Here is a 55,243-nt window from a genome sequence, read left to right as displayed (position 1 = left end):
GCGCACGCTGGCGAATGCGGAAAAACGCTCAAGCCCCTCCTGTTTCTGGCTGGTCACCACGAATTCGTTGGCGACCACCGGTGCATTGTTGGCATCCCGCGCGAATGCCGCTTCGAGATCGCTATACGATCCGGAACATCCGGCCAGCAGCCCTGCGCTGGCGAGGAAACCCAAGGTTCTCATGATGTGCTCTGGTCACTGCTGGACGTTGCGACGGCTTTGGTGTCAATCGATCTTCTCGAAGCTGGTTGACGCATCTTTCCGCTGCCGAGTCAGGCCCGTTACCGTGTGATCCGAGGTCTCCTGAAAAGTCAGGCGGTTCTCGCCGATCACCCAGAAGAACGCACCTGGCCCCCGATTCCGCAAGGCGAAATCGTATCCATAGTCGGTACGCCAGAACAAATGACCGTCATGCACGACAATCTCTGCAACAGCGCCTGTCGAATCGCGATAGCGACCGGTGTACCGGTGAAGCTCCGATTCCGCGACGGGCAGGGGCAGCGGCGTAATCCCATCGCAGCCTTTCCCGAAAACCTCGAGCAGCCACGCGCATTCGACTTCTGAAATGATCCGCAATCCGTTGGTACCGTTCGTCAGAATGACAATGCCGTCAGCCGTGCCTGGTGATAGCAGCAGTTGCGCCATCCAACCTTCGTTGGAACCGCTGTGCCCGACCAATCGGACGCCCTCGATGTCCGGCAGCTCATAGCCCAGTCCATACTTGGGTGATTCACTCGACGGCCGTTGCATGGATGCAACGGTAGCGGGGCTGACTATTCGCGGTGCTTCGTTCGCCGAATTCAGGCTGGCCGTTGCGAATGCAAGCAAGTCGGTCAGCGTCGTCTGCAATCCAGCCGCGGACGTCGCGGTGAATCGTTGCCCAGCGAATGGTTTCCCCGAGGCATCGTGGGGTGTCGCTGCCGCCAGGGAGATTGCTTCGTCCCAGACATAGGCACTTCCGGTCATCCCCAACGGGCGGAGGATTTCTGATTTCATGTAGTGATCGAACGAACGGTGCATGACTTCTTCGATCAACAGTTGCAGGACCGCATAGCCGCCGCCTGAATACCCCCACTCGCTGCCGGGTTCCCGAACCAGCCTGATGTCCCTCTCGCCGTCGGTCGTCGCTACCAGCATGGCATCGAGGCTCGGTGGCTCAACTTCTGGAGAAACCTTGGGCACTCCCCACATCGAGAGCCCCGCGGTGTGGTTGAGCAGGCGTCGAACCGTGACGGCCTCCGCATTGAATTCCGACGGGGGAATTTTCCACCGGCTCAAATAGCCGCCGACCGGCGCATCCAATTCGACGCGACCTTCCTCGACCAGGCGCATTACGCCCCACGCCGTTACGGACTTCGAAATGGATCCGACGTTGAAAGCCGTACTGACAGTGACCGGTTGCCGCGTCGCGACATCGCGATAGCCATAGCCCGTCGCGCTCCAGACTTTGCCGTCTCGAATGATTCCAACCGCGGTTCCGGGTACCGCGTAAGCGTCCAGAATGCGCGGCACCAGGAGATTCAATTCATCGTCCAGGCGGCCCGAAGACGACGTTTCTTTCGGGGCGTCGACGGCCTTACGCTGCAACTCGGATCTGTCGTTGTGCGCCTGCCTGCTTGAACCATCCACTGCGGCGCACGACGTCAAGCACAGCAGGGTCAGCGCCCATGGCATCAGGTTCATGGCGTGACGGATCATTGGCGAGGTCCCCTGCATGGATGGGCGGCGTCAAGCGACCGGCGTCCTGATCGGCCTGCGCGGTCGGTCAAGGATAGTCGAGCGCGATCTGATCGCCGCCTCTTCGCCGAAAGCGGACCTACTTATTGTTGCGGTAGCGTGTGACTGATCCACCGCAGCGGAGAGAGCGCGCGCTGCCGATGTGGTTGATCAATGCGACCGGCACGCGGACGGCCGCGTTGCTGATGTCTGAGTAGATCTCGACAGTCTCTGTGCGCATGGAGCTCCGATGCTGTATCGCCGGTGCGCGACTCGCGCGCCGCCTACGCCGCAGGCAGGCGAGGCCCCTGCTCCGCCAGCCGGTACTGCCCCGCGATGGACTCCATGCGCGCCGAAATCGCACCGCCGTTGCGCGTACTCAATTCACGCAGGATGAAATAGCACGAGATGACGCCGATGGCAGCCAGCACACCCATGGGAATCTGGATGGCCAGCCAGGTCCAGATCAGGCTGCCGAGCGTCTTCCTGATGAACAGACCGATCAGGTATCCGACGCCCAATCCCACGATGCTGCCCAGCATGGCCAGGCGAATCGCGTTGGTACGCGTATCGTCGGTAAACAGGCGACCACCGAACATGTTCACCAGCATCTGGGCAAACACAATGATCGGACCGACGAACGGAATGAGGCACAGCACCAGGCAGAGCGCACCCAGCGCGATGAAGTCCTGCAGGGTCACCCGCCACGGGTTGTAGACGCGATCCACGCCGAAGCTATGGCCGGTGTTGATGACGTAGGCACGTACCAGATCGCCGGTCTTCTTGGTGGCGATCACCAGCCGGTGACCGGGCCTGGCATCGATGTTCAGGCTACGCAAGGTGAGTTTTTCTTCGCGGCCATTCTCGAGGTTGCGCAGCCAGAGTTCCTGGTCGCTGTGTACCGTCGTGCGTGACGTGATCGGGTTGATCCGCGTCGCCATGGCGTCCGTGCCGCCGCCGGAAATGTGCGTGGTCGAGTATTTGTGCGTTTGCTCGCTGAGCACTTCGTACGGCGTAAAGACCAGGTTTTCCATGGGAGACCTTTTCGAGAGGACAAATTCGCGGCGGGTGCGGCCGTCGTGGCCATTCCTTGGCCCTTCCTCGGTGCAGCAAGACATGAAGAACGGGACTTCCAGTCCTTTCCTCGACGCATCCGCGCGCCCCGAAAAACCATACCTTTCCCTTGAATTACCACCGCCGCCCCGAGGCGAATCCGTCCAGGAAGCGCGTAGACGCGGCGGCGGAACAGGCTGGATGGCGCACCCGCCGTCCTGTAGCTGTCACGTGGGCACCTGCCCTCTCATCGGGACAACAGGGTCAGCGCCACTGCGCGAGTCCACAACTGACAGGAGTCGCCCCTGCGCGAGTTACCCGCTGGGGTTTGCAATCCGTTGCCGCGCATCGCGCCAAGCCGTACGACGACGGGGACGGCTTCGCTAGCCGGCACACCCCTGATACGCCTGCTTCTCGAATGCGCTGCGGTCGTCAAATGGAGGCGCTTGGCTGGACGGCGGCGGCAACGGCGCGCCGTTGTCGAGCCAGTTGCGCTTGTCGCTCGCCGACAAAAGGGGAATGCGATGCGCCCGGCACCAGTCGAGCAATTCCTGTTTGTTGCGGATCGAGATGAGCGAGCCGGTTCGCGGCACCAGCAAGTCAACGTGGGAATCGGCCGTCTGGAAGCAGGCCATGCTGCAGTAGGCCACTTCGGTGGCGGGTATCGGCACGCTACGCCGCCAGTACAGGCTCGGTGAAAGGTCGATGCGCCCGGTCGAGGTGCGTACGCTGGCCCAGTGTGCGAAGCGCTCAGTCCTTTCACGTTTCTGGATGGCCACCTGGAAATCATCGGCGACCACGGGTGCGTCGTTGGGTTCCTTCGCAAATGCAGCCTCAAGATCGCTATACGATCCGGAACACCCGGCCAGCAGCCCTATGCTGACGAGCAAACCCAACGTTCTCATGATGCGCTCTGGTCGATTGGAGTAATGGCCTGGGATCGTCGCAGCCTCGTGGCGCGGCGTCCATGCCGCTCGCAGGGCGGACTACGTATGCTGATGGCAAGTGCAAGGCCGTGTGGCCAGTCGACGCCGTGTAACCAAGGTGATCGTATGCACGAGTCGGAACCATCCCGTGCGGGGTGCACATCTCTCATGAAACGCGGCCGTTTGAGCTGGGCGCTTCGGCTTGTGGTCATCGCGTCAACCGTTTTGGTTGTCGGCTACGTCATTGCGCTGTTGACCCAGAACGGGCGCATCGTTAGCAGGGAGTTCGAAGCGGATTCGGCACGCGTTTTTCTGGCCCTTGTAGCCGTTTCGAGTATCGGCGGTTGTGTCCTTGCGGTGCGCGACAAGACCGGCTGGTGGCTCGCCGCACCGCTGCTGGCCATTGGCGTACCGATGGCGATGGTGTTTGCGTTAGCACGGGTGGGATTGATCTCGTTCCATTAGGCCTTGGCAAATGCTGGACCACCTGGGGCGCGGACATCTTAATCGGCGAGCTGCGCTGCCTGGCCGATGCGGTGGAGGTGATCGACTTCTATCAGCACGTGTATCGTTTCGACGACCTCACGGGCGCCGACCGCCCGCGGGCGACTGAGCCACCGTGTCAGCCCCCGCCCCGAAGCCCGTAAGTAGAATCATGCCCGAACCGACCGCGCCCGAAGCCCCTGCCGACCACTTCGCGCGCGTCCGCGCCGTCTTTCATCAGCTTGTCGAACTCGAAGCCTCGCACCGTGCCGCGGAACTCGATCGTTTGGCCGAATCCTCGCCGCAGATCGCGCACGACGTGCGGCTGCTCATGGAACAGCTCGACGAAACGGATCTGGTCGCGAGTGTCGCGCCAGCGCCGCCGTCGCAACTCGGGCCGTTCCGGCTGCTGAACCGGATCGGCAGCGGCGGCATGGGCGAGGTGTTTCTCGCCGAGCGCGTGGAAGGCGGTTTCGAGCAGCGTGTCGCGGTCAAGCTGATGCGCGCGACGGCGGTGACGACGGATCTGGCGCGGCGGTTCCTGCGCGAACGCCAGATCCTCGCGCGGCTGCAACATCCGGGCATTGCGCACCTGATCGATGGTGGCATGACGCCGGCGGGGCATCCGTGGCTGGCGATGGAATACGTCGATGGCGACCGCATCACGGCCTGGTGCGCGGCGCGCGGGCTCGATGTCGCGGCGCGCGTGCGCCTGTTCCTGCCGGTGTGCGAGGCGGTGGCATTCGCCCATCGCAACCTGATCATTCATCGCGATCTCAAGCCCGGCAATCTGCTCGTCGATGCGGACGGCCGGCCGCGACTGCTGGATTTCGGTATCGCGCATCTGGTGGATGCCGAGGCGAAGGAGCAGACCCAGGCGATACCCGCGATGACGCTGGCCTATGCCGCGCCGGAGCAGCGCGCGGGGGATACCGCCACGACCGCTACCGATGTGTATCAGCTCGGCGTGGTGCTGCGCGAACTGATCGTGGGCAAGGTGGCCGATGCCGCGTCCGTGGCGAACCCGCTGCTGCGCGGCGATCTGGGTCGCGTCATCGGCAAGGCCACGGCCGAGGCGCCGGGCGAGCGCTACGCGAGTGTGGCGATGCTCGCGGACGATCTGAGCGACTGGCTCGAACGGCGCCCACTGCGCAGTGGGATCAGCAGTCCGCGCGAACGGCTGCGAAAGACGGTCTGGCAATGGCGCTGGCCGCTGGCGATGCTGGCAACGGGGCTGCTGGCTGTAGGTGTCGGTGCCGTGCTCGTATTGCGCGAGGCGCGTGCGAAGGGCCAGGAAGCCGAGGTCTCGCGGCAGACGACGCAATTCCTCATCGGCCTGTTCCAGGGCGCCGATCCGACCGTGGCGCGCGGCGCCAGCCTCAGCGCGCTGGACCTGCTCGACCAGGGCAATGCGCGCCTGCATGGCGCGACGCGGCTGCAGCCGCGGGTGCGCGCGCGTCTGTTGCGCACGGTGGCGGACAGCTATGTCTCGCTCGGCCACTACGACCGTGCGCTGTCGCCGGCGCAGGAGGCGCTGGCGCTGCGTCAGTCCGACGGCGATGCCGTCGAGCGCGCGGACAGTCTCGATCAGGTCGGCAACATTCTGCGTCTGCGCGCGGACTACGCGCGCGCCGAGCCGCTGCTGCGCGACGCGCTGGCATTGCGCCGCGCGCAGTTGCCCGATGACGACCCCGCGACCATCGACAGTCTTGCGCATATGGCTGCGCTGCACAGTGCAAAAGGGGATTTCCAGGCAGCGAACGCGCTGTTTGCCGAAGCCGCGGACGCCGCGCAGCGCCGCTACGGCGAAGACTCGGTCGAGACGGCGAAGCATCTGGACGACTACGCCGGCAATCTCGACGACATGGGCCGGCGCAGCGAGGCGCTCACGTTGCTGCGGCGCGCACTGGCGATACGCGAGCGCGTGCTGGGGCCTGAGCACCCGGATGTCGCGACGACACTCGCGAACCTCGGCGTGCACCTGTCGGGCTCGGGAAACTACGACGAGGCAGCGGCGCTGCTCGAACGCGCGCTGGCCGTGCGCCGCGCGATTTACGGGCCGGCGCATCCGCTCGTGGCCTTTACCCAGATCAACCTGGCCGGCGTCTACGCGGACCAATACCGACTCGACGTATCGGAGCTGCTCGCGCAGGAAGCGCTCGCGACGATCCGCAGCGTGCTGCCGAACGATCACCCGAAGGTCAACGAAGCGCTGAACATGGTGGCGCTGGTGCGCATCCTGCGCCGCGACTTTGCCGGCGCGATCGTGTTGCAGCAGGAGGTCGTGCAGCGCTACGCGGCGAGCGCGGGCGAGGATCATCCGGATACCCTGACCGCGAAGAACAACCTCGCCTACGCGCTGGCGCGCGCCGGGCGCGCTGCGGACGCGGAAGTCGCGCTGCGCGACGCGATTGCACGCAAGCGCGGCGACAACGGCCAGGGCAGCGCGCACGACCACCAGAACCTCGCGGTCGTGCTGTCGCTGCAGGGCAAGCATGCCGAAGCCATCGACTGGCAGCGCCGCGCGGTGGCAATGCAGGAGGCGCGCGAGGGCAAGGCCTCGGTCGCGGCGGCCGTGGCGGTGCGGGAACTCGCGATCACCCAGGAGATGGCCGGCGCCTACGTGGACGCCGAGCACGATTTCCGCACCGCACTCGCGACCGCCGAAGCGGCCGGCCAGCACGCCGACATCGCGCTGCGCGGCTGGAAGGTTCCGCTCGCCGCCTTTCTCATCGGCACCGATCTCGTCGGCAGGAGCCGCTGCGACGAAGCCGTGGCGCTGCTGCGCGCCGCGCTGGCGGAACTGGGCGACGGCAACACGATGGCCGAACCGATCACGCGGCCGCAGATTCATCTGCTGCTCGGCGCGTGCCGGTCGGCCGCGGACCACTCCGTGCCGACGATGCCACTGGCGCAGGCGTGCCAGGCATTGCTCGCGCTGCCCGGGGCGGACGTCGATGTGTATCCGACGACGCGTCGGCTGATGGCGACGCGGTGTGTCGAGGGGCGCCGGTGACTGTCGCGTAGCGTGCGGCGCAGGCGGATGCGTTCGTGGTCGCGAAGATCCGACCGGAACGTGTAGCCGCAGGATGGGCGGCCCTGCGGATCGGCGAGGATATCGCGAGCGCGCGTGCGCCGTCGTGATGTGACGAGTGAACCCGGCATCGTTTCGCGTCCTACACTTCCGGGTTCGCCGCCAAGCACGCACGCAACAGGCGCGCGGCCGCGCGGCACCGCTCTCGTCTTCATCGTCCACGTCGTCTGATCGAGGCAGATCATGGCCAGTTTTCAAAGCCGGTTTTTTATAACCTTGCTCAAATACCGGCATCTGTTCCGGTTGCAGTGGCGCCGCAGCGTGGTCGATGCGACGACGCCGATTGCCGGTCTGCGTGCGCGTGCGGATGCCTCCGCGAGCCGGTTCGGACGTATTCCGCCGGACATGCGCACGGCCGAAGTGACCATCGCAGGCTGTGCTGCGGAATGGCTGCATCCGGTGGGTGCCGATAAGCGGCGCGCGATCCTGTATTTCCATGGCGGCGGGTATGTCATGGGGTCGTGCCGGTCCCATCGCGGCGCGGTCGCGAAGTTCGCCGCGGGCAGCGGCGTCAGCGCGCTGGTGTTCGACTATCGCCTCGCGCCGGAACATCCGTTTCCTGCCGCGCTCGACGACGCGCTCGCGGTGTACGCCGAAGTGCTGGCACGCGGCTATCCGGCCTCGGGTATCGTCTTTGCGGGCGATTCCGCCGGCGGCGGGTTGTGTCTTGCCGCGCTGCTGGCGCTACGGGACCGCGGCCTGCCGCTGCCGGCCGCCGCCGCGGTGCTGTCGCCGTGGACCGACCTGACGTGTTCGAGTCCCTCGTACGATCGCCCGGACCCGCTCGCACCCGCAGGATCGTGGCGCACGTTCAGTGCGCACTACGCCGGCGCCACCGACGCGGCGACGCCGTTGATCTCTCCACTTTTCGGCGACCTCGCCGGATTGCCGCCGTTGCTGATCTACGTCGGCGCCGACGAATCCATGCGCGACGACTCGGTGCGTTTCGCGCAGAAGGCGCAGGCCGCGGGCGTCGATGTGCGGCTGCACGTCGGCGACGGAATGGTTCACTGTTATCCGGTGTTCGCACCGATGTTTCCGGAGGCGACGCTGGCGATGAACGATATCTGTGCGTTCCTTCGCGACTGGGCGGGTCGCGACGTCGTGGAGCGCGCGGAGGCGGTCCAGCCACGCCTGCCGTAAGCCATGGCGCATCGCGGGGATACGCCGGGTTTCCAGCGAACGGTTCCGTGGATAGCACCACGACCCACACGGACACGAGCGCGGCACGCTGACGGCGTGCCGGCGTGCGCACGCGGTGTGAAGGCACCTGCGTGCAACCCGTTTTATGGCAACGCTATCTCTGCGTGAGCAGGTATCCGACGGCGAAGTTGAGCAGCGATCCGGAGACCACGATGACGACCGCGGCCAGCAGGGCACGCCACATCGACACTTGCCCACGACGCCGGATCCACGCCGCCTCGGCGACAAAGAACCATGCGGTGGCAGTCAGCGTGATCGCCACAGCGACGACATCGGTCCACACCGGCTGCATCAGTATCAGCGAACTGCAGATCGATAACGCGAGCGCGAACGGTGCGACGAAATAGCACTGTTCGTAGAACGGCCGACGCAGCGTCTCGCGATCGATGGGCTGTCGCAGGGTGATGAGCAGGCAGATCGAACCGGCCAGCGCCCAGACGCCGAAGGCGATGGTCCGGTACAGCAGCAGGTTCTGTTCGGAGGCCAGAATGACGCCGCCGAGCGTGCTCATTTCCTCTGTTGATCCGGCGCGCATCGCGAGGTCGATGAAGTGCGCGAGCAGCACACACAGGATCAGCAGCAGCGGTGGACTGACGGCGTCCCTGAAGCGGGTCTCGCCCTTGTCCATTTCCTCGTCCACATAGGCCGTCATGCGCAACGGCGATGCGACGATGCGCAGCAGCGTGCGCGGCACGAGGACCAGCCAGGTCAGGGCCTCGTAGATAAATTCCTCGAACGACTTGAGTAATTTCAGGAAATCCATGGCGAGTCTTGACGTGGCGGCGGGAAGGCCGCGGAACCTGTCGCTCCGAGGCCGTGGTTCGATTCTAATGGGCGTCGCCGTCCGGCCCGAGGGAGCGCACACGATGATCTCGACGCATGCCGATTTTCCCTACTATGCCGGCGAACCGGTGCAGTTGCAGGCGCGCCAGTGGCTCGTCGTACTCGGGGCTCTCGCGCTCGCCTTCGCGTTGCTGGTCTGGCCGCACACGCGGCTTGCGGGTCCGTGGGGCCTGCTGTTTCCGGCACTGCTTTTCTGTGCGGTCCCGCTCGTCGCGCTGGCGGCGGTCGCAGGTCGCGCGTGGACCGCGCTCTATCGCCGCGTGACGCTGCGCGATGCGCTGTGGATGCTCGGTATCGCCGTCGCCAATCTTGTGGTTTCGATGCTGGTGGGATGGACGTTGTCGGCCTGGCACCCCACCGCGCCGAATCCCGCCTTTGCGACGCTGGCCGCATCGGACATCAGCGCGCGCGTCATCGCTTTCGCGGCCATGGTTCCGCAGCTCGCCGGCGAGGAGCTGTTCACGATACTGCCGTTCCTCGCGTGCCTGTGGTTGCTGCATACACGCTGGGCGGTCCCGCGCAAGACCGCGGTGATCGCCGCGTGGATCCTCTCGGCGGTTCCGTTTGCACTGGTCCATCTGCCGACCTACAACTGGAATGTTCTCCAATGCCTGCTTGTGATCGGCAGTGCGAGGCTGGTCCTGAGTCTCGCTTATCTGGCCACACGCAACCTCTGGGTATCCACGGGCGCGCATATCCTCAACGACTGGGCACTGTTCGGGTTCGGGCTACTCGCACAGGCCGCGCGTTCCGCATGAGTCCGCCGCGCGCTTTGCCCGCATCCCGTTCCATTCGCCGCGAATCTGTCCGCTTTCGCAGGTGCAGGCAAGCCGGACACAAATTTTAGTGTTTTACCGTCAGGCTGCTATCGTGCGCCCGACGGCGCCGCCGGTTGGGGCCGCGGTATTCAAGGATCAGAAACCATGCACCGATCTGCACGCTTCCTGCTGTGTCTCAGCGGCCTTGCCGCCATCGCCCCTGTGTCGGCTTCGACCGACCTCACCGTGCTGCGCAGTGGCGTCGGCATCACCGGCTTGCCGGTGCAACTGTCGGGCAACCTCGATTCCAACAGCAATGGCCGCGGCGAACTGCTGGTCGCCGGACACTGGCACTTCAGCATCGTCGAGGAAGACGCCAGTCCGCGCGGCTATCGCGAAGTTGCGCGCGTCGATGCGCCTCCGTTCAAGCGGTTCGAAGGGGCACTGCTCGTCGATGTTCCCGGCGCCGCGCCGGCCGTGCTGGTGAAGTGGAGTGATCGGCTTGAATTGCGTGACACCGCGACATGGGGCATCAAGGCCTCCATCGACCAGTGGTACGGCAATCCCCAGCTCGGCGATGTCGACGGCGACGGCCTGCCCGAGATCGTCGCGAGTCGCGGCGGCACGGTGGAGTTGCTCGATCCCGCCACGCTCGCCTCACGCGGCAGCGTGGCCATGTTCGTCGACTATTTTGTTCTTGCGGATATCGTGGGCGATGCACGCGCCGAAATCGTCTCCAGCGACGGGCTCGCCTACAGCGTGACGCGCACCGACAGGACATTGTCGGCGGCGCAGATCTGGAACTCGGGCCTGGCCGGCACATGGATTCCCTATGCCGTCACCGTGGACGCCCAGACGGCCATCGTCCTGCACGATCATTTCGGTTTCAGCGCACAGCTCGCGACATTCCGGCCGACGCCGGCGCTGCGTAACCTGGTCCCCGCAGACGGCCCGTCGTTCCAGCCACGCTTCGCCGATGTGAACGGCGACGGACGAGTCGATCTCCTCGCGTCGACCAGCTCGGTCGTGCGCGCGCTCGACATCACGTCCGGCGCAACGCTGTGGGAGCGGGATACGATCTACCAGCTTCCCTACCTCGGAGCGGTGTATTCGCCGGTCACGGCGGATCTCGACGGCGACGGCACCACCGAGATGGCCTGGGGCGACGCGTCCTACGACGGAGGCCTCGTCGCGGTATCGGTGCCGCCGACCGGTAGCGCACGCTGGCGTGCCGACAGGATGCAATCCGCCGTTGTCGACTGGACGCTGCTGCGGCGGACCGACGGATCTACGGCGATTGCCTATCTGACGTCTGCTACGTATGCGGAGCCGCGGCTCGGCACACTCGGCTTTCTCGACAGTGTGACGCTGGCTGACCAGGGCGGCTCGAGCCCGACGTGGATTCCCGGCTACACCGGCCTCGGACCGACTATGCGGCAACGCGCGCTCACCGCGTTGCCGCAGGACGGCCAGGCTGATGCCGTTGTCGTGGTCGGCACCGAAATGCCCCTGTTCAGCGGCACGCCGCTGGCGCGCTGGCTGTGGACCTTCGATGCCCGCGGTGCGCTGCAGTCGGCACGCACGTTGCCATCAATCCTCGATCCGCAGCGCATCGCCGCGGCTCAGGTACTCGACCGCCCCGAGCGGCAGCTGGTCATCGCTGGCTGGCTGCCGCCGCCGACGTCCGGCCCTCTGGTGCGGACAGCGCATGTCGAGGTGATCGACCATGCGACAGGCGATGTATTGTGGCAATCCGCGCCACTGCCGGCGCAAAGCGCACTGCTGACCCAGCTCGACATCGCGGACCTGAATGCCGACGGCAAGCGCGACATCATCGTCACCAACGGCCCGAACGTGACCGTGTTCACGCCCGCCACCGGGATCAGCCCTGTCGCGAACTTCACTGCGGGAGCGTTCGCCGTGCTCGGGCGCGGCCCCGGCCGCAACGCCAAGTTCGCGACGCTGCGCAACACCGCCAACGATGCCTTTGTCGACTTCTACGATGGCATCGCCGCCGTCCCCGAAAAGACCTTCGTACTCCCCGACGAGACGTCCGGCATCGCGCTGTTCGCGCAGCAGCCCGAAGATAAGCTGATGTTCGCCACGACTGACTACAGCGCGCTCAGCGTACGGCGCTACGACGACGGTACCGTCGTCGCCGAATCGCGTCCCCAGACTGGCTCCATCAAAGCGAAGCTCACGGCCATCGACATCGACGGCGACCAGCGCATCGAGATCATCGGCACGCAGCAGGGCTTCACGGCCTGGCGCATGGGCAACGACCACATTTTCCGCAACGGCTTCGAATGAGGCTGACGCGGCGCATGGGCTTGCTCGACGGCGGCTGGGCGAGAGGCGGGCCGTGCATCTCCCGGGTATCGGGAACGACAGCGCCAAAACCTTATGGAGTGACAGTCACTTTATAAGGCTTCCAGAGAAAACTTATAAAGCGCAGTGCACTTCATAAGGTTTCGACCAATCGGAGGAGAGCGCAGACCTCGCTGGCTTTCCGCGTCCACGTACTCGGTCATGTGCAGCTCCGCTGCGACGATGCGCAGCAGCCTGCGCGGCACGAGGATCACTCGGCGAAAGGAAATGGCGTTCCACGCGGGCGCCGATCAGCAGCCGCTGCATTGACCGGCGCACATCATTGGAATCCATCGCGAAAAATGAACCCGCTCTGGTAGATCACCTGTATGCCGCCCGCGTTCGCGTCCGGTCCGTCGTCGCGATCCGGCACACCGACCACGAGGTCAGACAGTCCGTCATCGTTGAAGTCGCCGATCGCGAACGAGGTGCCGAAGCCGCTGTTGGCCTGTGGCGCGCCGACGCCGAGGCGGTTGCTCGCGATCCAGCGTTCCGCCGTCGCGGCATTGAAGGTGCCGAGCAGGCTCGTGGTGTGCACGACCCAGACGGCACCGGCCATGGGCAAGCCGTTGACGGGTTCGCGCTGCGAGGCGATTGCCAGGCTGTAGCGGCCGCTGCGCAGGCGTCCGACCTCGACCTGCGTGGCGAACTGGCCGTTCACCGTCGGTACCCCGCCAGGAAGGTCGGCCAGCGTGAACAGACGGTTGTTCTGGGTATCGAGGCCACTGGACCCGCCGTAGACCAGGTGAGCGGCACCGGCGCCATTCACACCGCCCACATCGCTGAGCGACGCGCCAATCACGAGGCCGTCGTAGCCGAGGGCATTGAACGGCCCGGCAGCCAGCGCCGCACCAAAATTGTCGGATTCGGCGCAGGTGCCGAGCAGGCCGTCGGTGCCGGGCTGGAAATTGCGGGCATTCGTGGTGACCAGGCCCAGCGAAGGATTTCCGTAGAACACGCCGACCGCACCGATGCTACCGGTCAGGCCGCCACAGCGCACATTCGGCGCGCCGACGGCGAGATCGTCCTCGCCGTCGCCGTTGAAATCACCGGCGGCCAGCGCGGTGCCGAACTGGAACGGACCGGCGCCGTCGACGACGGCAAGGCCTGCGTCCAGGCCGGTCAGAATACGGTCGTTGGTGCCGGTCAGACCGGAGGCCGAACCGTAGACCACATGCGCCACCCCGCCACCGGTCGACGGCGCAGGCGCGTCGGCGACTTCGCCGCGCGCGCCGATCGCCAGATCGTCCCTGCCGTCGCCGTTGAAATCACCGACGGCAAGGGCATAGCCATACCCGTCGCCGGTCTCGTCGATGCCGACATAGCTGCCGAGGCCCTGACGTATCGTCTGCCGGACCGACCAAGTCCCCGTGTCGCCGCGCTGCATGATCGTGACGTGCCCGCCCTCGGAAATGCCAGCGGCGCCGTTGCGGTTGCCGAGCGCGAGTTCGTCGTCGCCATCGCCATCGAAATCGCCGGCGACGACGGCATTGCTGAATTCCGGTGTATCCACCGTCGCCCACGTGAACGGAAACAGCGGATGCGTGCCGACCGTGAATGCCGTGCCGTAGTAGATGCGCACGCGCGTGGCGCGGCTCAGTTCGACGACCGCGATGTCGTCGACGCCATCGCCGTCGAAATCGCCGACGGCCTGGCGAAAACCGAAATAGCTGTCGAGCGCATCGGCGTAGGGGTTGGCGCGGAACGCGTTGTCTTCGGTGGAAAGGGCGGACTGGGCGTGTGCGGGTACGGCGAGCACACTACCGAGTGCGACAGACAGTGCGGATGCCAGGATCGGAAATACATAGCCGCGTGCGTGCATCGATGATTCTCCTTGAGCGTGCCGATCACCACGCGATAGGGAGATTGCGCGGGCCAACTGCGCAAGCGGATGCGGAAGCGCGTTGGATGGCTGCTGGCGCACATGCCGCAGACTCAACGAAGACGCGAAGCCGATGCGATGCCAACCTGTTCGCTTCGCCTGCGCAGCGGCGTTTAGTTTTCGCGCCGCCGCGAGCGGCCGCGGCAGTCAGTGCATGCTCAGGCCGCGGTTCCCGTCAGCCCTTCGAACGGGCTCCGCCGCTTCGCGCTCTTTCTCCACGCGAGCAAGGTTCGCCGCAGTGAGACGCGCGTAATCCGGATGGCGCGCAAAGTACGGACCCAACCATCCGGCCTCGTGCGTGAACGCCATGGTCCAGGCGAAATTCGCGGGGAATACGAGGTAGTCCCACATCAGCTTGTCGGCTGGACGTTCGCTGATGACGAACGCGACGTCGCGCTCGTTGGACACAACGGTGTATTCGTGCACGACCTGCTTGTCGTACTCCGCCAGCGCGGCCACGCCGGACAGGCTGGGATAGCGTGCACCGCTAAAGACGTGCCACAGGAAGTCCTTCGTATTCACGCCGCGTCGGTTCTTGCCGAACACGTCCAGCCATTGCGCCGCCAGGGCGGCGGCTTCGGACTTTGTATACGTGCGGAGAATGTCGGATTCCGCACCGGCATCGGTTTGATGAGAGGATTTCATGGAAGTGGGGAGTCTTCGGCAATGACGTCGATGGATCGGATGCAGGGTCTATAGGGATGTATAGGCGATGGACGCCAACTCGAACTCGAACCGTCAAAGCTACTGGTCTTGCGCGCGCACGACGTCGTCGCGCCCACTCCAGAAGTCGTTCAAACCGTTCCACCAGCGCAGACCTTCCGGCCCCAGATGCGCAGCGAAGTATGCCGGGTCGATGCCGGCGTTTCCCCAGACATTCTGGATGCCTTCGAGCACGCCGATCGTCGCGAACTCCCTGACCCACGGCGAACCCTCGACGTGGAAGCGCTCGATCGCTGCAGCGATTGCGGGAAACGTCGATGCGCGACCAGCCTGATGCAAATCGAGCAGATGACGCGCGAAATCACCAGCCGCGATGTAGAGGAGGTCATTGCCGTGCTCGCGGCGATGCTGTTCCCACGCTGGGCCGAACGATGGACAGGCATCGACCAGGCGGAACATGGCTTCGGACATTTCGATCATGGCGATGCTGTCAATGCCCTGTTCGGATGCGAAGGCGAGTCACCACTGCGCGCAGCCCGCTCAGCGCGAAAGCTGGCGTGCGGATTCCATCATCCCGTATGCCATTGCGCCAGACAATGCGGACACTGGCGCGCGCGCGCGGTACGCAGCGGCTTGCCGCAGTGAGGGCACGGCGGACCGGGGAAAAGGGTGCCTGGACGCCCCGCGTGGATAACCCATATCTTCGCCCAGCGCCCGGAACATCCCGTCGCAGCCCTCAGCTCCGCCATGGCCAGTTCGCGCCTATGCTCCAGACACAGGCGGCGGATGCGATGACGATCGACATCCGACAGCGCCGAGAACTCGGGGATGTACGTATTGCATCGGGGGCAGTACAAGCCGCGACGCGGGAAGCCTTCGCCAAATACGGCGATTTCTTCGGGCGTGTACGGTGGGCCGATGTCCTGGGTCATGCATCGCAATCCGAAGTGTCTTCAGTGTGTGGCCGGCGATTCGCTCGCACGCTGATCGGACGTGCGCATCTCATATAACGTCCCAGCCCACCACGCCCTTGTCGAGAATGCTCCCCGCCAGCGCCTCGATCGCCTTGTCCTCGTTGATCGTCATCCCGCGCACATTGCGCATCAGCCTGCGCCGCGCCTGCCGCGTGAATACTTCGGCAATCGTGATAGCACTCTGCTGCTCGGGATGCGCTTCTCTCACGAGGCTGTCGGCGCGCGAGAGCACGCACAGCCCGACGAACAGGTCGATGGCCATGTCGGCGATGCGTTTCTGCGCGTGCTGCTGGTCGGCGATGGCCTTGCCATACTGGCGCAGCAGGGTGTCGGCGCCCTTGGACAGTTCGACGACGTATTTCTCGTAGGTCGCCGCGGCTTTGCGCAACGTGGGGTGCAGTTCGCGCAGGATCTTGTCGGTGCGGTAGCCAGTGGTTTCGCTGGCTTTTCTGCGGACGTAGGTGCTGAGCACGCCGAAGCCCTTGATTGGATCGTTGAAGATGTTACCGACCGCGGATTTGAGTTCGCTCAGCGTGGTGCCGACGTCCTTGAGGCCGGACAGCGCGATGTAGAGGCGCAGGATTTCGTTGGTGCCTTCGAAGATCGACAGGATGCGCGTATCGCGCGTGACCTGCTCGTACGGAAATTCGCGCATGAAACCGTTGCCGCCGGCGATCTGCAGCGCTTCGTAGCTCGCGCGTTGCACGGCTTCGCTGGCGAAGACCTTGCTGATCGCCGCCTCGACCGAATAGTCGGTGCAGCCCGAATCGATGTAATGCGCCACCATCCACACGGCGCTTTCGGCGGCGAAACAGTCGATGGTCATCTGCGCGATCTTTTCGCGGACCAGGCCGAATTCGGCGATCGGGCGGCCGAACTGCTTGCGGTCCTTGGCCTGCGCGCAGGCGAGCCGGATCAGCGTCTTCATGCCGCCGACGGCGCCGCCGCCCAGGCCCGTGCGGCCGTTGTTCAAGATGGCCATGGCGACCTTGAAGCCCTTGCCGACGTCGCCGAGCACGTTGTCCGCGGCGACGTGCACGTCGCTGAACGCGACGGTCGTCGTGCTCGACGCGCGGATGCCCATCTTGTCTTCGTGCGGGCCGTGGCTGACGCCGGGCTGCTTGGCCTCGACAATGAAGGCGGTCATTTTGCCTTCGGGCGTGTCGGTCTTCGCAAAGACGGTATAGAAATCCGCAATGCCGCCGTTGGTGATCCAGATCTTCTCACCGCTGAGTATCCAGCTGCCGTCGTCGTTGCGCGTGGCCTTGGTGCGCACAGACGCCGCATCGGAACCTGCGCCGGATTCGGTCAGGCAGAACGCGGCGATCATTTCGCCGCTGGCCAGCGCGGGCAGGTATTTCGCCTTCTGCGCGTCGGTGCCGAACAACAGCAGGCCTTTCATGCCGATGGAACTGTGCGCGCCGATGGTCAGCGAGACGGAGGAATCGTGCGCGCTGGTCTGCGACAGCACGCGCGCATAGGCCGCGTTCGACAGGCCCAGGCCGCCGAACTCCTCGGGGATGATCAGGCCGAACAGGCCCATGTCGCGCAGTGCCTGGATGAACTCGGGCGGCTGCTCAGCCTCGCGGTCGTAGTGCTTGAGATCGGCGTGTTTCGGCGCTAGGAAATCATCGAGTGCATCGATCATCGCGCCGAGGACTTCGCGGTCCTTGTCGCGCATTTTCGGGTACGGAAACAGGTTTTCCTCGACGATTTCGCCGAAGAACAGGTTCTTCGCGACGCTGACGTCGCGGCGCAAGGTGTCAGGATTCGCCGCGACGGCGGCATGCGTGACGGGGGTTTCCATGGCAGCTCCGGACGCGGGGTCGATGAGCCAGTGTGGAACCCCTGCGCGCGACGGCGCAAGAAAAATAGTGGATTGCTCGCTTGAGCACGATGTGATTGCTCTGCATGGTGCAGTGCGGCAGGCGCGGGTCGGCGCGATGGCGCCGCGAGCGGTGGATCCTGACCGCAAACGCACACGCCGGTTTCGCGCAGTGCGGGGTTGAGGTTGTCGCCACGGTAGAGCGCGTCGCCCCGCTCGGAACGAGGGGCGACGCGTCTATCCGGTAACGTGCCGCGAACCCGGTGCTACGGCTGGAATCCGTTGACGAAGATACGGTCGTTGTCGAGGCGGTAGGTCATCTGGAAATTGCCGGTATCGGCACGGGTGTTTCCGCGCACGACGATGGTGACGGTCTGGTTGGCGGAACTGCTCCAGGTCAGATCAGACTGGGTGCCGCAGCCGTTGTCGTTGCTGAGGCTGCCGAAGCTGCCCTGCACGGTGATCACGCTGTCGAGTGCGGAAAGTGTACAGGTGGAGAACCGGTACATGATGCCCGCCTGGGCCACGACGCTGTACTTCCATTCGCCGCTCGGACCGATCCGGCCGATCGGCGTGGTCTGCACGATCGTGGTCGGGACCAGCGTGGTGATGACGTTGTTGATGACGACCGGCTGGTCCTGCGCGCCCCACGCCGAGTTGTTGCTCGGCGCGGCGTCGGAACCGCCGCTGCCGGCGAGGAAAATCACCGGAAAGTAGCTGCCCGTCGGGATAGTCGACGCGATCAGATAGCTGCCGAGATTGACCTGCTGCAAGGCGTTCGGGTAGGTCGCGACCGTGGCCGTATAGGTGCTTCGGCCCGCATACGCGACGTTGGCATACGCCAGGCGCGTGCCGCTGAGGTAGACGTCGATGACCGGATTGACCAGGGTGGTCGTGCCGAGGTTCTGCAGCAGTGCTGCGCCCGTGAACGTGAGGTTCTGGCCGTGCGTGAAGCTGGCCGCGGACGGGACGACGGGCAGATAGATCGGATTGCCGCTCGCGGCGTCGTCGACGGTGCGATACATGGACAGGCTGCCGTCGTGCAGCGAGATGCCCGGATAGACGGAGCGGATGCCGGCGGTGTCGTCGGCGTGCAGGTTCGGGTCGCGCACCCATTTCGGGCCGTAGTTCATGGTCGAGGGCCAGAACACGTTCTGCGTTTCCCACGGGTGCTGCAGCCCCCAGGCGTGCCCCAGCTCATGCAGCATGGTCTGGCGGAAACTCCAGTCGGGCGTGGTCGCATCGGTGCCCTGCGCGTCGTCGAGCGTCCACAGGAAAGCGGGATTCAGGGCGACGTCGGACTCGAGGATGTTGCCGCTGCCGACCCAGCGCGAGTAGGTGATGCCCAGCGTCGTCGCACCCCACGGTGCGCCGAACTGCGCAAGCATGTCGGCGTCGCTGGGAAAGCCGGCGACGTCGTAGCGGTCGTTGTTCCAGGCCCAGGTACCGGTCGGTGCCGACACGCGGAAGATGTCGCCGTAGCGATTCCACTCGGACATCATGTTCTGGTCCGACGGCGACCAGATCCACGCCAGCGGCAGCGGATTGAACAGGATCGTCGGTGCGGGCGCGCGCTGGACGAGATAGTCGGGAACGAACGGCGAGAGCGGTTCGCTGAAGCCCTCGATCTGGACGGTCGCGCCGTCGCTGCGCAGAGGCGCGGGCGGCGGTGCCGGGGGGTTCGCTTCAAGCGGCCGGTAGGCGGTTGGCGCCGTCGGAGTGTCATCGCGACGGTAGACGCTGGCCGGATAGGCAACGCCGTGGTGCGCGGGACGCAGCGCCGCATCGTCGACGACCGTGCTGCTCTGCACGCGGGTGCGGAAATCGGCAAGATCCCCGCCACCCCGCAACTGTGCAGTAGAACGGTCGACCTCGATCGCACCGGCTGCGCCGTAGCGCATGGACGAGAACACGGCGTTGTCCTGCGCGTTGAGGATCAGCAGGTAGCGCGTACCGGCACGGAGCACGGGCAGATCGCTGAGCTGGTGGGTTTCCTCGCCGACGGTGCCACCGCCCTGGGTCAGCACGAAACGGTCTTCGAAACGGCCGCGCAAGGTTTCCACGCGACGGAAGGTGTAGTCGGTGACGATCAGCGTGCCCTGCACGTTCCAGCGCGACTGTGCGGCGATAAGGTCGGCGACGACGATGCGCGGCGCGGAAGCGAGCTGGTCCGGCGATTCGGGCGCGAGCTGGCTGGCGTGTCCTGGCGCAGTCGCGAGGATGCCGGCGAACATGGCGCAGCAAACGAGTTTTCCTACCATCGTGACTTACTCCCCTGTAGGTCGCGGCATGCCGCGGTGTCGACTGCAGTGTCTGCAAGTCGCATTCTGGGGATGAAAGTGTCCCGTCGCAGCAGTTCCTCTCACTCGAGTCGCGGCTGTAACACGATGTAACGAATGCATCGGCGAACGGTAGAGCTCGGTCGCACGCGCGCGGAAGTCATGGATGAAGCGGGGTCGCGCTAAAGCTTGGGAATATGCAGCGTCTTGCTGATCATCAGCGAGCCGGACACGGCGAAGATCGCGGCGAGCGGATGCAACGTCCACGGCCCGATGTCGACGGCGCCGAGCCACAGGGCCTCGCCGATGCTGCCCTGCCAGGCGGCGACCGCGAGCACGATGACTAGCAGCAGGCTGGTGGGTATCGGGGTGCCTTCGAAGTATTTGACCTTGCCGCGATCGTTGGAGGACAGCGCCTCGGCGGTGATGTTGTAGCGTGCAAGGCGACTGACGCCGCAACAGACGAAGTAGCCGAGGATCAGGCAGTCCCACATGCCGCGCATGCCGGAGGCGTAACCGATCGCGGCGGGCGCGACGCCGAATGAGATCACGTCAGCCAGCGAATCCAGCTCGCGGCCCAGCGCCGACTGCTGCTGGCGCCAGCGTGCAATGCGGCCGTCGAGCACGTCGAACACGAACGCGGCGGGAATGAACGCCGCTGCGAGCAGCAGGCTGATGCGGCTTCCCGGCACGATGCTGGCCATGGCGGCGAAGACGGCGGCCATGCCACAGGCCGCATTGGCGAGCGTGAACCAGTCGGCCAGGTGAAACCCGCGAATCATGGAAAAGTGGTTTTTTTCACTCATGACGTGGGACTTCCTTGATCGGTGAATGCCGGTCCCGGTAGCGACCGCTTCGGGCGGCGATGCTACAACGGACCTCGTCGGCTGCGGGTGATGGCAAGGCGTCGCAGGCCTACGGCTCGAGCCACTGCCGCGGCTTGAACGGCAGGCGACCGCGCCAGTACAGCACCAGCAGCCAGCCGCCGGCCATGCCGCCCAGATGCGCGAAGTGCGCGACGCCGGCACGCGTGCCGAGCACACCGTGGAGCAGCGCGCTCGCGCCGAGGATCCAGGCCAGGGTACGCACGGAGACGGGCACGCCCGGCAGCACCAGCAGCTTCCGATCCGGATACAGCGATGCCGCCGCGGCGAGCAATCCGTAGATCGCGCCAGACGCGCCGATGGTCGGCGCGGGAGGGCCATCGCCGAGGCCCAGCAGCAGTTGCGACGCGCCTGCGGCCACGAGGCAGAAGAAAAAGTAGAACCCGAACGCGCGCATGCCCATGCAGCGCTCGAGCAGCGGTCCGAACATTGCGAGGCCGAACAGATTCAGCAGCAGATGCAGAACGTCGGCATGCAGAAAGCCGTAGCTCAGCAACTGGTGGGGCTCGAAGCCGGCGACGATGCGGCGGTCGCCGATCAGGCCGATCAGGTGCTCGCCCGGCGGCCACAGCGCGAAGCGCAGCAGCGGCCGGTCGCCCAGGAACTGCTGCGCCGCGAACAACACGACGTTGGCGATGGCCAGCCAGACCGTGAACAGCGGCGCGTTCATGGGCGCGCGGCAATGGCCGGTGTGTGCGCGGACGCCGCGCTCAAGGCGTCAACCGGTTGCGCGGCTTCCACGGCAGCTTGCCGCGCCAGTACTGCAGCAGCACGAAGCCCCCGAGCATGCCGCCGAGATGGGCGAAATGGGCCACGCCGGCCATGGTGCCGGTGACACCGAAGAACAGCTCGGCCGCGCCGTACAGCGTGACGAATAGCCACGCAGGCATGGGAATCGGAATCGGGAACAGGATCAGCTTCTCGCGCGGGAACAGCAGCGCGAACGCGAGCAGCACGCCGAACACGCCGCCGGACGCGCCGACCGTCGGATAGAAGCCGCCGGTGAAATATTCGATCGTGACGAGTTGCGCCAGCGCCGCGCCGATCACGCAGACGAAGTAATAGATCAGGAAATGACGCGAACCGAGCGCGCTCTCGATCGCGCCGCCGAGCATGTACAGCGCAAGCATGTTCATGAACAGGTGCGGCAGGCCGGAATGCAGGAAGCCATACGTCACGAGCTGCCAGAGCTGGAAACCGACCGTGACGATGCTGCCGTCGGGCGCCCGGCCGGTCTGCTCGCCGAAGGGCCACAACGCGAAGTCGAGCGTGAGGGTGTCGCCGAGCATCATCTGCAGCAGATAGATGGCGACGTTCGCGATCAGCAGGCCGCGGATGACGGGCGGTATCTGGTTGAGCATGCGCAATCCTGTCGCGCCGTCACGACGGCGGGTATTGTTGGGGGCCGCCGGATTGCCGGTACGACACGAATGCGCATGATGCCGCAAACCGATGCTCCGGACACGACGGCCGACGCGCTGCGCACGCGCGGTTGGCAGGTCATGCCGGGGTTCCTCTCCAACGCCGCCGTCGACGCCCTGGCGGCCGAATGCCGCGCGCTGGACGCCGCTGCGGCACTGACCGCCGCGACAACGGGCCGCGGCGGCGATCGGGCTGCATCGACCCTGCGCGGCGACCGGACGCGCTGGTTCGAGGGCGACGCGCTGAGCCCGGCGCAGCAGGTGTATTGGGACGCGATGCAGACCGTGCGGGCGGGGCTCAACCGGCGCCTGCTACTGGGCATGCAGGCGCTGGAAGCGCACTACGCGCTCTACCCCGCCGGCGCCGGCTACGCGCGCCACCGTGACCGCTTCCGCGACAGCGATGCGCGGGTGCTGTCGTCGGTCGTCTATCTCAACGGCGACTGGCAGGCCGACGACGGCGGCGCGCTGCGCCTGCATCTGCTGGACGGTCCGATCGACGTGCCGCCGGTCGGGGGCACGCTGGTGCTGTTTCTTTCCGAGGAGATCGAACACGAAGTGCTGCCGGCACGGCGCGAGCGGCTGAGCATCGCGGGATGGTTCCGTCGGCGGGAGATCGCGGGCGCGGATCTCGCGAATAGCTAGGCGTTCAAAAGACAGGGCCGGAAATCCGGCCCTGTGGTGTTGCACGCTTTGCCTACTGATCAGTTGCGCGCCGGCGTGTTCTCGGCGAAATACTCGTGGCTGTCGGCGTTGTCCACGGCACGCGCCGGATTGCTGCCGGCAAGGCTGTGCGCGGCGCTCTGGCCGTAGGCCCAGTCGTCGGTGCCGCCCATGACGGTGAAGTGGCTGACCTCGTGCACGATGGTGCCGGCCTTGGAATCCGTGCCGGTATTCGGTGCCGACCAGAACGCATTGCACAAATAGATCTTGTACGGCTGGTTCGGATACACGTAGGCGTAGTAGCTGTCAGTGCAGCTGCAGTCGAACGTGAACGGCTGCGACGACAGCGCGCTGTAGATGTTGTTGAAGTGCGTGCGCACCGTCGAGTAGCGCGAGCTGTTGTAGGTGCCGAACCACCAGGTATAGCGACTGCCTTGCGTGCCGGCAGTCAGGTAGTTCTTCGAATTGTTCGCGTAGCTCGTCGCCGACGTGCGTGCCGTCGTGATCTGGTTCTTGCGCGTCGTGCTGCAGCCGACATAGCTGGTGGTCGCCGCGAGAATGCCGACGCTGGCTTTATCCACCTCGTCGAGCGCATCGGGCGCGGCATCGGCGAATACGCTGACGCTGTCGCCGCCGCTGCGATCGAACTCGATCACGCCGGACTGCACGCCGCCGCGCGCGGCTTCGGAGGCCGCACGGATGACCTGTTCCGCGTCGCGGTCGTAGCGCACCGTGTACTGTCCGCCCTTGCGCATATCGTAGTACGCGCTGAGGTCGACTTCGACGCTGATGCTCTGGCCCGGCGCTAGCTCGAGGTAGTCCTTGTCGGTCGGCGCGGGACGCTTGACCAGACGCCCGGTATAGGCGACGGGCTGGCCGTTCTGCGTGACCGAAAACAGATCGTTGTCGACGCCGTCGACGGGCGTCTGCCAGCGCAGCACCTGCACCGGCGCGGCGGTGGTATTGCTCAGGCTATAGACGATCTTGCCGCTGCCGAAGTCCTTTGGTCCGGCCTGACCGAGCCGCAGCTCCACTCCGGCCGCCGCGGCCGCCGATATTCCTCCCATCCCCAACACAAGCACGGCAAAACCTGCATACAGTTTCTGCATGACGTGTTCCTCGGTGTGATGTAGGCACTGCCCCCCAGCAGTGAGCGCCGCAGACGCGGCGCCGTCGGGCAGCGTATGCGCTTGTCGCGAGATCGGCAATGCCGACCTGCATTGCGTCGCAACATGAGCGACGCGGGCGCCCAATTGATACAAATTGACTTTCAGTCATGCGCACGGCGTGCTAACAATGGCCGAGTCCGCCCTGCTGCGCGCAGGAGGAATACGCTCAGGCCGGCGAAGGGGACGATGCGCAGGCCTGGGTCCGAACCGGCATCGTCCTGACGATGGGGAGAAGCACGCATGAGCATGGGCAAGCGTCTCGGCGCGGAGTTTCTGGGTACGTTCTGGCTGGTTCTCGGCGGTTGCGGCAGTGCGGTGCTCGCAGCAGCGTTTCCGTCGCTGGGCATCGGTTTCGCCGGCGTGTCGCTCGCATTCGGCCTGACGGTGCTGACGATGGCGTATGCGGTCGGCCATGTCTCGGGCGGGCATTTCAATCCGGCGGTATCGCTGGGTCTTTTCGTCGGCGGGCGCTTCGCCGCCAAGGACCTGCCAGGCTACGTCATCGCGCAAGTGCTCGGCGGCATCGCGGCCGGCGGCGTTCTCTATCTGATCGCAACGGGAAAGGCCGGGTTCGATATCGGCGGCTTCGCCTCGAACGGCTATGCCGAGCATTCACCCGGCGGCTATTCGCTGCAGGCGGCGCTGATCTGCGAAGTGGTGCTGACCGCGTTCTTCCTGATCGTCATCCTTGGCAGCACCGATGGCCGCGCCCCGGCCGGCTTCGCGCCGATCTCGATCGGCCTGTGCCTGACCCTGATCCACCTGATCAGCATCCCGGTGACCAACACCTCGGTGAACCCGGCACGCAGCACCGGCGTCGCGGTGTTCGCCGGCGGCTGGGCGGTGGAGCAGCTGTGGCTGTTCTGGCTCGCACCGCTGGTCGGCGCGGTGATCGGCGGGGTGATCTACAAGTTCGTGCTGGCGAAGGACTGAGGGCGAGCAACGAGGGGAAAGACGTTTGGAAACAGTGGATGCAGAAGGAGCACGCGTCGCCGCGATGCTCATTTCTGCCGGTCCGAATAGTTTCTGAATAAAAAAGGCGGCAAAAGCCGCCTTTTTTATTTTCGGCAGCACGCGACGATCACGCCGCGACTTACTTCTTCGCGAACAAGTGCTCCACACCGGCGCGCTCTTCACGCAGTTCCTTCTCGGTCGCGTCCATGCGCGCACGCGAGAAGTCATTGATGGCCAGGCCCTGCACGATGGCGAACTTGCCGTCCTTGCAGGTGCAGGGATAGCCGTAGATCACGCCCGGCTCGATGCCGTAGCTGCCGTCGGAAGGGATGCCCATCGAGACCCAGTCGCCCTCGGCGGTACCCAGCGCCCAATTGCGCATGTGGTCGATCGCGGCCGATGCGGCGGAAGCGGCCGACGACGCGCCGCGCGCCTTGATGATGGCGGCGCCGCGCTGTTGTACGGTCGGGATGAAGGTGCCTTCGTACCAGGCCTGGTCGATCTGCTCCAGCGCCGGCTTGCCCTTGACCGAGGCGTGATGCACGTCGGGATACTGGGTCGAGCTGTGGTTGCCCCAGATCGTGACGTTGGTGATGTCGGTGTTGAGCGCAGCGGTCTTTTCGGCGAGCTGGCTTATCGCGCGGTTGTGATCCAGACGCACCATCGCGGTGAAGCAGTTCGGATCGAGGTCCGGCGCGTTGGATTGCGCGATCAGCGCATTGGTATTGGCCGGATTGCCGACGACGAGCACCTTGACGTCGCGCTTGGCGTGGTCGTTGATGGCCTTGCCCTGCGGGGCGAAGATCGCGCCATTGGCTTCGAGCAGGTCCTTGCGCTCCATGCCGGGGCCGCGCGGGCGCGCGCCCACGAGCAGGGCATAGTCGACGTCTTTGAACGCGACGTTGACGTCGTCGGTCGCGACCACGCCGTGCAGCGTCGGGAACGCGCAGTCGTTGAGTTCCATCACCACGCCCTGCAACGCAGGCAGCGCCGGCGTGATCTCGAGCAGATGCAGGATGACCGGCTGGTCCGGACCGAGCATGTCGCCGGCGGCGATACGGAACAGCAGCGCGTAGCCGATCTGGCCGGCAGCACCAGTAACGGCGACTCGAACGGGGGCTTTCATGGGCAACTCCTGAGCTCTGTGGCGGGTCACGCCCGCCGTTCACGGGGAAGCGGGCTGCGCCCGCTTCCGACAAAGGGTTATTTCAGTTGCACGGCGTGGCCGCGATCGGCCAGCAATTCGCCGAGGCGCGCGGTGTTGTAGCCGTGCACGACCTCCTGGCCGATCACGGTCACCGGCACGCCGCGGCCGCCGAGCGCCGCGAAGGCGTCCTGCCCCGCACCGCCGTCTTCGACATCCAGCTCGGTATAGGGAACCCGCGCCGCTTCCAGCCCCGCCTTCAGGCGCTGGCAGTACCCGCACCATTCCGCACCGAGCATCACGATGCCGTTCTGCCCGGTGTGCTGGCGCGGGTCGGCGCGGGCGATCTCACGACTCTTCTGCCAGACCAGCCCGGCCAGCAGCACGGCTGCGGTGATCGCAAGCAGCTTGAGCGGGCTGAGGCTCATGCGCTCACTTCAACTCGGTGAAGAATTCGGCGAAGCGCTTGAGGCCGTCGGCCAGTTGCGGCGTCGGGCAGGTGTAGGAGATGCGCAGCCCCTTGGGTTCGCCGAAGGCGGAACCGGGCACGCAGGCCACGCCTTTGCTTTCCAGCAGCACGTTGCAGAAATCCACGTCGTTATCGATCTTCGTGCCGTTGTGGCTTTTGCCGAACGCGCACGAAATGTCGGGGAACACATAGAAAGCGCCCTGCGGCCGCGGGCATTTCACGCCGGGGATTGCATCGAGCATGGCCAGCACCTGGTCGCGCTTGGCCTGGAATTCCGCGTTCTTCTGCGTGGGCACATCCTGCGGGCCGGTCAGCGCGGCGACTGCCGCAGCGGTGACCATCTCCGGGATGTTGGTGATGTGGTTGGAGTTCATCGTGACCATGGCCTGGGCCACGATCTCGGGGCCGGCGATGAAGCCGACGCGCCAGCCCGGCATGCCGTAGGTCTTGGAGATGGAGTCCACATGGATCACGCGGTCGCGCAGTTCCGGACGCGCATTGACGAAGTTGTGATAGCCGATGCCGTCGAACACCATGCGATTGTAGATGTCGTCGCAGATGATCCAGACGTCCGGATGCTTGACCAGCACGTCGGCCAGCGCGGCGATTTCGTCCTTGGTATAGACCATGCCCGTGGGATTGGACGGGTTGTTGAACAGGAAGACGTTCGTGCCGGGCAGCGCCGCGTCGAGTTGCGCCGGCGTCATCTTGTAGTTCTGCTCCGCAGGACAGGGCAGCAGTTTCGTCTGCGCGCCGACGATATCGGCGATGTCGACGTAGGTGGTCCAGTACGGCACCGCGAAGGCGATGGTGTCGCCAGGATTCAGCAGCGCTTCGGCGAGGTTGTACAGCACGTGCTTCGCGCCGATGCCGGTCGCGACATTCTTGCGCGTGTAGCCGGTGAGGCCGACTTCTTCGAGGTGGTGCAGGTATGCGTCGAGCAGCGCATCGGAACCGCGGTTGGAGCCGTACTGCCCCGAATCTTTTGCCAGTGCCTCGCGCACCGCGGCGTAGACGTGTTCGCCGGGCAGGAAATTCGGCACCCCGATCGAAAAGCTGACGATATCGCGGCCGGCGGCCTTGAGTTGCTTGGCTTTATCGGCGACGGCCATGATGGCACTGGGCTTGGCGCGCCCCATGCGCTCGGCTAACTTGAGCATGCTTTTTCTCGCGGGAAACCAGAGGAAAAATCAGGGGAAAAATCGGCGCGAAATGCTAGCACAGTGCGCCGCGGCTTCCTGTCCGACTTTTGGCCATAAGCGCGGCGCGGTACAGTGCGCGGGCGTCAAACCCTGACCACGGAGGAAGTGCACATGATGTACTGGATTGGGATGTTCATCGCCGGATTGATCATCGGTCTGATCGCCAAACTGCTGATGCCGGGCAAGGATCCGGGCGGATTTTTCGTCACTGGCCTGATCGGCGTCGCCGGCATGTTCGTCGGCGGATTCCTCAGCAGCATGATCTTCGGCACGCCGCAGACCGGCTTCCAGCCCTCGGGTTACATCGGCGGCATCATCGGCGCGCTGATCCTGCTGTTCGTCTACCGCATGGCGACCAAATCGCGCGCATCGTAAGCGCGCTGCAGCATCGGCCGCCTGTCGGCGGAAACGACGGCGGGGCCACAATGGCCCCGCCATTTTTCGTTTACTTGGCCTTGAAGCCGGCCGCATCGAGCTTCGCATTCCAGTCGTCGACACGCGCCTGCTGCGACGCGAGCAGCGCGGTGGCGTCGCCGATGATGCGGATGGAGCCGATCTTGTCGCCGCCGCGTACGGCGTCGACGAGCTTCTGGTCGTCGGCATCGATCACTTCGCCGAACACCGTGTGCTTGCCGTCGAGCCAGTTGGTCGGCACATGCGTGATGAAGAACTGGCTGCCGTTGGTACCCGGACCCGCATTGGCCATGGACAGGATGCCGGGCTTGCTGTGCTTGAGGTCCGGACGGCACTCGTCCTCGAACTTGTAGCCCGGGCCGCCCATGCCGCTGCCGTGCGGGCAACCGCCCTGGACCATGAAGTCCGGGATCACGCGGTGGAAGCTCAGTTCGTCGTAATAGCCGCGCTGCGCCAGATTCACGAAGTTCGCCACGGTCAGCGGCGCCTTGTCGGCGTGCAGGCGCACCTTGATGGTGCCGCGGCCAGTGGCGATGTGGGCGATCAGTTCGTTGCTCATGCGGTACTCCTCAAAGTGGGTCGCGAATGATAGCCCGGCACCTGTGCTGCGATCCGCAAGCACGTCGAAGAATTCCGGCGTCTTTCGCCGCCATCCTGCGTTGCTGCTCGTCGCCGCACTATTAGCAGGACTTCTCGCAACGCCTTGTCTTGCAAAGACATTCATCCGTAATCACGTTTTCAACGTATTTGCGGAACGCAACACTACTGGACAGAATTGCCGGGCGGAGACAGCGGACCCGTCGGTTACCATGCCGGTCCGGCCGCGCCACCCAGTTGGGGCCGCCCTCCCCCTTTGCCAAGGATGAAACCCATGTCCGTGATCCGACATTCAGTGCTCGTGGCCGCGATCGTCGCCGCGCTCGCCCTTACTGCCTGCACCAAGGAGCCGGCGACACCGACCGCGCTGAAGCTCGACGGCGCGGCCGCGCAACGCGCCGCTGCCGCGATTGCTGGCCCGGCCTGGCTGCGCGAACGTCTGCCCGAACACACCGTGGCCTATTTGCGCATTCCGTCGCCCTGGGGGCTCGCCGCCGCACCGAATGGCCGCGCGCTGGACGCGGCGCTCGCGAGCGAGGCGCATACCCGACTCATCGCCGAACTGCGCGCCGGTATTGCGAAGGATCCGCTGCTGGTGCAGGCCGGCGCGGCGCCGGCGCTGGCGCTGCTGCTGGACGACCTGACCGGGCCGGTCGAAATCGCTGTCGTCGACGGCAGCGACATCGCGAACCCGGCCAGCAATGTGCTGCTGTCCGCACCGCTGAAGTTCGCCGACGTGGCGGCGCTCAATGCGCGCCTGGTCGAACTCAAGGCGCCACTGCTGCCCGAGCCGCTCTCGGCCGACGGCAAGGGCAAGCTCACCGGCAATGGTTTCGTACGATTCGACGCTGCGTCACAGCGCCTGTATTGCCTGTTCGGCATGGCGGCTTCGGCACCGGCGCTGGATCTGATGATCCAGCAGACCACGCAGACCCGCGCCCACCCCATGCACGCCACCGAAAAGGACATCGACAGCTCAGGCCAGGGGCTCTTCTACTGGATGAGCCTCAAGGGTGTCACCGGCATGGCCTCGGCACAGATCGCCGCAGCCAAGCCCGGCACTGCGTTGCGCGACTTCCTCGACAAGGGGCAAAGCATCGCCGGGGGCTGGGGCACGGTAGGTGCCCGCGGCAAACTGCAGGTCCAGCTCGTGGCGCCGGAGGCGCGCCTGCTTTCCTACTTCGCGCCGACGGACTTCAAGGCCGCGGTGAAAACGGCCGGCCGACCGGAGTGGGCACTGACCATGGCGCTGCCGACGGCAGCGCAGATTGCGACGATCGAGTCGAATCTCGACGCGGATTTCGGCCCCGGCACCCGCGATACGTACGCCAAGGGCAAGGAAAAAATGCAGGCCGAGCTTGGGGTCGACCTCGTCGAACTGCTCGGCATGCTAGGCGGCAGCGTGGTCGCGTTCGAGGACGAGGCCGGCCTGTATTCAGCCATCCACATGCCGGATCGCACGGCGTTCTACGCGAAGCTCGACGTCCTGCTGGCCAAACTCAAAGGCACACGCGAAACCGTCACTTCGGGCAAGGCAACCGTGCACCACCTGTACCTGCCCGGCTTCAATCTGACCAAGCCGAAACAGGACGGCGAGGAGAAAACCGCTGCCGACGCCTGGCTGCAGCTGTACGCGCGCGTCGGCAGCCACATGTACTGGGTCGAGGAAGGCGACTACCTCGTGTTCGCCGAAGTACCGCAGGCGCTGGCAGATCGGGCCGACGCGAAACTCGACGGGCAACTCGATACGTGGCTGCGGCAGAACCAGTCCTACGATCCGAATGCGACGGTGCTCGGCATCACCGGCAAGACCCGTCACGCCCAGCGCAAGGTCTACTACGCTTACCTCGGCGCACTGCAGGCCACGGCCGATGCGCTGGGGCAGAAGGCCAGTATTTCCGCCCTGCCGCATGCGGCAGGACTGAAGCTGCCGGTGGAAGGCGCGACCGGTCTGACGCTCGATGCGACGAAGGACCGTGTCGGCATCAGCCTGACCTATGAGCAGAATCCGGCCGAGGTGCTGTTCGGCAGCGGCGGTCTCGCGGCGGTGGCGACCGCCGGCATCGTCGCAGCGGTCGCGCTTCCGGCCTACCAGGACTATGTCGCCCGCTCGCAGGCCACCCAGGTGCTCGGCGACGCGGCGCAGATCGAGACGGCGGTCGCCGAGCATTATCTGGCCAGCGGCGACGTACCGGCCGGCGACGAGGATCTGGATCTGGCCGAATTCGGCCCCTCGCTGAAGTTCCTCAGTGGGCACTACGTGGACAACGGGGCCGTCGTGCTGCAGTTCGGCGACGAGGTCGTCACGTCGCTGGCCGGCACTACGCTGGTGCTCAGGCCGTATGAACTCAATGGCAGTGTCGTCTGGCAATGCGGTGACGGCGCGGTCGACCCGGAGGCCCGGCTCCTGAGCAATACCGAGGAGACGACGAGCGCGCCGGCCAAGCTACTGCCAAGCCACTGCCGGCCGTAGCGACACCGGGGCTGTCCAGGCGCTGCCGCCGACCTGTCGTGCGGCGGCGGCGCCTGGCGCGCGCCGGAGCCCGAGCGTCCCGACCCGGCACCGCCGCGTCCGGTGCTGCCTGTGGCCACCACAAGCGGGCCCTTCGCGTCGCCCTGCTGCGACGCCGCAAAAATCGTCGCATTCCAGGGTATAATCCGGCCTCTCTTTCCAAGCCAGAGTCCCTCCGGTCACCGGCGGGCGCATCGCCATGTCCATTGAAAAGCTGCGCAATATCGCCATCGTCGCCCATGTCGACCATGGCAAGACCACCCTCGTCGATCAGTTGCTCAAACAGTCCGATACCCTGGGCGAGCGTGCCGTACTGGCCGACCGCGCCATGGACAGCAACGATCTCGAAAAAGAACGCGGAATCACGATTCTCGCGAAGAACACCGCGATCCGCTGGAAGGACTACCGCATCAACATCGTCGACACGCCGGGCCATGCGGACTTCGGCGGCGAAGTGGAACGCGTACTGTCGATGGTCGACTCGGTGCTGGTGCTCGTCGACGCATTCGACGGCCCCATGCCACAGACGCGTTTCGTCACGCAGAAAGCGTTCCAGATGGGTTTCAAGCCTATCGTCGTGATCAACAAGGTGGACCGTCCCGGCGCGCGTCCCGACTACGTGCTCAATGCCACCTTCGACCTGTTCGACCGCCTCGGTGCGACCGACGAACAGCTCGATTTCCCCGTCGTCTACGCCTCCGGCCTGCAGGGCTATGCAGGATTGGACGACTCGGTGCGCGAAGGCAATATGGACCCGCTGTTCCAGGCCATCCTCGACAAGGTGCCGGTGCCGCAAGTCGATCCGGACGGCCCGTTCCAGATGCGCATCAGCCAGCTCGACTACAACTCCTATGTCGGCGTCATCGGCATCGGCCGGATCCAGCGCGGCAAGGTGAGAACCAACCAGAACGTGGTCATCATCGATCGCGAAGGCAAGAAGAAGCAGGGACGCGTGCTGCAGGTGCTGGGTTTCATGGGCCTGGAGCGCCATGAAGTCGCTGAAGCCGAAGCTGGCGACATCGTCGCGATCAGCGGCATCGAAGGCCTGGGCATCTCCGACACCGTCTGCTCGCCCGACGGCGCCGAAGCGCTGCCTGCGCTGACCGTCGACGAGCCCACGATCAGCATGACCTTCCAGGTGAACAACTCGCCGTTCGCCGGCAAGAAGGAACACTCGGGCGGCAAGTTCCTCACCTCGCGCCAGCTGCGCGACCGCCTGAGCCGCGAGCTGCTGCACAACGTCGCGCTCAAGGTCGAGGACACGGCCGAATCGGAAAAATTCAAGGTTTCCGGACGCGGCGAATTGCATTTGTCGATCCTGATCGAAACCATGCGCCGCGAGGGCTATGAGCTCGCGGTGTCGCGTCCCGAAGTCATCATCAAGCAGATCGACGGCCAGACGATGGAGCCGTACGAACAGCTCGTCGTCGACCTCGAGGAGCCCTACCAGGGCGGCGTCATGCAGCGTCTTGGCGAGCGCAAGGCACAGCTCAAGAACATCGAGCCCGATGGCCGCGGCCGCGTGCGCATGGAATACCTGATCCCGGCACGCGGACTGATCGGCTTCCAGACCGAATTCCGCACGATCACCGCCGGCACCGGCTTGCTGTTCCACGTATTCGATCACTATGGCCCGAAGGCCGACGGTGCCATTGCGGCGCGCCAGAACGGCGTGATGATTTCCAACGGCACCGGCCCTTCGCCCGCCTATGCGCAGTATGCGATGCAGGAACGCGGCCGCCTGCTGATCGACGCGGGCGAGGAAGTCTACGAGGGCCAACTCGTCGGCATCCACGCCAAGGACAACGACCTCACGGTCAACGCCCTGCGCGCCAAGCAGCTGACCAACTTCCGCGCTTCAGGCAAGGACGACGCGCTCGCGCTGACCCCGCCGATCAAGATGTCGCTGGAACAGGCGCTGGAATTCATCGAGGACGACGAACTCGTCGAAGTGACGCCGCTGGCGATCCGCCTGCGCAAGAAGCACCTGACCGAAAACGACCGCAAAAAGAACGCGCGCGCCGCATAAGCGACTAAGCGGTATCGAAACGGCGACCTCAGGGTCGCCGTTTTCGTTTTGGAGCCAGTGAGCCGGGGGCACTGCGATGCGGACGGATGCCGACGACGATGCAGCATGCTACGGCGATGGCTGCGCCGACTTCTACGATGAGATCTACCCACCGCCGTCGCGCACGGCGCTGAGTTGCCTGAAGCGATTGGCAGGTGACGGCCCGCTGCTCGAAGCAGGCGTTGGCACCGGGCGCTACGCATTGCCGTTGGCAGCCCACGGCATTCCCGTGCACGGCATCGACGCATCGGCGGCGATGCTGGCCGTACTTCGACGCAAACCCGGCGCCGCGGCGATCGGCATCACGCTCGGCGATTTCTCCCGCGTCGCCGCGCCCGGCCGGTTCAGTCTGGTCGTCTGCCTTGTCGACACGCTGTCGCTGCTGCCGGATGCGCGGCGACAGGCACAAGCCGTGGCACGCTTCGCCGCAGCGCTGCTCCCGCACGGACATCTGCTGCTGGAAACCACGTTTTCCATGAGCGACGAAGCCACCACTAGAAATGTGGACATCGCTTTGTCGACGCGATCCGGGCTGCGCATGTATCGCGTGCGGCGATCCGCGCTGGACGCCCAGTTGCTCGACGACTGGGCTGCCGACGCGGGGCTGGAGCGGATCGCGCGCTGGCGCGATTGGCGCGGCGAGGACTGGAACGGCGAATGCAGTCCGGCCTTGTCGCTGTATCGCCGGAAAGATCGCTAGAACGCGAGTCGCGATCTAACCCGGATTTCTCACACACGTTCGTCGCGAGGCTCGAGACGAACGTGTGTGAGAAATCCGGGCTGGGGCGTGATGGCCTCGTCGGCCAGGCTCTTTCCCCGATTCAACCATCGACCTCGTCCGGTCCCAGCCTGCTACGGCCGACGCCCTACTTCTTCGGCCTGCCTTCGTACTTGCCGCGGTATTTTTCGTAGAGCCGTGTCTGGCGGTTGGACAGATCGATCTCATGGCCTTGGATCCAGGCGCGCTCCACCTTGGTGAAGTTTTCCAGCGCGTCGCCATCGGCGATGAACAGCGTCGCATCCTTGCCCACGTCGAGGGATCCCAGGCGCTGCTCGACCCCAAGGATTTCCGCCGCGCTCAGCGTGATCGCACGCAACGCGATATCGCGATCGAGCCCGAACGCAACGTAGCTCGCCGCCTGGTACGGCAGGTTGCGCTCGTTCGACGAGCCTGATTCGTTCGCGATCGCCAGCCGCACGCCGGCAGCGGCGAGCTTTCCCGCAGCGGCATAGACCGTGTCGTACGACTCCCAGCGCCGCAGCGGCAAGTTATGCGAAGAGCCGAGGATCACCGGAATATCGCGCGCCTTCAGCGTCGTGGCGAAGCGCCAGGCGTCCATGCCGCCGACGAGCACGAGACGAACCTGTTCACGCTCGGCGAAAGCCAAGGTGTCGCGAATCTGCACCGCATCGTCGGCATGTACGAACAGCGGCTGCTTTCGGTCGAGCACGGGCATCAGCGCGTCCCAGCGCAGGTCGCTGACCGTCGCAACTGACTTTTGCCGCGAGATGCGGTAGGCGCGCGCTTCGCGAAACGCGGTGTCGATCGCCAGGAGTTTCTTGCGCAGCGATTCGGTGGCCTTTTCCTGCGCCTGTGGCGGCATCCACGGCGGTACGCGCGCGGTCGGCCAGAACAGGTGCACGCCGACCGGATCGGCCAGCCGCATCTGCTCCCAGGTCCAGCCGTCGGGCTTGATCAAAGCCGATTGGCCAGTCAGCAAGCCGTCTCCGCTAGCGCGCGGCACCACATGCACCGTCAGCACGCCATTGGCGCGCGCGACGGCTATCTGTTCGCTGTCGGCATCGATCGCGATCAGCGCGCGCGCGCTGGGATTGATCGTGCCCGCTTCGGCGAAATCCAACGTCGCGCGTACAGCATCGATCTCGCTGAGGCCGAGCAGGCTGTCCGCGGCGATCAGCCCCGGATAGATGCGCTTGCCGTCGAGCACGATGCGCTGCGCGTCCGGGTTGGCATCGACGCGCACGCCGAGCGCGGCGATCTTGCCGTCGCGGATCAGCAACTCACCGCGTTCGATCACGCCGTGGCTGACGGTGTGCAGGTCCGCACCGGTAAGTACGAGGTCGGCCGCGCCAGCTTGCACACAAGAAAGCAAAGCGGCAAAAGCTACAAAACCGATACGCTTCATCAGTGCGCCTCCTGCGCCGAACAGGTATTCACCGGTTCACTGTCGTGGTACGGGCCGCGCAGGTTGGCGTAGTGCACGGCATCCATATCGGCCAGTTCGCCAGCCGGGGTTTCAGTCGGCTTGTCGCCTTCTTTCTTGTCGCCGTCTTTCTTGTCTTTCTTGGCCAGTGCCTTGATGCGTTCGGGCAGGGCCTTGGCGATCAGACGTTCGCGCTCTGCATTGATGCGGGCTCGCTCGGCCAGGTCTTCGCCGCGGTCGAAATATTTGCGTCCGTCGATCCAGGTCTGCTCCGGACGCGCGAATGCCGACAGCGGGTTCGCGCTCCAGAGCACGAAATCGGCGTCCTTGCCTGCCTCCAGCGAACCGACCTTCTCCGCTACACGCAATTGCCTGGCTGGGTTCAGCGTCACGAGGTTCAGCGCATCCGTTTCACTGAAACCGCCATATTTGATGGCCTTCGCAGCCTCGGTGTTGAGGTGGCGGATCAGTTCGTCGGAATCGGAATTGAAGCTCGCAACCACGCCCTGGGACTGCAGCAACGCCGCATTGTGTGGAATGGCGTCCTGCACTTCCATCTTGTAGGCCCACCAGTCACTGAAACCCGAGGCGCCCGCGCCCAGCTCGGCCAGCACGTCGGCGACCTTGTAGCCTTCGAGAATGTGCTGGAACACGGGCACGATCCTGAAACGTTGAGCCATGCGCGCAAACGCGAGGATCTCGTCCTGGCGATAACTGTGGATATGCACGATGCGCTTGCCGGCCAGAACTTCGGCCAGCGCATCCAGACGCAGATCGCGACGCAGCGGCGCGGTGTTCTTGCGCGGCCTGGCCCGCCGATCGGCATAGTCCTGCGCGGCCAGGAAGCTATCGAGGTCGATCTGCTCCACCCCCATGCGTGTCTGTGGATAGCGCTGGTTGAATTGCGGGCCCCAGTTGGCCTGCTTGACGTTTTCCCCCAGCGCGAACTTGATCGTCCCCGGCGCCGCGGCGAAACGCAGTCCGTCAGCGTCGCCCCCCCAACGCAGCTTGATCACCTGACCTTGCCCGCCGATGGGGTTGGCCGAACCGTGCAGCAATTGCGCGGTGGTGACTCCGCCGGCGAGCGCGCGGTAGATGCTCATGTCGGTGGGGTCAATCACGTCACCCACGCGCACTTCGCTGGTCACCGCGTGAGTGCCCTCGTTGACGCCCTTGGCCACGGCCATGTGCGAGTGCGTATCGATGACGCCGGGTGTGATGTGCTTGCCGCGTGCGTCGATCTCGATCGCGCCGGCGGACACCTTGAGATCGCGGCCGACGGCAACGATGCGGCCGTCGGCGATAGCGAGATCGGCATCATCGAGCCGGCCCTGCGCAGATTGCGTCCAGACCGTCGCATGGCGCAAAACGATGTTCTGAACTTTGGGTAATTGTGCGCGACCGAATTCACCTGCCGGGAAGCGCGCTTCGACCGGCGGCAGCGCCGGCACGGATGGCGGCTTCGCCACAACACGGGGTTGGCGGGCGCTCTGTACCGCGCTGACCTTGAACTCGCGCTCGCCGTCGACGAGACCACGCCCCTCGGCGCCACCACTGCGCAGCTCGAGACTGATCAGATAGCGCTCGGCACGCTGGCCGAGCAGCGATCCTGGCGGATACAGCGTCAGATGACGTCCGCTGTAAACCGCCGGAAAACTCTGGTCGCCGGCCTTGGCGCTCAGATCGCCGATGTCGCCGCTGATTTCGAGCGCGGTCGGCCCGCTCAACCCGGTCCAGCGCAATTCCCAGTTGCCGCGCGGATCCGGCGCGCCGCTGTCGAGCAGCACATAGCGCTGGCCGTCGATCCAGGATTCGTAGATACGTGCCTTGTCGGAGCGGAACAGGTCGCCGTCGGCAACAACCAGCTGCGCCGCCTTGCCGGGTTCGAGACTGCCGAGCTGCGCGCTCAGTCCCAGCATTGCCGCCGGCTGCACAGTCAGTGCGGCGAGCGCGTACTGCTCATCGAGGCCGCTCGCGACCGCCTTGCGCAACTGGCTCCAGAATTGATCCTCGGGGTTCTTCAGGCCCGCAGCCGTCAGCGCGAACGGAATACCGGCGTCGGCCAGCCTGCGGGCGTTGAAGGGCGCCGCCTCCCAGTGCTCCAGATCCGACAGTGCGATTTCGAGCGCACGCTCGGGGTCTTCCACGAGCGGCGCCTCAGCAAAGTTCAGCGGCACGATCACCGGCACCGCGGCGTTCTTGAGGCGCGCGATCTCGCGGTATTCGCGACCATTGCCTTCGATGACGAGCTTGAGCTTGAACTCGTTCGCGATCTCCAGCACACGTGCGTAGTCGAGTTCGTCCGCAGCGGCGAACACCACGGTCTGGCGCGAGGCCAGACTGTCCTGCAGGGCATCCAGCGCGAGGTTGGCCTGATTGCGCGGCGAACCGGCGTTCTTCGCCGACCACGCCAGATAGTCGCGCTGCCAGGCAGCGTCGTACCAGGTCTGGCGGACCAGCGCGATTGATCCCATCAGCGAGGCGGGATATTCCGCCGACGGATAACGGCTGAATTCGAACGCGAGATGCTGGGCCACGCGCGGCCTGAGCAGCACGTCATTGAGGCGAGGCGAATCCGCAAGACTCAGCAGTGCGCTCTGGCCACGGAACACGCCCTTGTCCGGCGCACTGAGCACGCTCGTGAAACCGAGCTTGCGCAGCGCTTCGGCTTTTTTTGGATCGGGCTGCAACTGCTGCGACAGGTCGCGCTCTGGCCGCACCTTGTTGTTCCAGTGGCGGGCACCTTGCTGCGGCGTCGGCGTGTACGGCACGGCGACCGCGGGCGGCATGCTTGCGGGGGTACCGTCGGCGGTCTGCGCGTAGTTGCTGTCCGCGTCGATGAAACCGGCGAAGACGGTCTTCCCGCCGAGATCGATGGCCAGCGCACCGTCCGGCACCACGCCGGACTCGCCCGCAGATACGATGACGCCATCGCGCATCACGAGCGTGCCGTCGTCAACGACGACCCCCGGCTTGATGACCAGCCGCGCGTGCGTCAGCGCAATCAGGCCCGGCGTGTTGTCGCGCAATCCTTCGATCGGATCAATACCGGGCAGCTGCGCTGCCGTGACCCAGCCTGCAGCTCCGGTGCAGATTACGCCTGCGATCACTGCCCACAGACGCCGTCGTGTCGTCGCCATCCCTGTCATCCCCATGCAAGCCGGCAAACCGCGAGCATAGCGACCTGGCCGCTTGAGACACAGGACGAAAGTCATGGTTGCGACGCAGGTCTATGCCGCCGCTCCTATCGTCGCGGGAGCGACGTCAACGGAATTGGCTGATTGGTGATGCGGTGCCTTGCAGTACGCCCTCTCTGGCGAGCGGGCAAGCGGCCCGCCGGCTTTCCTCCCGCTTCCGACACCGGGCGAGGCAACACAGATTCGTGCTTGCTACCCGCATGCCGTTCCAGGCCGTGCTTCAGTTCCCGGCTGGCGTCACCGGCGCGGACTGGGTCTGCTTGCGCACGATGAGCATGGCCATCTCGATCGACTGTTCGTAGTTGAGACGAGGATCGACGTTCGACCTGTAAGCGCGCGCGAGATCCGTTTCGGTCAGGTCGCGCGCGCCTCCGAGGCACTCGGTCACGTTTTCGCCGGTCAGTTCCAGGTGGACACCGCCCAGGCGCGTGCCGCACGCCGCATGAATGTCGAAGGCGCGATCGAGTTCATTGCGGATATTCTCGAAGCGGCGCGTCTTGATGCCCGACGAGGTCGCCTCGGTGTTTCCATGCATCGGATCGCAGCTCCACAGCACGCGTGCGCCTTCGGCCTTGACCGCCTCGACCAGTGCCGGCAGGTGCTGCTCGATCTTCTCGGCGCCCATCCGGTGCAGCAAGGTCAGGCGGCCTGGTTCGTTGTCCGGGTTCAGCGTCGCGACCAGTCGCTTGAGCTGGTCCGGCTTGACCGAGGGTCCGATCTTGACCGCGATCGGATTGCGGATGCCGCGGAAATATTCCACATGCGCGCCGTCAACGTCGGCTGTACGCATGCCGATCCAGGGGAAATGCGTCGAGAGGTTGAACCAGCCCCACTGGCGCGGTACCTGTCGCGTCTGTGCCTGTTCGTAGTGCAGTACCAGCGCCTCGTGCGAGGTGTAGAAATCCACGCGCGAGAAGCTGCCGATCGGCGCACCGTGGAGCGTTTCCATGAAACGCAGCGAATCGCCGATGGACTCAACCATGCGGCGGTACTCGTTCATCAGCGGCGAGTACCGGACCCAGTCGAGGTCCCAGTACTCGGGATGATGCAGATCGGCAAAACCCCCGTCGATCAGGGCGCGCACGAAATTCATCGTCAGCGCCGAATGCGAATGGCCTTCGACCAGACGCTGCGGATCGGGACGACGCGCGGTCGACGAAAACTCGAGCGCGTTGACGATGTCGCCGCGGTAACAGGGCAAGGTCACGCCGTCGCGGGTTTCCGTATCGGCCGAACGCGGCTTGGCGTACTGCCCGGCAAAGCGGCCCACGCGAACGACCGGCAGCTTGAGGCCGTGCGTGAGCACGAGACTCATCTGCAGCAGTACTTTCAACCGGTTCGAAATGAGCGCCGACGAGCAGTCGTCGAAACTCTCGGCGCAGTCACCGCCCTGCAGCAGAAAACGGCGCCCCTCCTGCGCTTCGGCGATCTGCTTTCGCAGTGCGATGACCTCCCACGACGTCACCAACGGAGGCAGTGCACGTAGCTTGGCCAGGGCGCGCTCTAGCTCCGCCGCGTCGGAATAGCTGGGCTGCTGCACGGATGGGCGGGACTGCCAGGACGAGGGGCTCCAGTCCTTGGCTTCGCGCACGGGATGGATATGGCGCTCGATCTGACTCATGACACGGCCTTGCTGCAATGCGGAAAACGATCTTGCCACACCGCCACGACGACGCAAGCGCATGAGCGCCGACGTCGACGCATATGGCGATTTACCGTAACGACGCGTACGTGCGAGGCGGCTTGCGCCAGCCGGCGATCAACGCAAACACGGTCAGAGCCACGAACCAGACCACGCACCAGGCCGGCATCGACAAGCCGAGAAACTCCCAGTCGATTTTCGCGCATTCCCCCGAGCCGGTCAGAACCTTGCGCAAGGTTTCCATGAGCGGAAACGCATCGAGCATGTAGTTCAAGCCAGGTCCACATGCCGGCACCTCGTCGGCCGGCAGCGTGGTCAGCCAGACATGGCGCCCTGCTATGAGCGCTCCGAGGACACCGCCGATGCTCACGAGTAAGGCGTAGAGCTTGCGTCCAATCGCACGCGGGCCGTGCAGCGCACCAAGCAGGAAAAACACACCCATCGCAAAGAACGCGACTCGCTGAAGGATGCAAAGAGGACACGGATCCTTGCCGAGCTGGAACTGGGCAAAGAACGCGTAACCCAGCAGCGCGGCGACACAGATCGCGCCGAACAGATATTGGATGCGGAACGACCACGCAAATGGATTCAGTTTCATGGGATCGGTGACTCTCCTCCGAAGTGGGCGCATGCGACAAACCACAAGTATCGGCGCACTGGCGGATGGACCGCCAGCGTCGCGGAAAGTGCCGGCGTTGCGGTGGTTGGCTACTCTGCTACGACAGGGCGTGCAGCACTGACCCGACGGCTCAATGCGCGGCGCGCGCGCACGAAAAAGCCCGGGCTGTCACCAGCCCGGGCTCAGGTCTAACAGGTGCTGCGATTACTCGGCCGCTTCGGCTGCCGCGACCGGACGGTCGACCAGCTCGACATACGCCATCGGCGCGTTGTCACCCGCGCGGAAACCACACTTCAGGATGCGTAGATAGCCGCCTTTGCGCTCGCGGTAACGCGGACCAAGATCGACGAACAGCTTGCCGACAGCGACCTTGTCGCGCAGACGCGCGAAAGCCAGACGACGATTGGCAACGCCATCGGTCTTGGCCAGCGTGATCAGGGGCTCAGCAACGCGACGCAGTTCCTTCGCCTTGGGCAACGTGGTCTTGATCAGCTCATGCTTGAACAGCGACGAAGCCATGTTCTTGAACATAGCTTCGCGGTGGCTGCTGGTCCGGTTGAGCTTACGGCCCGATTTCATGTGACGCATGGTCGTATTTCCTTCGTGATCCCAGCCGGGATCAGCCCATCATGCCGTGGGTCAAACCCATCGGCGGCCAGTTCTCAAGCTTCATGCCGAGCGACAAGCCACGCGCACCCAGCACGTCCTTGATCTCGGTGAGCGACTTCTTGCCCAGGTTCGGCGTCTTGAGCAGTTCGACTTCCGTCTTCTGCACCAGATCGCCAATGTAATAAATGCTCTCGGCTTTGAGGCAATTGGCCGAACGCACGGTCAGTTCCAGATCGTCGATCGGACGCAGCAGCAACGGATCGATACCGCCCTTTTCCGCCTTGGTATCGGCACTTTCACGACGCGTGAAGTCACCGAATACCGATAGCTGGTCCTGCACGATTTCAGCAGCCTTGCGGACGGCGTCTTCGGCATCGATCGTGCCGTTCGTCTCGACATCCAGCACGAGCTTGTCAAGATCGGTACGCTGTTCGACGCGGGCGGCATCGACTTCGTACGCAACGCGGCGTACCGGACAGAATGACGCATCGAGCTGCAGACGACCGATTGGACGCGACTCTTCTTCCGGCAGACGACGCGCCGTAGCCGGCTGGTAGCCGACACCGCGAACGATCTTGAGCCGCATGTTGAGCGTGATGTCCTTGGTCAAATGGCAGATCACGTGTTCGGGATTCACGATCTCGACATTGTGATCGACCTTGATGTCGCCGGCGGTGACGACACCCTTGCCCTTGCGGGACAGACTCAGCGTCGCCTCGTCCTGACCGTGCATGCGGATCGCGACGTCCTTGAGGTTGAGCAGGACTTCGATCACGTCCTCCTGCAAACCTTCCAGCGTCGTATATTCATGCAGCACGCCATCGATCTCGACTTCGGTGATGGCCGCGCCTGGGATGGACGAAAGCAGCACGCGACGCAACGCGTTGCCGAGCGTGTGGCCGAAACCGCGTTCAAGCGGCTCGACAATCACCTTGGCGCGATTAGCGCCGACGCGCTCCACGCCAATACCGCGGGCGCGCAGAACGGTGGTAGACGAATGGGCCATGTACCCGACTCTCCAGAATTACTTCGAATAAAGTTCGACGATCAGCGCTTCGTTGATGTCGGAGGGCAGATCCGAGCGCTCCGGCACCGACTTGAACAGACCGCTGAACTTCTTCGCATCGACTTCGACCCAGTTCGGCGCCAGATCCATCTCTTGGGAGAGGGTCAGGGCTTCCTGGATGCGCAGCTGTGCGCGAGAGTTCTCGCTGATCGTGATCTGGTCGCCGGCCTTGACCTGGAATGAAGCCAGGTTGACCTTCTTGCCGTTGACTTCGATCGCCTTGTGCGAAACGAGCTGACGTGCCTGAGTGCGGGTAACCGCAAAACCCATGCGGAAGACGACGTTGTCGAGACGCTGTTCAAGCATCTGGAGCAGCGACTCGCCGGTGTTGCCCTTCTTGCGCGACGCCTTGGTGTAGTAGCTACGGAACTGACGTTCCAGCAATCCGTAGATCCGCTTGACCTTCTGCTTCTCACGCAACTGCACGGCGTAGTCAGACAGCTTGCCCTTGCGGGCCGCGCCGTGCTGACCGGGCTTCTGCTCGAGCTTGCACTTGGAGTCGAGCGCACGAGCGGGGCTCTTGAGACTGAGGTCAGCGCCTTCGCGACGCGCCAGCTTGCAGGTGGGACCGATATAACGTGCCATTTCGGAGCTCCTTACACGCGGCGACGCTTGGGCGGACGACAGCCGTTATGCGGAATCGGCGTGACGTCAATGATGTTGGTGACCTTGTATCCCAGCGCGTTCAACGAGCGCACGGCCGATTCGCGACCCGGGCCTGGACCCTTGATGCGAACCTCCAAAGTCTTCAGGCCGTAATCGAGTGCAGCGCGGCCAGCCTTCTCGGCGGCCACCTGCGCGGCGAACGGAGTCGACTTGCGCGAACCGCGAAAGCCCGCGCCACCCGAGGTCGCCCAGGACAACGCATTGCCCTGGCGGTCGGTAATTGTGATGACGGTGTTATTGAAGGAGGCCTGCACATGCACGATACCGTCGGTAACGACACGCTTGATCTTCTTCTTGGTCTTGCCTGCTGCCGGCTTATTCATGAGTTCTGTCCGAATCCATTACTTCTTGATCGCGCGACGCGGACCCTTGCGGGTGCGGGCGTTGGTGCGGGTACGCTGACCGCGCACGGGCAGACCACGACGATGACGCAGACCGCGATAGCAGCCCAGATCGATCAGGCGCTTGATGCTCATGCCCACTTCGCGGCGTAGATCGCCTTCGACCGTGTACTTGGCGATCTCATGGCGCAGCTTTTCGACTTCCGCCTCGGTCAAGTCCTTGATCTTGGCGGACGATTTGACACCGGTGGATTCGCAAACTTTCTTCGACCGCGAGCGGCCGATGCCGTAAATACTCTGCAAACCGACCCAGACATGCTTCTGGACCGGCAGGTTGACACCTGCAATGCGCGCCATCTAAATCTCTCCGAAACGGGCTTAAAGCGCAGTGAACTGAAAATTGTACCTTGATTCGCGGGTTTTGACAAATCCCGCCACAGAGCAAGCTCCGAGGTAACCCCTATGCCCCGCATTCACGCGAGGACTACACGACTCAACGGCCGCGCAAATTCGATTTCTTCAACAAGCTGCCGTACTGGTGCGACACCAGATGAGCCTGAACCTGCGCGGTGAAATCCATCACCACGACGACCACGATCAGGAGCGAGGTACCGCCGAAATAGAACGGTACGTTCCAGGCGTTGCGCAGAATGTCGGGAATCAGACAGACGGCAACCAGGTAAACCGCGCCAGCCGCCGTGAGGTGGGTCAATACACGATCGATGTAGTCGGCCGTGGACTTGCCCGGACGAATTCCCGGAATGAGAGCACCCTGCTTCTTCAGGTTGTCCGCTGTTTCCTGCGAATTGAACACCAGCGCCGTATAGAAGAAAGCGAAGACCACGATCAACACCGCGAACACGATCATGTATATCGGCTGGCCGGGCGTAAGGCCCGTGGTCAGTATCTGCAGCCAGCGCACCTCACCGGACTGGCTGAACCAGGTTGCGGCAGTAGCCGGAAACATGATCAGCGAAGAAGCGAAGATCGCCGGGATGACGCCGGACATATTGAGTTTCAGCGGCAGATGCGAGCTCTGGTTCATGTAGGCCTTCGCCCCGCCCATGCGCCGCGCATAGTTCACCGTAATGCGACGTTGTCCGCGTTCGACGAAAACCACGAACGCCGTCACCAGGAGCACGATGGCGAGAACCGTAATGACCATCAGCGGATTGAGCTGGCCTTCGCGTGCCATGTTGAGCGTGTGCACGACGGCGCCCGGCAACCCAGCGACGATGCCCGCGAAGATAAGCAGCGAAATACCGTTTCCGATACCGCGCTCGGTGATCTGCTCACCCAGCCACATCAGGAACATCGTGCCCGCGGTCAAACCGACCACCGCGGCGAAAACGAAGCCAGGGCCAGGGTTGTAGACCACACCCGCCTGACCAGACAGCGCAACAGAAACACCAAAAGCCTGAAACGCCGCCAAGCCCAGCGCACCGAAGCGCGTGTACTTGGTAATCGTACGACGACCCGATTCGCCTTCCTTTCGCAACTGCGCGAGGCTGGGAACCACCGTCGTGAACAGTTGCACGATGATCGACGCCGAAATGTACGGCACGACGTTCAAGGCGAAGATCGACATGCGTTCCAGCGCACCGCCGGAAAACATGTTGAACATATCCAGGATACCGCCCTGCTGTTCAATCAGGCGGGTCATGGCTTCAGGGTTGACGCCCGGGACCGGTATAAAAGTGCCGAGGCGATAGACGATCAACGCGCCGATCACAAACAGGATGCGCTGCTTGATCTCGGCGAACTTGCCGAGCGAAGCGAGCGCATTGGCCTGGTTGGCTGCCATGGAATTACTCCGTGCTACCGCCGGCTGCCTCGATCGCGGCCTTGGCGCCGGCGGTGACCGCCAGCCCCTTCAGCTTGACCGCGCGCTTGATGTCGCCTTTCTTCACGATCTTGGCGTGCTTGGCGCGGGCCTCAACGAGACCAGCAGCGCGCAACACCTCGAAATCGATCACATCGACGTTGAGCGAATCCAGCTTGTAGAGCAGCACTTCGCTGACTTCGTGAGCCGTCTTCGAGCGGAAGCCGACCTTGGGGAGACGGCGTTGCAGCGGCATCTGACCGCCTTCGAAACCAGCCTTGACCTTGCCTTTGCCACTGCGGGCAAACTGACCCTTGTGACCACGGCCAGCGGTCTTGCCGAGACCGGAACCGATACCGCGGCCTACGCGAACACGATCCTTGCGGGCACCGGCGGCAGGCTTGAGCGTATTGAGACGCATGATGTACTCCGAATTCCTAAAGGGCTCAGGCCTGGTTTTCCACGGCTACCAGGTAGTAGACCGTGTTGATGAGGCCACGCACCTGCGGGCTGTCCTTCAGCTCGCGCACGTCGTTGATCCTGCTCAGGCCCAGGGCCTTAACGCTCAACCGATGCCGCGCCTGTACGCCGCGCAAGCCTTTCACAAGGCGCACGCGCACGGTCTTTTCAGTGTTATTCGCCATGACCAGTCACCTCAGCAACGCTCTTGCCACGCTTGGCGGCGATGCGATCGGGCGAGGCCATCGCGGCCAAACCCTTGATCGTCGCGCGAACGAGATTGATCGGGTTGCGCGAACCGACGGCCTTAGCCAACACGTTCTTGACGCCGACCACTTCGAGCACGGCGCGCATCGCGCCGCCGGCAATCACGCCGGTACCGGCCGATGCCGGCTGCATGTATACCTTGGCGGCGCCATGGTTCGCCTTGACCGCATGCCACAAAGTACCGTCGTTGAGCTTGACGTTGGTCATGTTGCGGCGCGCGCGCTCCATCGCCTTCTGGATGGCGACCGGGACTTCACGCGCCTTGCCATAACCGAAGCCAACCTTTCCATCGCCATCACCGACGACCGTCAATGCGGTGAAGCTCATCTGCCGACCGCCCTTGACCGTTTTGGCCACGCGGTTCACGGCGATCAGCTTTTCCAGCATGCCGTCGCTATTTTCACGTTCGTTAGAAGACATAGTGCACCTTGGTGGTCTCGACGGAGCGAGACACGTTGCTTACGGCCTGGGCCGCTTGGAGTTGTGTTGTTTCTGCCGTGCTACGAGCGGCAATCAAACTGAGGACGTCGATCCGATTCCCAAGTGCCGTCGTACCAGGCTGGTGCTTAGAACTTGAGGCCAGCTTCACGGGCCGCATCGGCCAGTGCCTGAATGCGACCGTGATACTTGAAGCCCGAGCGGTCAAACGCGACCGCTTCGATGCCGGCAGCCCTGGCGCGTTCAGCGATCGCCTTGCCGACAGCAGCAGCGGCGGCTTTGTTCTTGGTGCCCTTGAGACCTTCGGCGACCGAGTCCTGCAGGGTAGACGCCGCTGCAATGACCTTGTCGCCCGAGGGCGCGATGACCTGCGCGTAGATATGCTGGCCAGTGCGATGCACGGTCAGACGCGCGATTGCCAGGGTGCGGATGCGTGCGCGCGTCGATTTGGCGCGACGCAGGCGGGAAACATTCTTGTCCATCGTCATTCTCCGAAGCTGAAGGATATTGGAGAAGCCCGACGTGACGCCGGGCTTTCACGCAATTAGGCCTTCTTGGCTTCCTTCAAGGTGATCTTTTCGCCGGAGTAACGCACGCCCTTGCCCTTGTAGGGCTCCGGCGGACGGAAACCGCGGATCTTGGCGGCAGCCTGGCCGACAGCCTGCTTGTCCGCACCCTTGATCAGGATCTCGGTCTGGCTCGGTGTTTCCAGAGCGACGCCTTCAGGCGCCTTGAACACGACCGGATGCGAGAAGCCGAGCGTCAAACTCAGATCCTTGCCCTGCATCGCGGCGCGGTAACCGACGCCGACGAGTTCAAGCTTACGCACATATCCTTCGCTGACACCCTTGACCATGTTGTTGATCACGGCGCGGGCAGTGCCGGCGAGCTTGTCGTTATCCGCCGAAACGGGCCTGCACTGCAGTTCGCCATCGTTCAGAGCAATATCGACACCTGGAAAAGCGACCGACTTCAGCGTGCCCTTGGGACCTTTCACGGTGACGCCATCGGCGGCCACCTGGCATTCGACACCTTTCGGCAGGGCAATCGGCAATTTTGCTACGCGGGACATTGGCTATCTCCTTTTAGGCGACCAGGCCGATGACTTCGCCGCCCAGGCCCTTGGCCCGTGCCTGCGCATCGGTCATGACGCCACTGGACGTCGAAACGATGGAGATGCCCAGACCATTCAGCACCTTGGGCAATGCGTCCTTGCCGCGGTATACGCGCAGGCCGGAACGCGACACGCGCTCCAGACGCTCGATGACCGGCTTGCCCTCGTAATACTTCAGGGCGATCTCGAGCTCCGGCTTGCCTTCGACAGCGTTAACCTGCGCGTCGCGGATATAGCCTTCGTCTTTCAGCAGCTTGGCCAGGGCCAGCTTGATCTTCGATGACGGCATGCGCACCGTCGCCTTGCCCGTGAGCTGGGCATTGCGAATACGGGTAAACATGTCGGCGATGGGATCAGTCATGCTCATTGCAGTGAATCCTTAAGTTAGCACCGATATCCGCTGGGGCTACCAGCTGGCTTTACGCAGTCCGGGCACGTCGCCACGCATGGTCGCCTCACGCAGCTTGTTGCGGCCGAGGCCGAACTTGCGGTAGACGCCACGGCTGCGGCCGGTCAATACACAACGGTTGCGCTGACGCGATTCACTCGAGTCGCGCGGGAGCTTCTGCAGCTTGGCCGAAGCGTCCATCTTGTCTTCATACGAGGCTGTCGGGCTGCTGATGATCTTCTTCAGCTCGACGCGCTTCGTGGCGTGCTTCTTGGCCAGCTTCTCGCGCTTCACTTCGCGATTCACCATGCAGGTCTTTGCCATTTCGGAATCCTTGGATCAGTTGCGGAACGGGAAGCTGAAGGCTTCCAACAGGGCGCGGGCTTCTTCGTCACTCTTCGCGGTAGTCGCGATCGAAATGTCCATGCCGCGCATGGCGTCGACCTGGTCGAAATCGATTTCCGGGAAGATGATCTGTTCCTTGATCCCCATGTTGTAGTTGCCACGGCCGTCGAAGGCGCGGCCCGAGACTCCACGGAAGTCGCGGACGCGCGGCAGCGCGACGCTGACCAGGCGGTCCAGGAATTCGAACATGTGGGCACGACGCAGGGTAACCTTGCAGCCGATCGGCCAGCCTTCGCGGATCTTGAACGAAGCGACGGAAACGCGCGCCTTGGTCGTGACCGGCTTCTGACCGGCGATCTTGCTCATGTCGTCCAGCGCGTTCTCAAGCACCTTCTTATTGCCGACAGCTTCGCCCACGCCCATGTTCAGCGTGATCTTGGTCAGGCGAGGTACCTGCATGATGTTGGCGTAGCCGAAGCGTTCCATCAGCTTGGGCACGACGACATCTTTGTAATGTTTTTGGAAGCGGGTCATTGCGGCAATCCTCAGACGTCAACCATTTCGCCGGACTTGCGGAACACGCGCACCTTGCGACCGTCCTCGAGGACTTTGTAGCTGACGCGTTCACCCTTGCCCGTCGCCGGATTGACCAGCTGCACGTTGGAATTATGGATGGAGGCCTCACGCTCGACGATGCCACCCGGCTGGTTCGCCTGCGGATTCGGCTTAGTGTGGCGCTTGATCAGATTCAAGCCGGCAACGACAACGCGATCTTCCGCGATGCGCAGCACTTCGCCCGACTGGCCCTTGTTCTTGCCTGTGATCACGATGACGCGATCACCTTTGCGGATACGATTCATGGCGGAAACCCCGTTACAGCACTTCGGGCGCGAGCGAGACGATCTTCATGAACTTCTCGCCACGCAGTTCACGCGTGACCGGTCCGAAGATGCGCGTGCCGATCGGCTCGAGCTTGTTGTTGAGCAGCACGGCGGCGTTGCCGTCGAAACGGATCAGCGAACCATCGGCGCGACGCACGCCCTTCTTGGTGCGTACTACGACCGCGTCGTAAACCTCGCCTTTCTTCACCTTGCCACGGGGAATTGCGTCCTTGACCGTGACTTTGATGATGTCGCCGATCGCAGCGTAGCGACGCTTGGATCCGCCGAGCACTTTGATACACATCAGTTCGCGCGCACCCGAGTTGTCGGCGGCGGCGAGATAGGTCTGCATCTGAATCATTATTGTTTCTCCTCAGACCTGCCTTACTGCGCGGCGCGGGTGACGATCTCGACCACGCGGAAGTTCTTGGTCTTGGACAACGGCGCGCATTCCTGGATGCGGACGACGTCGCCTTCCTGACACTCGCTCTTCTCGTCGTGGGCGTGATACTTGGTGGAGCGACGGATGATCTTGCCGTACAGCTCATGCTGCACCTGGCGCTCGACCAGTACGGTCACGGTCTTGTTCATCTTGTTGCTGACCACGCGCCCCTGGATGGTGCGGACAGCCTTTTCGGTATCGGTCATGGCGTCGGTCCTTACTTCTTCTGGCCGAGCAGCATCTTGACCGTCGCGATCTCGCGACGAACGCGCTTGATCTCGTGCGTCTGGGTCAGCTGGCCGGAGCCTTTTTGCATGCGCAGCTTGAACTGCTCGTTACGCAGTTCGACGACGTGAGCCGTGAGATCCTGCGCGGACTTGGTACGAAGTTCTTTCAGTTCCATCACAGCACCGTCCGGGTCACGAATTGAGTCTTGACCGAGAGCTTGGCAGCAGCGAGGCGGAACGCTTCGCGGGCGGCGGCTTCATCGACACCTTCGATTTCGTACAACATGCGGCCGGGCTGGATCGGTGCGACCCAGTACTCCACATTGCCCTTGCCGGCGCCCATGCGGACTTCGATCGGCTTCTTCGTGATCGGCTTGTCCGGGAACACGCGGATCCAAAGCTTGCCACCACGCTTGACGAAACGGGTGATGCAGCGACGGGCGGCTTCGATCTGACGCGAGGTCAGCTGGCCGAATTCGGTGGACTTCAGGCCATACTCGCCGAAGCTCACCTTATTCGCGACGAAGCTCAGGCCATCGTTGCGGCCCTTAAATACCTTGCGGTACTTGGTACGCTTGGGTTGCAACATGATCAGGCTCCTTGCTTCGGCGCGCGGCGCTGCGGACGCTCTTCGCTCGCCTCAGCCTTGGCAGCTTCAGCCGCCTGAGCCAAGTCGAAGATCTCGCCCTTGTAGACCCACACCTTGATGCCGATGATGCCGTAGGTGGTGGATGCTTCCGCGAAGCCATAGTCGATGTCGGCGCGCAGGGTGTGCAGCGGCACACGGCCTTCGCGATACCATTCCGAACGGGCGATTTCCGCGCCATTCAAACGGCCGGCAACGTTGACCTTGATGCCCAGCGCTCCGATACGCATCGCGTTCTGCACCGCACGCTTCATGGCGCGACGGAACATGATGCGACGCTCGAGCTGCTGAGCAATCGACTCGGCAACGAGCTGGGCATCGAGTTCGGGCTTGCGCACTTCGGTCACGTTGATATGAGCGGGAACGCCCATGATCGTCGAGACCTCCTTGCGCAGCTTCTCGATGTCTTCGCCCTTCTTGCCGATCACCACGCCCGGACGAGCGGTGTGGATCGTCACGCGCGCCGTCTTGGCCGGACGCTCGATCAGGATCTTGCTGATGCCAGCCTGCGCGAGCTTCTTCTTCAGAACCTCGCGCACCTTGAGATCAGCGGCCAGGTAGCCGGCGAAATCGCGCTTGTTGGCATACCACTTGGAGTTCCAGTCCTTGGCGATGCCAAGGCGGATACCGGTAGGATGAACTTTGTGACCCATCGTTCTAAGTCCTTCGCTTAACTGCCGGTACCGACAACCACAGTGATGTGGCTGGTCCGCTTGATGATGCGCGTGCCGCGGCCCTTGGCGCGGGCGGCGAAACGCTTCAGGGTCGGGCCTTCGTCGACGAAGATCTTGGCGACCTTCAATTCGTCGACATCGGCACCGTCGTTGTTTTCGGCGTTGGCGATAGCCGACAGCAGCAACTTCTTGACGAGGTGTGCGGCCTTCTTATCGCTGAACGTGAGCAGATTGGTGGCACGGTCGACCGGCATGCCGCGGACCTGATCAGCGACCAGGCGGACCTTCTGCGGTGAAATGCGCGCGCCGCGCAGGATTGCTTTGGTTTCCATCGCAGTGCCCCTTACTTCTTGTCGGCTTTCTTGTCGCCGGAATGACCCTTGAACGTACGGGTCATGGCGAACTCGCCGAGCTTGTGGCCGACCATGTTTTCGTTGACCAGCACCGGGATGTGGGCCTTGCCGTTATGAACGGCAATCGTGAGACCGACCATATCCGGAAGGATCATCGAACGGCGCGACCAGGTCTTGATCGGGCGCTTGTTGTTTGCGGCAGCAGCGGCCTCCACCTTCTTTTGCAGGTGCAGGTCGATGAACGGGCCTTTCTTCAGTGAACGAGCCATGATAAGTACCTATCAGCTGCGACGATCGCGCACGATGAACTGGGAAGTGCGCTTGTTCTTGCGCGTCTTGTAACCCTTGGTCGGCATGCCCCAGGGCGAGACCGGGTGGGGATTACCCTGCCCGGCGCGAGCTTCACCACCACCATGCGGGTGATCGACCGGGTTCATGGCAGCGCCGCGAACGGTCGGGCGAACACCGCGCCAACGCTGAGCACCAGCCTTGCCGATGTTCTCGAGGTTGTGCTCGGAGTTGCCGACTTCGCCGAGGGTAGCGACACAGTCAGCCGGAACCTTACGCATCTCGCCCGAGCGCAGACGCAGCGTGGCGTAACCGCCTTCGCGTGCAACCAGCTGAGCGGATCCACCGGCGGCACGCGCAATCTGCGCACCCTTGCCAGGCTTCATTTCGATGCAATGCACCGTCGAACCGACCGGTATGTTCCGCAGCGGCAGCGAGTTGCCGACCTTGATCGGGGCGTCGCGACCAGCCATCAGCTGATCGCCTTCCTTCACGCCCTTCGGAGCAATGATGTAGCGACGCTCGCCGTCGGCATAGCACAGCAGTGCGATATGCGCGGTGCGGTTCGGATCGTACTCCAGACGTTCTACGCGCGCAGGAATGCCCTCCTTGTCGCGCTTGAAGTCGATGAGGCGGTAATGCTGCTTGGAACCACCGCCCTTGTGGCGGGTGGTGATGCGACCGTTATTATTGCGGCCGCCAGTCTTGTTCTGCGCTTCGGTCAGGGCTGCATACGGCGAACCTTTGTGCAGGCCCGGCGTAACCACGCGAACCATCGCGCGGCGTCCAGCAGAAGTCGGCTTGTAATCAATCAGTGCCATTGGTTTCCCACCTTAAGCCTTGGCCGTTACGTCGATGCTCTGACCTTCGGCAAGGCGGACATAGGCCTTGCGCTGGTCGGAACGACGGCCCGAGCGTTGACGGAAGGTCTTGGTCTTGCCTTTGGCATTGACCACATTGACCGCCTCGACTGTGACGCTGAACAGCTGCTCGACAGCGGCCTTCACGTCTGCTTTGGTCGCGGTCGACGCGACTTCAAACACATACTGGTTGGACTCGGCGAGACGCGCGGTTTTTTCCGAAATGCGCGGCGCACGAATCGTATTCAGGAGACGCTCGTTCATGCCAGCCACTCCTCGATCTTCTTCACCGCCTCGACCGTCACCACGACATGATCGGCTCGCACGAGAGCGACCGGGTTCAGGGCATTGGTGTCGACGACTTCGAGCACTCTGTGGTTGTTGCGCGCGGCGAGATACAGGTTCTCACTGACGCTTTCGCTGACAATGATCGTTTTGCCGGTGAACTTCATCTCACCGAGTTTGGCGATCAGGCCTTGTGTCTTGGGCGCGTCGACGTCGAACTCGGACACGACCTGGAGGCGATCCTGGCGGATCAACTCGGACAAGATCGAGGCGAGTGCGCCGCGAAACATTTTCTTATTGACTTTCTGCGAGAAGTCGCGCGGCTTGGCAGCAAACGTAACGCCACCGCCGACGAAGATCGGAGCACGGTAGTCGCCATGACGTGCGCCGCCGCCCTTCTGCTTCTTGAACTTCTTGGTGGTGCCCGACACTTCCGAGCGCGACAACTGCGCCTTGGTGCCTGCACGACCAGCGTTGCGATAGGCCGTTACGACCTGGTGCACAAGGTCACCGCGAAATTCCTTGCCAAAGACGGCATCGGAAACGTTCAGCGGCGAAGCACCGATAACATTGAGTTCCATGGCGTCGCTCCTCAGGCCTTGGCGGCCGCGCGGATGATGACGTCGCCGCCGGTCGAACCCGGCACCGCGCCCTTAACGGCGATCAGGTGACGTTCGGTATCGATCTGCACGACTTCGAGATTCATGGCCGAACGCGTGACGTTGCCCATGTGGCCGGACATCTTCTTACCGGGAAACACGCGACCCGGCGTCTGACGCTGACCGATAGAACCCGGAGAACGGTGCGACAGCGAATTGCCGTGCGTCGCATCGCCCATGGTGAAGTTCCAGCGCTTGATAGTGCCCTGGAAACCTTTGCCCTTGCTGACGCCCTGCACGTCGATCTTCTGACCGACCTTGAAAACCTCATCGGCTTTCACTTCGCCACCGACATTGAAGCCACCGATCTCGGCAGCGTCGACGCGAAATTCCCACAGACCGCGGCCAGCTTCGACCTTGGCCTTGGCGTAATGACCTGCGCTGGGCTTGTTCACCAGCGAAGCACGCTTGCTGCCCGCAGTAACCTGCACCGCGTTATAGCCGTCGTTCTCAACCGTCTTAATCTGGGTGACGCGATTCGGCGTTGCTTCAATCAGCGTCACCGGGATCGAGCGACCATCTTCGGTGAAGACTCGGCTCATGCCGCATTTGCGGCCAACCAATCCGATACTCATGTTCGTGTCCTGTTGCCTGTGTTACGCCCGGACTCAGTAAAGCTTGATCTGCACGTCCACGCCGGCGGCGAGGTCGAGCTTCATCAGGGCATCCACGGTCTTGTCATTGGGATCGACAATATCCAGCACGCGCTTGTGGGTGCGCGTCTCGTACTGATCACGCGCGTCCTTGTCGACGTGCGGCGATGTGAGAACGGTGTAACGCTCGATCTTAGTCGGCAGCGGAATGGGACCACGCACCTGGGCGCCAGTACGCTTCGCAGTCTCCACGATTTCGCTCGCGGAGCGGTCGATCAGGCGATGATCGAATGCCTTCAGTCGAATACGGATCTTTTGGTCCGCCATGGCCGAAATCCTTCAGTAAAAGAGCGACGGGAGTGGGCAACTTCGTGTGCCTGTCCCCAAAAAATCGGGCGGACCAGAAAACTGGTCCGCCCAGACAAGAAAGTGTAGTACGCGCAAAGCCGCCCGTCAAGCGGGCTCGATACGCGACGACTCCGTGTCTGGCGAACACGAGGCACTTCCTGTGCCTCTTTTCGCTGTAGGGGCTGCTCCGCTCTTAACGGAGCAGCAAATACCGCTTTGTATTACGCAAAAATCTTGGCGACGACGCCGGCGCCGACGGTACGGCCGCCTTCGCGGATCGCGAAAC

At 63.9% G+C, this 55,243-nt stretch carries 61 protein-coding genes (1 of these 61 cut by a window edge); 11 read left to right on the top strand and 50 right to left on the bottom strand.

Features of this window, described 5'->3' with window-relative positions; genetic code table 11:
- From RUU78_RS23640 to RUU78_RS23625, 4 genes are all read right to left on the bottom strand, one after another.
- On the bottom strand, positions 1-183 hold the beginning of the coding sequence (locus RUU78_RS23640; RefSeq protein ID WP_313920226.1) for a hypothetical protein. It extends 342 nt beyond the left edge of the window; only the first 183 of its 525 coding nucleotides appear in the window; its start codon is at positions 181-183; its stop codon lies beyond the left edge, outside the window.
- A 42-nt stretch (positions 184-225) separates the two neighbouring features.
- The gene (locus RUU78_RS23635; protein ID WP_313920225.1) at positions 226-1,698 is read right to left on the bottom strand and encodes a serine hydrolase; all 1,473 of its coding nucleotides are present in this window, start codon (positions 1,696-1,698) and stop codon (positions 226-228) included.
- A 302-nt stretch (positions 1,699-2,000) separates the two neighbouring features.
- Positions 2,001-2,750: a hypothetical protein gene (locus tag RUU78_RS23630; RefSeq protein ID WP_313920224.1), complete on the bottom strand. Its 750-nt coding sequence runs from the start codon at positions 2,748-2,750 to the stop codon at positions 2,001-2,003.
- A gap of 402 nt (positions 2,751-3,152) precedes the next feature.
- Positions 3,153-3,674, bottom strand: coding sequence for a hypothetical protein (locus RUU78_RS23625; RefSeq protein WP_313920223.1), 522 nt, complete (start codon positions 3,672-3,674; stop codon positions 3,153-3,155).
- Positions 3,675-3,863: 189 nt separating this feature from the next.
- Between RUU78_RS23625 and RUU78_RS23620 the strand changes: the two genes are divergently transcribed.
- The 3 genes from RUU78_RS23620 (at position 3,864) to RUU78_RS23610 (ending at position 8,415) form a co-directional block, all read left to right on the top strand.
- Positions 3,864-4,160: a hypothetical protein gene (locus tag RUU78_RS23620; protein ID WP_313920222.1), complete on the top strand. Its 297-nt coding sequence runs from the start codon at positions 3,864-3,866 to the stop codon at positions 4,158-4,160.
- A 190-nt stretch (positions 4,161-4,350) separates the two neighbouring features.
- Positions 4,351-7,194, top strand: a complete 2,844-nt coding sequence (locus tag RUU78_RS23615) for a tetratricopeptide repeat protein (protein WP_313920221.1) — start codon at positions 4,351-4,353, stop codon at positions 7,192-7,194.
- Between the two features lie 261 nt (positions 7,195-7,455).
- On the top strand, positions 7,456-8,415 hold the full coding sequence (locus RUU78_RS23610) for an alpha/beta hydrolase (RefSeq protein ID WP_313920220.1): 960 nt from the start codon (positions 7,456-7,458) through the stop codon (positions 8,413-8,415).
- A gap of 154 nt (positions 8,416-8,569) precedes the next feature.
- Here RUU78_RS23610 and RUU78_RS23605 read toward each other — a convergent pair whose 3' ends face one another.
- Entirely contained in the window at positions 8,570-9,238 is a 669-nt protein-coding gene (locus RUU78_RS23605; RefSeq protein ID WP_313920219.1) for a hypothetical protein, read from the bottom strand.
- 103 nt (positions 9,239-9,341) lie between these two features.
- Here RUU78_RS23605 and RUU78_RS23600 point away from each other — a divergent pair, with 103 nt between their 5' ends.
- Both RUU78_RS23600 and RUU78_RS23595 read left to right on the top strand, forming a co-directional pair.
- Positions 9,342-10,076: a CPBP family intramembrane glutamic endopeptidase gene (locus RUU78_RS23600; RefSeq protein ID WP_313920218.1), complete on the top strand. Its 735-nt coding sequence runs from the start codon at positions 9,342-9,344 to the stop codon at positions 10,074-10,076.
- Between the two features lie 165 nt (positions 10,077-10,241).
- Positions 10,242-12,386, top strand: a complete 2,145-nt coding sequence (locus tag RUU78_RS23595; RefSeq protein ID WP_313920217.1) for a VCBS repeat-containing protein — start codon at positions 10,242-10,244, stop codon at positions 12,384-12,386.
- A 337-nt stretch (positions 12,387-12,723) separates the two neighbouring features.
- Here RUU78_RS23595 and RUU78_RS23590 read toward each other — a convergent pair whose 3' ends face one another.
- The 9 genes from RUU78_RS23590 to RUU78_RS23550 all read right to left on the bottom strand — a co-directional run bounded on the left by RUU78_RS23590 (position 12,724) and on the right by RUU78_RS23550 (position 22,311).
- A complete protein-coding gene (locus tag RUU78_RS23590) occupies positions 12,724-14,265 on the bottom strand; it encodes an FG-GAP repeat protein (RefSeq protein WP_313920216.1) in 1,542 nt (513 codons plus the stop codon).
- 207 nt (positions 14,266-14,472) lie between these two features.
- The gene (locus RUU78_RS23585; protein WP_313920215.1) at positions 14,473-14,970 is read right to left on the bottom strand and encodes a DUF4275 family protein; all 498 of its coding nucleotides are present in this window, start codon (positions 14,968-14,970) and stop codon (positions 14,473-14,475) included.
- Positions 14,971-15,069: 99 nt separating this feature from the next.
- Entirely contained in the window at positions 15,070-15,468 is a 399-nt protein-coding gene (locus RUU78_RS23580; protein ID WP_313920214.1) for a hypothetical protein, read from the bottom strand.
- An 89-nt stretch (positions 15,469-15,557) separates the two neighbouring features.
- Positions 15,558-15,920, bottom strand: a complete 363-nt coding sequence (locus RUU78_RS23575; protein WP_313920213.1) for a hypothetical protein — start codon at positions 15,918-15,920, stop codon at positions 15,558-15,560.
- Positions 15,921-15,990: 70 nt separating this feature from the next.
- Positions 15,991-17,769 carry an acyl-CoA dehydrogenase family protein gene (locus RUU78_RS23570; RefSeq protein WP_313920212.1) on the bottom strand — a complete coding sequence of 593 codons (1,779 nt, stop codon included), beginning with the start codon at positions 17,767-17,769 and terminating at the stop codon, positions 15,991-15,993.
- Positions 17,770-18,053: 284 nt separating this feature from the next.
- Positions 18,054-20,048 (bottom strand): matrixin family metalloprotease, encoded by a 1,995-nt coding sequence (locus RUU78_RS23565; protein WP_313920211.1) that lies wholly within the window; start codon positions 20,046-20,048, stop codon positions 18,054-18,056.
- Positions 20,049-20,248: 200 nt separating this feature from the next.
- A complete protein-coding gene (locus tag RUU78_RS23560) occupies positions 20,249-20,872 on the bottom strand; it encodes a CDP-alcohol phosphatidyltransferase family protein (RefSeq protein WP_313920210.1) in 624 nt (207 codons plus the stop codon).
- Between the two features lie 109 nt (positions 20,873-20,981).
- Complete coding sequence (locus RUU78_RS23555; RefSeq protein WP_313920209.1) at positions 20,982-21,620, bottom strand: rhomboid family intramembrane serine protease; 639 nt, start codon at positions 21,618-21,620, stop codon at positions 20,982-20,984.
- Positions 21,621-21,660: 40 nt separating this feature from the next.
- A complete protein-coding gene (locus tag RUU78_RS23550) occupies positions 21,661-22,311 on the bottom strand; it encodes a rhomboid family intramembrane serine protease (RefSeq protein WP_313920208.1) in 651 nt (216 codons plus the stop codon).
- Positions 22,312-22,386: 75 nt separating this feature from the next.
- On the opposite strand from RUU78_RS23550, the gene RUU78_RS23545 reads away from it, so the two are divergent.
- Complete coding sequence (locus RUU78_RS23545; protein ID WP_313920207.1) at positions 22,387-23,016, top strand: 2OG-Fe(II) oxygenase; 630 nt, start codon at positions 22,387-22,389, stop codon at positions 23,014-23,016.
- Positions 23,017-23,075: 59 nt separating this feature from the next.
- Here the strand turns inward: RUU78_RS23545 and RUU78_RS23540 are convergent, their stop codons facing one another.
- A complete protein-coding gene (locus RUU78_RS23540) occupies positions 23,076-24,143 on the bottom strand; it encodes a M35 family metallo-endopeptidase (protein WP_313920206.1) in 1,068 nt (355 codons plus the stop codon).
- 300 nt (positions 24,144-24,443) lie between these two features.
- Here RUU78_RS23540 and aqpZ point away from each other — a divergent pair, with 300 nt between their 5' ends.
- Entirely contained in the window at positions 24,444-25,136 is a 693-nt protein-coding gene (gene aqpZ, locus RUU78_RS23535) for an aquaporin Z (protein ID WP_313920205.1), read from the top strand.
- A 160-nt stretch (positions 25,137-25,296) separates the two neighbouring features.
- Here the strand turns inward: aqpZ and RUU78_RS23530 are convergent, their stop codons facing one another.
- The 3 genes from RUU78_RS23530 to RUU78_RS23520 form a co-directional block, all read right to left on the bottom strand.
- On the bottom strand, positions 25,297-26,283 hold the full coding sequence (locus tag RUU78_RS23530; protein ID WP_313920204.1) for a malate dehydrogenase: 987 nt from the start codon (positions 26,281-26,283) through the stop codon (positions 25,297-25,299).
- Positions 26,284-26,360: 77 nt separating this feature from the next.
- Entirely contained in the window at positions 26,361-26,729 is a 369-nt protein-coding gene (locus RUU78_RS23525) for a glutaredoxin domain-containing protein (protein WP_313920203.1), read from the bottom strand.
- A 4-nt stretch (positions 26,730-26,733) separates the two neighbouring features.
- Positions 26,734-27,930: an aminotransferase class I/II-fold pyridoxal phosphate-dependent enzyme gene (locus RUU78_RS23520; protein ID WP_313920202.1), complete on the bottom strand. Its 1,197-nt coding sequence runs from the start codon at positions 27,928-27,930 to the stop codon at positions 26,734-26,736.
- Positions 27,931-28,083: 153 nt separating this feature from the next.
- On the opposite strand from RUU78_RS23520, the gene RUU78_RS23515 reads away from it, so the two are divergent.
- The gene (locus tag RUU78_RS23515; RefSeq protein ID WP_313920201.1) at positions 28,084-28,347 is read left to right on the top strand and encodes a GlsB/YeaQ/YmgE family stress response membrane protein; all 264 of its coding nucleotides are present in this window, start codon (positions 28,084-28,086) and stop codon (positions 28,345-28,347) included.
- Between the two features lie 70 nt (positions 28,348-28,417).
- Here the strand turns inward: RUU78_RS23515 and RUU78_RS23510 are convergent, their stop codons facing one another.
- Entirely contained in the window at positions 28,418-28,945 is a 528-nt protein-coding gene (locus tag RUU78_RS23510) for a peptidylprolyl isomerase (protein ID WP_313920200.1), read from the bottom strand.
- 312 nt (positions 28,946-29,257) lie between these two features.
- Here RUU78_RS23510 and RUU78_RS23505 point away from each other — a divergent pair, with 312 nt between their 5' ends.
- From RUU78_RS23505 to RUU78_RS23495, 3 genes are all read left to right on the top strand, one after another.
- Positions 29,258-31,456 carry a pilin gene (locus RUU78_RS23505; RefSeq protein ID WP_313920199.1) on the top strand — a complete coding sequence of 733 codons (2,199 nt, stop codon included), beginning with the start codon at positions 29,258-29,260 and terminating at the stop codon, positions 31,454-31,456.
- 238 nt (positions 31,457-31,694) lie between these two features.
- Entirely contained in the window at positions 31,695-33,524 is a 1,830-nt protein-coding gene (gene typA / locus RUU78_RS23500; protein WP_313920198.1) for a translational GTPase TypA, read from the top strand.
- A 76-nt stretch (positions 33,525-33,600) separates the two neighbouring features.
- Positions 33,601-34,263 carry a class I SAM-dependent methyltransferase gene (locus RUU78_RS23495; protein WP_313920197.1) on the top strand — a complete coding sequence of 221 codons (663 nt, stop codon included), beginning with the start codon at positions 33,601-33,603 and terminating at the stop codon, positions 34,261-34,263.
- Between the two features lie 166 nt (positions 34,264-34,429).
- Here RUU78_RS23495 and RUU78_RS23490 read toward each other — a convergent pair whose 3' ends face one another.
- The 31 genes from RUU78_RS23490 to rpsJ all read right to left on the bottom strand — a co-directional run bounded on the left by RUU78_RS23490 (position 34,430) and on the right by rpsJ (position 54,936).
- The gene (locus tag RUU78_RS23490) at positions 34,430-35,710 is read right to left on the bottom strand and encodes an amidohydrolase family protein (protein ID WP_313920196.1); all 1,281 of its coding nucleotides are present in this window, start codon (positions 35,708-35,710) and stop codon (positions 34,430-34,432) included.
- Positions 35,710-38,868, bottom strand: a complete 3,159-nt coding sequence (locus RUU78_RS23485) for an amidohydrolase family protein (RefSeq protein ID WP_313920195.1) — start codon at positions 38,866-38,868, stop codon at positions 35,710-35,712. Before RUU78_RS23485 ends, RUU78_RS23490 begins: the two co-directional genes overlap by 1 nt.
- A gap of 277 nt (positions 38,869-39,145) precedes the next feature.
- Positions 39,146-40,546: a 3-deoxy-7-phosphoheptulonate synthase class II gene (locus RUU78_RS23480; protein ID WP_313920194.1), complete on the bottom strand. Its 1,401-nt coding sequence runs from the start codon at positions 40,544-40,546 to the stop codon at positions 39,146-39,148.
- 91 nt (positions 40,547-40,637) lie between these two features.
- A complete protein-coding gene (locus RUU78_RS23475) occupies positions 40,638-41,159 on the bottom strand; it encodes a disulfide bond formation protein B (protein WP_313920308.1) in 522 nt (173 codons plus the stop codon).
- A gap of 231 nt (positions 41,160-41,390) precedes the next feature.
- Complete coding sequence (gene rplQ, locus RUU78_RS23470; RefSeq protein WP_313920193.1) at positions 41,391-41,774, bottom strand: 50S ribosomal protein L17; 384 nt, start codon at positions 41,772-41,774, stop codon at positions 41,391-41,393.
- A 31-nt stretch (positions 41,775-41,805) separates the two neighbouring features.
- Entirely contained in the window at positions 41,806-42,801 is a 996-nt protein-coding gene (gene rpoA / locus RUU78_RS23465) for a DNA-directed RNA polymerase subunit alpha (RefSeq protein ID WP_313920192.1), read from the bottom strand.
- An 18-nt stretch (positions 42,802-42,819) separates the two neighbouring features.
- A complete protein-coding gene (rpsD, locus tag RUU78_RS23460) occupies positions 42,820-43,446 on the bottom strand; it encodes a 30S ribosomal protein S4 (protein ID WP_313920191.1) in 627 nt (208 codons plus the stop codon).
- 11 nt (positions 43,447-43,457) lie between these two features.
- On the bottom strand, positions 43,458-43,850 hold the full coding sequence (gene rpsK, locus RUU78_RS23455; protein ID WP_133818239.1) for a 30S ribosomal protein S11: 393 nt from the start codon (positions 43,848-43,850) through the stop codon (positions 43,458-43,460).
- 18 nt (positions 43,851-43,868) lie between these two features.
- Positions 43,869-44,225, bottom strand: a complete 357-nt coding sequence (gene rpsM / locus RUU78_RS23450; RefSeq protein ID WP_313920190.1) for a 30S ribosomal protein S13 — start codon at positions 44,223-44,225, stop codon at positions 43,869-43,871.
- A 136-nt stretch (positions 44,226-44,361) separates the two neighbouring features.
- Positions 44,362-45,672 (bottom strand): preprotein translocase subunit SecY, encoded by a 1,311-nt coding sequence (gene secY, locus RUU78_RS23445; RefSeq protein ID WP_313920189.1) that lies wholly within the window; start codon positions 45,670-45,672, stop codon positions 44,362-44,364.
- A 4-nt stretch (positions 45,673-45,676) separates the two neighbouring features.
- Positions 45,677-46,111 (bottom strand): 50S ribosomal protein L15, encoded by a 435-nt coding sequence (gene rplO / locus RUU78_RS23440; RefSeq protein ID WP_313920188.1) that lies wholly within the window; start codon positions 46,109-46,111, stop codon positions 45,677-45,679.
- A gap of 25 nt (positions 46,112-46,136) precedes the next feature.
- A complete protein-coding gene (gene rpmD / locus RUU78_RS23435) occupies positions 46,137-46,334 on the bottom strand; it encodes a 50S ribosomal protein L30 (protein ID WP_313920187.1) in 198 nt (65 codons plus the stop codon).
- The gene (rpsE, locus tag RUU78_RS23430; RefSeq protein WP_313920186.1) at positions 46,324-46,836 is read right to left on the bottom strand and encodes a 30S ribosomal protein S5; all 513 of its coding nucleotides are present in this window, start codon (positions 46,834-46,836) and stop codon (positions 46,324-46,326) included. The genes rpmD and rpsE overlap by 11 nt, the downstream gene beginning before the upstream one ends.
- A gap of 146 nt (positions 46,837-46,982) precedes the next feature.
- On the bottom strand, positions 46,983-47,336 hold the full coding sequence (gene rplR, locus RUU78_RS23425) for a 50S ribosomal protein L18 (RefSeq protein ID WP_313920185.1): 354 nt from the start codon (positions 47,334-47,336) through the stop codon (positions 46,983-46,985).
- A gap of 62 nt (positions 47,337-47,398) precedes the next feature.
- Positions 47,399-47,926 (bottom strand): 50S ribosomal protein L6, encoded by a 528-nt coding sequence (gene rplF / locus RUU78_RS23420; protein ID WP_313920184.1) that lies wholly within the window; start codon positions 47,924-47,926, stop codon positions 47,399-47,401.
- Positions 47,927-47,939: 13 nt separating this feature from the next.
- Entirely contained in the window at positions 47,940-48,335 is a 396-nt protein-coding gene (gene rpsH / locus RUU78_RS23415; protein WP_313920183.1) for a 30S ribosomal protein S8, read from the bottom strand.
- A gap of 39 nt (positions 48,336-48,374) precedes the next feature.
- Positions 48,375-48,680: a 30S ribosomal protein S14 gene (gene rpsN, locus RUU78_RS23410; protein ID WP_313920182.1), complete on the bottom strand. Its 306-nt coding sequence runs from the start codon at positions 48,678-48,680 to the stop codon at positions 48,375-48,377.
- Between the two features lie 15 nt (positions 48,681-48,695).
- Positions 48,696-49,235, bottom strand: a complete 540-nt coding sequence (rplE, locus tag RUU78_RS23405; RefSeq protein ID WP_313920181.1) for a 50S ribosomal protein L5 — start codon at positions 49,233-49,235, stop codon at positions 48,696-48,698.
- A gap of 11 nt (positions 49,236-49,246) precedes the next feature.
- Positions 49,247-49,561 carry a 50S ribosomal protein L24 gene (gene rplX / locus RUU78_RS23400; protein ID WP_313920180.1) on the bottom strand — a complete coding sequence of 105 codons (315 nt, stop codon included), beginning with the start codon at positions 49,559-49,561 and terminating at the stop codon, positions 49,247-49,249.
- A 13-nt stretch (positions 49,562-49,574) separates the two neighbouring features.
- Positions 49,575-49,943 carry a 50S ribosomal protein L14 gene (gene rplN, locus RUU78_RS23395; protein WP_255910633.1) on the bottom strand — a complete coding sequence of 123 codons (369 nt, stop codon included), beginning with the start codon at positions 49,941-49,943 and terminating at the stop codon, positions 49,575-49,577.
- Between the two features lie 23 nt (positions 49,944-49,966).
- Positions 49,967-50,230, bottom strand: coding sequence for a 30S ribosomal protein S17 (gene rpsQ, locus RUU78_RS23390; protein WP_313920179.1), 264 nt, complete (start codon positions 50,228-50,230; stop codon positions 49,967-49,969).
- Positions 50,231-50,241: 11 nt separating this feature from the next.
- Complete coding sequence (gene rpmC, locus RUU78_RS23385; protein ID WP_313920178.1) at positions 50,242-50,427, bottom strand: 50S ribosomal protein L29; 186 nt, start codon at positions 50,425-50,427, stop codon at positions 50,242-50,244.
- Positions 50,427-50,840: a 50S ribosomal protein L16 gene (gene rplP / locus RUU78_RS23380; protein WP_313920177.1), complete on the bottom strand. Its 414-nt coding sequence runs from the start codon at positions 50,838-50,840 to the stop codon at positions 50,427-50,429. Before rplP ends, rpmC begins: the two co-directional genes overlap by 1 nt.
- 2 nt (positions 50,841-50,842) lie before the next feature.
- Complete coding sequence (gene rpsC / locus RUU78_RS23375; RefSeq protein ID WP_313920176.1) at positions 50,843-51,550, bottom strand: 30S ribosomal protein S3; 708 nt, start codon at positions 51,548-51,550, stop codon at positions 50,843-50,845.
- 17 nt (positions 51,551-51,567) lie between these two features.
- Entirely contained in the window at positions 51,568-51,903 is a 336-nt protein-coding gene (rplV, locus tag RUU78_RS23370) for a 50S ribosomal protein L22 (RefSeq protein WP_313920175.1), read from the bottom strand.
- Positions 51,904-51,914: 11 nt separating this feature from the next.
- Positions 51,915-52,193 (bottom strand): 30S ribosomal protein S19, encoded by a 279-nt coding sequence (gene rpsS, locus RUU78_RS23365; protein ID WP_313920174.1) that lies wholly within the window; start codon positions 52,191-52,193, stop codon positions 51,915-51,917.
- A gap of 12 nt (positions 52,194-52,205) precedes the next feature.
- Positions 52,206-53,033 (bottom strand): 50S ribosomal protein L2, encoded by an 828-nt coding sequence (gene rplB / locus RUU78_RS23360; RefSeq protein WP_313920173.1) that lies wholly within the window; start codon positions 53,031-53,033, stop codon positions 52,206-52,208.
- 12 nt (positions 53,034-53,045) lie between these two features.
- Positions 53,046-53,336 carry a 50S ribosomal protein L23 gene (gene rplW / locus RUU78_RS23355; protein ID WP_313920172.1) on the bottom strand — a complete coding sequence of 97 codons (291 nt, stop codon included), beginning with the start codon at positions 53,334-53,336 and terminating at the stop codon, positions 53,046-53,048.
- On the bottom strand, positions 53,333-53,938 hold the full coding sequence (gene rplD, locus RUU78_RS23350) for a 50S ribosomal protein L4 (RefSeq protein ID WP_313920171.1): 606 nt from the start codon (positions 53,936-53,938) through the stop codon (positions 53,333-53,335). The genes rplW and rplD overlap by 4 nt, the downstream gene beginning before the upstream one ends.
- Before the next feature lie 11 nt (positions 53,939-53,949).
- On the bottom strand, positions 53,950-54,591 hold the full coding sequence (gene rplC / locus RUU78_RS23345) for a 50S ribosomal protein L3 (protein WP_313920170.1): 642 nt from the start codon (positions 54,589-54,591) through the stop codon (positions 53,950-53,952).
- Positions 54,592-54,624: 33 nt separating this feature from the next.
- A complete protein-coding gene (gene rpsJ, locus RUU78_RS23340) occupies positions 54,625-54,936 on the bottom strand; it encodes a 30S ribosomal protein S10 (RefSeq protein WP_133818261.1) in 312 nt (103 codons plus the stop codon).
- Between the last annotated feature and the right edge of the window lie 307 nt (positions 54,937-55,243).

It is taken from the genome of Tahibacter sp., assembly GCF_032229445.1.
Lineage (GTDB): Bacteria > Pseudomonadota > Gammaproteobacteria > Xanthomonadales > Rhodanobacteraceae > Tahibacter.
Note: the sequence above shows the minus strand (reverse complement) of the source record. Positions and strands in the feature narration are given on the sequence as shown.

Coding starts and splice junctions, on each gene's coding strand:
- rpsN (WP_313920182.1), bottom strand. CDS start 48,680: ATGGCAAAGACCTGCATGGTGAATCGCGAAGTGAAGCGCGAGAAGCTG.
- rplP (WP_313920177.1), bottom strand. CDS start 50,840: ATGTTGCAACCCAAGCGTACCAAGTACCGCAAGGTATTTAAGGGCCGC.
- RUU78_RS23540 (WP_313920206.1), bottom strand. CDS start 24,143: ATGCAGAAACTGTATGCAGGTTTTGCCGTGCTTGTGTTGGGGATGGGA.
- rpsS (WP_313920174.1), bottom strand. CDS start 52,193: ATGGCTCGTTCACTGAAGAAAGGCCCGTTCATCGACCTGCACCTGCAA.
- rplE (WP_313920181.1), bottom strand. CDS start 49,235: ATGACCCGCTTCCAAAAACATTACAAAGATGTCGTCGTGCCCAAGCTG.
- RUU78_RS23625 (WP_313920223.1), bottom strand. CDS start 3,674: ATGAGAACGTTGGGTTTGCTCGTCAGCATAGGGCTGCTGGCCGGGTGT.
- rplV (WP_313920175.1), bottom strand. CDS start 51,903: ATGGAAACCAAAGCAATCCTGCGCGGCGCGCGCATTTCACCGCAGAAG.
- RUU78_RS23485 (WP_313920195.1), bottom strand. CDS start 38,868: ATGGCGACGACACGACGGCGTCTGTGGGCAGTGATCGCAGGCGTAATC.
- RUU78_RS23495 (WP_313920197.1), top strand. CDS start 33,601: ATGCGGACGGATGCCGACGACGATGCAGCATGCTACGGCGATGGCTGC.
- RUU78_RS23530 (WP_313920204.1), bottom strand. CDS start 26,283: ATGAAAGCCCCCGTTCGAGTCGCCGTTACTGGTGCTGCCGGCCAGATC.
- rpsQ (WP_313920179.1), bottom strand. CDS start 50,230: ATGACCGATACCGAAAAGGCTGTCCGCACCATCCAGGGGCGCGTGGTC.
- RUU78_RS23490 (WP_313920196.1), bottom strand. CDS start 35,710: ATGAAGCGTATCGGTTTTGTAGCTTTTGCCGCTTTGCTTTCTTGTGTG.
- RUU78_RS23585 (WP_313920215.1), bottom strand. CDS start 14,970: ATGAAATCCTCTCATCAAACCGATGCCGGTGCGGAATCCGACATTCTC.
- secY (WP_313920189.1), bottom strand. CDS start 45,672: ATGGCAGCCAACCAGGCCAATGCGCTCGCTTCGCTCGGCAAGTTCGCC.
- RUU78_RS23610 (WP_313920220.1), top strand. CDS start 7,456: ATGGCCAGTTTTCAAAGCCGGTTTTTTATAACCTTGCTCAAATACCGG.
- RUU78_RS23480 (WP_313920194.1), bottom strand. CDS start 40,546: ATGAGTCAGATCGAGCGCCATATCCATCCCGTGCGCGAAGCCAAGGAC.
- rplR (WP_313920185.1), bottom strand. CDS start 47,336: ATGGACAAGAATGTTTCCCGCCTGCGTCGCGCCAAATCGACGCGCGCA.
- RUU78_RS23630 (WP_313920224.1), bottom strand. CDS start 2,750: ATGGAAAACCTGGTCTTTACGCCGTACGAAGTGCTCAGCGAGCAAACG.
- RUU78_RS23600 (WP_313920218.1), top strand. CDS start 9,342: ATGATCTCGACGCATGCCGATTTTCCCTACTATGCCGGCGAACCGGTG.
- RUU78_RS23520 (WP_313920202.1), bottom strand. CDS start 27,930: ATGCTCAAGTTAGCCGAGCGCATGGGGCGCGCCAAGCCCAGTGCCATC.
- RUU78_RS23565 (WP_313920211.1), bottom strand. CDS start 20,048: ATGGTAGGAAAACTCGTTTGCTGCGCCATGTTCGCCGGCATCCTCGCG.
- RUU78_RS23635 (WP_313920225.1), bottom strand. CDS start 1,698: ATGATCCGTCACGCCATGAACCTGATGCCATGGGCGCTGACCCTGCTG.
- RUU78_RS23570 (WP_313920212.1), bottom strand. CDS start 17,769: ATGGAAACCCCCGTCACGCATGCCGCCGTCGCGGCGAATCCTGACACC.
- rplW (WP_313920172.1), bottom strand. CDS start 53,336: ATGAACGAGCGTCTCCTGAATACGATTCGTGCGCCGCGCATTTCGGAA.
- rpsK (WP_133818239.1), bottom strand. CDS start 43,850: ATGAATAAGCCGGCAGCAGGCAAGACCAAGAAGAAGATCAAGCGTGTC.
- rplC (WP_313920170.1), bottom strand. CDS start 54,591: ATGAGTATCGGATTGGTTGGCCGCAAATGCGGCATGAGCCGAGTCTTC.
- rplD (WP_313920171.1), bottom strand. CDS start 53,938: ATGGAACTCAATGTTATCGGTGCTTCGCCGCTGAACGTTTCCGATGCC.
- rplB (WP_313920173.1), bottom strand. CDS start 53,033: ATGGCACTGATTGATTACAAGCCGACTTCTGCTGGACGCCGCGCGATG.
- RUU78_RS23595 (WP_313920217.1), top strand. CDS start 10,242: ATGCACCGATCTGCACGCTTCCTGCTGTGTCTCAGCGGCCTTGCCGCC.
- RUU78_RS23560 (WP_313920210.1), bottom strand. CDS start 20,872: ATGAGTGAAAAAAACCACTTTTCCATGATTCGCGGGTTTCACCTGGCC.
- rpsC (WP_313920176.1), bottom strand. CDS start 51,550: ATGGGTCACAAAGTTCATCCTACCGGTATCCGCCTTGGCATCGCCAAG.
- aqpZ (WP_313920205.1), top strand. CDS start 24,444: ATGAGCATGGGCAAGCGTCTCGGCGCGGAGTTTCTGGGTACGTTCTGG.
- rplQ (WP_313920193.1), bottom strand. CDS start 41,774: ATGCGTCACATGAAATCGGGCCGTAAGCTCAACCGGACCAGCAGCCAC.
- rpsM (WP_313920190.1), bottom strand. CDS start 44,225: ATGGCGCGCATTGCAGGTGTCAACCTGCCGGTCCAGAAGCATGTCTGG.
- rpsJ (WP_133818261.1), bottom strand. CDS start 54,936: ATGGCGGACCAAAAGATCCGTATTCGACTGAAGGCATTCGATCATCGC.
- rpoA (WP_313920192.1), bottom strand. CDS start 42,801: ATGGCCCATTCGTCTACCACCGTTCTGCGCGCCCGCGGTATTGGCGTG.
- RUU78_RS23505 (WP_313920199.1), top strand. CDS start 29,258: ATGTCCGTGATCCGACATTCAGTGCTCGTGGCCGCGATCGTCGCCGCG.
- RUU78_RS23580 (WP_313920214.1), bottom strand. CDS start 15,468: ATGATCGAAATGTCCGAAGCCATGTTCCGCCTGGTCGATGCCTGTCCA.
- RUU78_RS23575 (WP_313920213.1), bottom strand. CDS start 15,920: ATGACCCAGGACATCGGCCCACCGTACACGCCCGAAGAAATCGCCGTA.
- rpmD (WP_313920187.1), bottom strand. CDS start 46,334: ATGGCGAATAACACTGAAAAGACCGTGCGCGTGCGCCTTGTGAAAGGC.
- typA (WP_313920198.1), top strand. CDS start 31,695: ATGTCCATTGAAAAGCTGCGCAATATCGCCATCGTCGCCCATGTCGAC.
- RUU78_RS23615 (WP_313920221.1), top strand. CDS start 4,351: ATGCCCGAACCGACCGCGCCCGAAGCCCCTGCCGACCACTTCGCGCGC.
- rpsH (WP_313920183.1), bottom strand. CDS start 48,335: ATGAGCATGACTGATCCCATCGCCGACATGTTTACCCGTATTCGCAAT.
- RUU78_RS23605 (WP_313920219.1), bottom strand. CDS start 9,238: ATGGATTTCCTGAAATTACTCAAGTCGTTCGAGGAATTTATCTACGAG.
- RUU78_RS23590 (WP_313920216.1), bottom strand. CDS start 14,265: ATGCACGCACGCGGCTATGTATTTCCGATCCTGGCATCCGCACTGTCT.
- RUU78_RS23545 (WP_313920207.1), top strand. CDS start 22,387: ATGATGCCGCAAACCGATGCTCCGGACACGACGGCCGACGCGCTGCGC.
- RUU78_RS23515 (WP_313920201.1), top strand. CDS start 28,084: ATGATGTACTGGATTGGGATGTTCATCGCCGGATTGATCATCGGTCTG.
- RUU78_RS23525 (WP_313920203.1), bottom strand. CDS start 26,729: ATGAGCCTCAGCCCGCTCAAGCTGCTTGCGATCACCGCAGCCGTGCTG.
- rplN (WP_255910633.1), bottom strand. CDS start 49,943: ATGATTCAGATGCAGACCTATCTCGCCGCCGCCGACAACTCGGGTGCG.
- RUU78_RS23510 (WP_313920200.1), bottom strand. CDS start 28,945: ATGAGCAACGAACTGATCGCCCACATCGCCACTGGCCGCGGCACCATC.
- RUU78_RS23620 (WP_313920222.1), top strand. CDS start 3,864: ATGAAACGCGGCCGTTTGAGCTGGGCGCTTCGGCTTGTGGTCATCGCG.
- rpsE (WP_313920186.1), bottom strand. CDS start 46,836: ATGTCTTCTAACGAACGTGAAAATAGCGACGGCATGCTGGAAAAGCTG.
- rplF (WP_313920184.1), bottom strand. CDS start 47,926: ATGTCCCGCGTAGCAAAATTGCCGATTGCCCTGCCGAAAGGTGTCGAA.
- rpsD (WP_313920191.1), bottom strand. CDS start 43,446: ATGGCACGTTATATCGGTCCCACCTGCAAGCTGGCGCGTCGCGAAGGC.
- rplX (WP_313920180.1), bottom strand. CDS start 49,561: ATGAATCGTATCCGCAAAGGTGATCGCGTCATCGTGATCACAGGCAAG.
- RUU78_RS23550 (WP_313920208.1), bottom strand. CDS start 22,311: ATGCTCAACCAGATACCGCCCGTCATCCGCGGCCTGCTGATCGCGAAC.
- RUU78_RS23555 (WP_313920209.1), bottom strand. CDS start 21,620: ATGAACGCGCCGCTGTTCACGGTCTGGCTGGCCATCGCCAACGTCGTG.
- rplO (WP_313920188.1), bottom strand. CDS start 46,111: ATGCGTCTCAATACGCTCAAGCCTGCCGCCGGTGCCCGCAAGGATCGT.
- rpmC (WP_313920178.1), bottom strand. CDS start 50,427: ATGGAACTGAAAGAACTTCGTACCAAGTCCGCGCAGGATCTCACGGCT.